This is a genomic window from Pseudosulfitobacter sp. SM2401 (assembly GCF_042932805.1).
Lineage (GTDB): Bacteria > Pseudomonadota > Alphaproteobacteria > Rhodobacterales > Rhodobacteraceae > Ascidiaceihabitans.
In genome coordinates, this window is record NZ_CP170633.1 from 2,057,672 (window position 1) to 2,113,199 (window position 55,528).

Genomic DNA, 55,528 nt, shown 5'->3' on the forward strand with positions numbered 1-55,528 from the left:
ATTTTCGAGGATACCCTCTTGTCAGCGAAACAGGTGTTCACGTCCATATTCGTCAGGATTATAAACAACACCGATGTTTGCTTCTTGATAATCAATCATTTTGAAAGAAAGGTTTTCGATCTCGGATAAATCCCCGAATTTGATGCGTAGCTTTGCAGCACCCAATCGAGCCACCGGAATGAGCCGCATGCAAAATCTTTTCAAACGGACTTCTTCACCAAGCTCCAAGTCGTCTTCCAAAAATGCTTTCTCTAGATGGGAAAAGTTCACACCCATTTCTGTCAATGAGGTTTTGAAAATTTTCGTTTCGACACCGATATTTTCGGCGACTCTGCTCAAAAATTTCGAGCTTGTTCGGTATTTCGCAAAAAATTTTAACACAGATTTTCCACACTAGATCCCAGAATTCTACCTCAGGCAAACTCACCCATCTCGAAATTCAGCGCCTTAGCCACGGTAAAGATATCCTTATCCCCGCGCCCACACATGTTCATGCAAATGATGTGATCGGCGGGCAATTCCGGCGCAATCTTCATCACGTGGGCCAGTGCGTGCGATGGTTCCAGCGCCGGAATGATGCCTTCAAGCGTGCAGCACAATTGGAACGCCTCAAGCGCCTCAACATCCGTGATCGACACATACTGCGCGCGGCCAATATCGTGTAACCACGAGTGTTCGGGGCCGATACCGGGGTAATCGAGACCAGCGGAAATCGAATACCCTTCGAGGATCTGACCGTCGTCATCTTGCAACAAATACGTGCGGTTGCCGTGCAGAACGCCGGGGCGCCCGCCGGTCAGGGATGCGCAATGCTCCATCTTGGCGTTCACGCCTTTGCCGCCAGCCTCGACCCCGATAATGTTGACCTCTTTGTCATCCAAAAACGGGAAAAACAGGCCCATCGCGTTTGATCCACCACCAATGGCAGCGATCAGCGTGTCAGGGAAACGGCCCTCGGCAAGCATCATCTGATCGCGAACTTCTTTGCCGATGATCGACTGGAAATCACGGACCATCGCCGGATACGGGTGTGGCCCCGCGACCGTGCCGATGCAATAAAACGTGTCGCGCACATTGGTTACCCAGTCGCGCAGCGCATCATTCATCGCGTCCTTCAGCGTGCCACGGCCCGAGGTGACGGGAATAACTTCGGCCCCCAGCAGGCGCATGCGGAATACGTTTGGCGCTTGGCGCTCAACATCATGCGCGCCCATGTAAACCACGCATTTCAAACCAAACTTTGCACAAACCGTCGCCGTCGCAACGCCGTGCTGGCCTGCGCCCGTTTCGGCAATAATGCGGGTTTTGCCCATGCGGCGTGCCAGAATGATCTGGCCCAGAACGTTGTTAATCTTGTGCGCGCCGGTGTGGTTCAGCTCGTCACGCTTCATGTAAATCTTGGCGCCGCCCAAGTGTTCGGTCAGGCGTTCGCAGTGATACAAAGGCGACGGGCGGCCCACATAGTTGGTCCACAGATCGTTCATCTCGGCCCAGAAACTGTCGTCGGTCTTGGCCTTTTCGTATTCGGCCTCGAGGCTCAGGATCAGCGGCATCAAGGTTTCAGAGACGAACCGTCCGCCAAAGTCGCCAAAGCGCCCCTGTTCGTCAGGTCCGGTCATGAATGAGTTGAATAGATCGTTCATTGCAGTGCTCCAAATCGCGTTACTGTGGATGTAGCGCAAGGGGCGTGACGGGTAAAGCGGGCTGATGTCGCGGGGGGCCTATAGATCGGGGCAAATCACTTTTGTCAGCGCGCCGTAGCATTGCATCGGATCGCCGCCGCCAAAGCTGACGGTGATGTTTGAATACAAAACCTTGTCTTCGATTTTGACCGAAACCAGCGATTTGGCAAAGCTGGCACAGGCGCTGCGCCCCAGTTTGCAGGCGTTGAAAATCAACTGGATCGTCGGGTCCTGACTGTCGCTGGTGTCCAGATTGTCGATCGAATTCAGCAACTGCGTTTCGATTTCGGCGTCGACGTCCGCGCGGCTGGGATTGGTCACGACCATGGCGACGGCCAAACCGGCAAGCAGCAGCAAAATAATCAAGAATTTCATGTGATTCCCTTTGCCGCATCCGTAAAGGCGCGGATCAATTTGGCGTCTTTGATCCCCGGCGCGCTTTCCACGCCAGAACTGACATCAACCTGCCGCGCCCCGGTCATTTTGACGGCTTGGCCGACGTTGTCAGGGGTCAGCCCCCCCGCCAGCATCCACGGTTTGGTCCAGTAGCGACCAGCGATCAGACGCCAGTCAAAGGCCAGACCATTGCCACCGGGCAAATCCGCGTTTTTAGGGGGCTTGGCATCGACCAAGATCTGATCGGCGACATTCATGTAGGCATCAAGGGCGGCCAGATCGCTGGCATCCGCCACGCCAACCGCCTTCATCACGGGCAAGCCATAGCGGGATTTGACCTCAGCGACGCGCTCGGGGGATTCGCTGCCGTGCAACTGCAACATGTCCAGCGGCACCTGCGCAGTTAACGCATCCAGAAACGCGTCATCCGCATTCACGACCAGCGCGACTTTGGCCAGGCCAATCGGGGCCAGCAACGCCAAAGCCGCGGCGGCGTCAAACGTCACATTGCGCGGGGATTTTGGGAAAAACACGAGGCCACAGTACGCAGCACCCGCGGCCACAACCGCGTCCACGTCCGCAGGCTGCGTCAGACCGCAGATTTTGACAGCGACATGTGCAGACATTGGTTGGCTCAGCTTGCCTTGTCCAGAATGGCCAACACGTCGTCGCCACCTGATGCGTCTGTGCCCTTCAGGCGGGCCACTTCGCGTTCCAGTTTACGCACGTTGCGCCCGGCTTTGTTCGCCTCAGCGCGTACGCCATGTTCGCGGAACCATTCCCAGACGAAACCAACCAAAAGACCGGCAACAAGACCGCCAAAGATGACGACAAACAGCGGCAGATTGATCGACGGGTTGACGGCAAACATGCCCGCCACTTCGTCCGGCAGCACCTTTAGGGTCACGATCGACCGATTTGCCAAAGCAACAGCAATCAGCGCAATCGCGAAGACCGCGATGCAAACATAGCGAATGTAGCGCATTCAGGCTTTCCCGTTCAGACGGTCACGCAGCAGCTTGCCGGTTTTGAAAAACGGCACGTGCTTTTCTTCGACGCTGACAGTTTCGCCAGTGCGCGGGTTGCGCCCCACACGGGCGTCACGCTGTTTGACAGAAAACGCACCGAAGCCACGCAGCTCGACCCGATCACCGCGCGCCATGGCCGCCGTCACCTCATCAAAGATGGTGTTCACAATACGCTCCACGTCGCGTTGATACAGATGTGGGTTCTCGTCAGCGATTTTCTGGATCAGTTCAGACCGGATCATAAGGTGTCCCCCCGGAGCATAAATTAAGTGTGTTCTTAAAAGAGTATAAGCAGCTTTCGCGTTTGCGTGAATAGAGCGATACGACAAAGGGCGGTTTTTTACGGGTTAAATCAGTGGTTTCCCGCCGATCCAAGTGTCATTTTTCGAATTCATCCGACATTGGGCTCGGATACCGTCACTGCACGCGCGTTGATTCGGCCCGCTTGGTTCGACAAAACAGCGTGAAAATCGGCCAAAATTCCGCCAACACATTCCGCCAACATATTGCGTCAACTTAGCGGCAAAAATTGTCCGCGCTGCACGCAGGCACCTTAGTTGGAACAAACTGGTGCCCAAGTTTTCGACGATCCGTAAATCTTAACTATTTGTGTGAAACCGCCGTTATGCCCATTCAAACTGTCTATACGCTTGGTGCCTCGCAGGTCACCGTGTCGAACGGCAGAAGCCTGTCGGGTCTCACCCAAGGGTCTGGTGTGCATCTTGCAAATCAGACGATCACGCTGAACTCGGCCAACTGGGAAGCCGTCGATATCGACGAAACCTCGGACGCCAATTTCACCGACAGTCAGGGTGCCACGCAGAAATTCGTCGGCGGGCAAACACTGGACGGCATAACCTATGCCACCACGCGCCCGGTCGAGGCCGAGTATTCCTTTGTCGTGTCTGACCCCTCGGGCAATCTTTATACTTTGGTCGCGTTTAACATCAACCAAACCGGCAGCTCGTCGCCCGCATACGGCACAGTCGAAGCGCTGGCATTTGTCGGTGGCGTCGCAGGGTTTCCGCCCATCGGTGTGCCGCTAAGCGTTGTTTCAACAGCAGAATCCCCGTCGATTCCCTATGCCGATCTGGCAACCCCCGCTTGCTTTACCGCAGGCTCGTTCATCGAGACCGATCTTGGCCCCGTCCGGATCGAAGACCTTGCCGAAGGCGATCTGGTGCACACCCAAGACCAAGGCTTGCAGCCGGTCTTGGGGATCAAACGTAGCTTTTTGGCAGCAGCGGCCGTGCGCACAGACCCTAAAATGCGCCCCGTTTTGGTCAAACGTGGTGCGCTTGGCCCCGACAGCCCCAACCGAGACATGTACCTGTCGCCCCAGCATCGGGTGTTGATCACTGGCTACAAAGCCGAGCTGTATTTTGGGTCGCCCGAAATTTTGGTGCCGATTTGCAAGCTGTTGAACGACAGCACAATCATCAGCTGCCATCAGCTGCGCGAAGTCACGTATTTTCACATCCTGCTCGATGCTCATGCAATCGTTTTTGTCGATGGCTGCGCCAGCGAAAGCTATTTTCTAAAAGGCGACGATGCGCAAACCTGCGCCACTGGCCGTGAAGTGCTCGAGATTTTTGCAGATCAGATCGACACAGGTTTTGCCGGTCACATCGCGGCGCGCCCCTGTTTCTCGGACAAACGCGTCGCGCTTTTGTGACCGCAGACACCGGCCCCCTACCACATCGCTAAACAAAAAAAGGCCCCGCAGTTTCCTGCGAGGCCCAAAATCGTTGACTGGGTAACCAGTGCTTATTCGTCGCCAGTTTTCAGAGCGGCACCAAGGATATCGCCCAAGGATGCGCCGGAGTCTGAGGAACCATACTGTTCGACTGCTTCTTTCTCTTCCGCGATTTCGCGGGCTTTGATCGAAACGCCCAAACGGCGGGTTTTGTTGTCGACGTTGGTGATGCGCACATCAACTTTGTCCCCAACCGAGAAACGCTCCGGGCGTTGCTCTGCACGGTCACGCGACAAATCGGAGCGACGGATGAAGGATTTCATGCCTTCATATTCGCACTCAATGCCGCCTTCTTCGATGGCTGTCACGGTTACAGTTACGATGGATCCGCGCTTAACGCCGCCCACTGCTTCTGCAAACTTGTCGCCGCCAAGACCCTTGATGGACAAGGAGATGCGTTCTTTTTCAACATCGACCTCAGAAACAACGGCCTGAACCATGTCGTTCTTGTGGTAGGATTGAATCGCGTCTTCGCCACGTTCGTCCCATGACAGGTCGGACAAGTGAACCATGCCGTCGATGTCGCCTGGCAGGCCAACAAACAAACCGAATTCGGTGATGTTTTTGACTTCGCCTTCGACTTCGGTGCCTTCTGGGTGGGTTTCTGCAAACACTTCCCATGGGTTGCGCATTGTCTGCTTCAGACCCAAAGACACGCGACGCTTGGTGCCGTCGATTTCCAGAACCATAACTTCGACTTCTTGAGACGTAGATACGATTTTGCCCGGGTGTACGTTTTTCTTGGTCCAAGACATTTCGGACACGTGCACAAGACCTTCAACGCCGGCTTCCAGCTCAACAAATGCGCCGTAATCGGTGATGTTGGTCACGCGACCAGTGTGCGATGATTCCAGTGGGTATTTCGCAGCAACCAGATCCCACGGATCCTCTTGCAACTGCTTCATGCCCAAGGAAATACGGTGGGTTTCTTTGTTGATCTTGATCACTTGGACCTTGATCGTTTCACCGATTGTCAGGATTTCTGATGGGTGGTTTACACGGCGCCATGCCATGTCCGTGACGTGCAACAAGCCGTCAACGCCGCCCAGATCAACAAACGCACCGTATTCGGTGATGTTCTTGACCACACCATCGACGTTCTGACCTTCGATCAGGTTGCCGATGACTTCTGCGCGCTGCTCGGCACGTGATTCTTCGAGGATTGCGCGGCGCGAAACAACGATGTTGCCACGACGACGGTCCATTTTCAGAATTTGGAACGGCTGCTTCAGACCCATCAATGGGCCGGCGTCACGTACTGGACGTACGTCAACTTGGGAACCCGGAAGGAACGCAACCGCGCCGCCCAGATCAACCGTAAAGCCACCTTTGACGCGGCCAAAGATCGCGCCTTCGACGCGTGCTTCACCGGCGTAGGCTGTTTCCAGACGATCCCATGCTTCTTCACGACGCGCCATCTCACGAGAGATAACCGCTTCGCCGCGAGAGTTTTCGACCTGGCGCAAGAACACTTCAACTACATCGCCAGCAGCGATTTTTGGTGCTTCGCCCGGGTCTGCGAATTCTTTGATGTCGACGCGGCCTTCCATCTTATAGCCTACGTCGATGATGGCTTGGCCCGCTTCGATCGCGATAACCTTACCTTTAACAACGGACCCCTCTTCGGGTGTGTCCATTTCGAAGCTTTCGTTCAAGAGTGCTTCAAACTCGTCCATCAGATTTGCCATGTGGCGCTTTTTTCCTAATCTAGACTTTGTTTCTGGCCGTGCGGTTGTCTCCGCCGGTCTTTGGTTTCGGTGTTAGCAAACGAGGCACCAGAAGATTCCGGATGACCCTGAAAACAGACGAAGGGCCACGGATATTCCCGAAGCCCTGTTCATCGTCTGCGATCTAGGATGCCGCATTTACGTGCGCGGTATAGAACAGCGCCCCGCCCATGACAAGCACAATTGGCCCTGCCGGATACAGTCACAGATGCCGCAATTTCAGATCAGACCTGCGGGCAAGACACCGGATGCGCGTCAGGCGGAACAGCCGCAATTGCCTGAAAATACAGCAGCAAACGCGCGTGATGCCCGAAAACAAGCAAACAGACTTGACAACTTTGGCCAGTCATAGTCATTTTGACTAACAAAATCTGGAACCGCATAGATTCGTCACATTTAACATAGGCTAATCTATGTATACTAAAGCTACGCAAAGTCATTCTGACTTTTAGGGGAAGCGTAATGGACGACTTTAATTTTCGAAACGACGAACAATTCTATCACCCCGACGAGGGAAACTCCGAGGAAATGAACGCCAGACCGGTTAAGGTGAACACCTTTTCCGGACATGCGATGCCGTGGCTGCGCAAACCCGACCCTGTAGCACCGACACCCGCGCTGGGTAGCATCACGGACCAGCTGTTCGAAGCCTACGACGCGCGCATCCGGAACCGGGATGGGGCCTTGTGGTCTAGACACGTGTTCGTCTTGTGCCGCGACAATGCACCGATCGAACGTCACATCCGCGCCATGTCTGAAAACCTGTGCTCCATCACCATTTGCGGTCTGGTCGAATCCGCGCTGCGCTACGTGCGTGGTTGCGACGGCTCCAGGACCCTGTTTGTCATGGACATCGACATGATCAAAGACATCGGGCAAACGGTGCCGCTTTTGTTGGCGCTCAGGTTGATCAATCCCGAACTGGCAACGCTGATCCTGTCGCGTAAATTCCATCACACCGACCTCACACGGGACCGGACGCTGATCACCGACGGCTCCTTGAAACTGCCCGCATCCGAACACCAGGTGGCAGCGGCCCTGAATGCCACAGCCGCAAATGCAGAAGAACGCGTCGAGAGCGAAATGTGAAGCCCTAATTAGCCAAAACGACTACTTGACGTAAGGTATATCGCTTAATAAGCAAGAAACCGCTGTCAAATTGATTGCGCCTTGTATAACCCAGAGGTCTAACAACTAGTATGGGTTTAGGATTGGGTGTGAATTTCAAGGTACTTGGTCAAATCGCACAGCTGCGTGCGTTGCTGGAAGAAATGGAAAGGGAATTCGGGCTACGAGAACTGTCTCGCAACGAGCGCGACATTATTCTGGCTTTTTGTCGGTGCGCAAAGGATGGCGCTGATGGTGAGGGTGTCTGTTCGACTGAAACAGTGCGCGCACAACCCATCATAAACGAGATTTCCCAACCGACCTTCCACAGAACGCTAAAGCAATTGGTGAAACGCGGACTGATTGAACGATGCCAAGGACTGCCAATGGGACTATACCGTCTCACTAATTTGGTACCAGACAACATGTAGATTTCTGGTCGCCACCAACTAACGAGATAGATTGCGTGACACAGAAATCCTCCAAAACAGACAATGTTGTCCAAGAGCTTGCGGCAAAAATCACCTTGCACAGCGGGGTGGTCATTTTGGCCTACACGCTCACTTGGTGGGTGATTATCCCAATCCAAAGCCATTTTCTGGCCTCCATGGCGACCATTGCCACCGTGATGTATCTGCCGTTCGGGGTCAAATTGATCTCGGCGTTCTTTGAGGGGTGGCGGTCTATCGTCTTTATGGGTCCCGGTGTGGTCATGGCGAATGTGATCTTTATCCAGCTGCCGTTTTCATCAGTGCTGACCTACATCGCGCTGTTTGTCAGCTATGCCACTGCACCGGCGATCTTTTTCGTTCTCGATTGGGCCGCCCGCGATGACCGGCGCGAACTGTGCGCGGCGCGTGCATGGCGCACCTTGATACTGGCCGGCGGGATATCATCGATTTTGATACCGGTGCTGATCCACGTGATTTACCACGATGTGATCCCACAGGATGAATTCATCCTGAGCCTGTTCCGGTTCATGGTTGGCGACATGACCGGTCTGCTGACCGTGCTCGCAATATTGGCACTGACGTTCCGGATTTTGCGCATCAAAGCATCCAGCCCCAGCCTGCCGTAAACGACCAGGATGGCGCTGGAACGCGGCTACAAATCCTGGCCTTTTTTCTGCAGCTTCTCGAACAAATCCTGATAAATCCCGTTGCTGTCGCCGCCACCAAACACCTCGGCGCCGCCAGAATAGGTCTGCCCGTAGGTCCGCGCGAGGTTCACAGTCTGGATCAACGCCGAGATCAGCTGATCCTTTTCCAGCGGCGACAGCGGGTGAATATACGTTCCCCACAACCGCCCCCGCGCCACTGCGTATCTGGCATCAAGTGCGGTATCAAAATTCGCCTGCATCAGGCGCGCCAGTTCCTCGGATGTTAGCCCATCGGCGGACCGGATCGGCACCATCGCCCGCATCCGGTTTGCACGCGGATCAGCAATGACGATGACGGGAATGTCTTCGATTGTCAGCTCAATCGCGTTGCCTGCCAGCTCGGCCTCAGGGTCGATCACCAGAATGATGTCGGCCAACCGCTGCAACGTCATCGGCGGTTCTGAAACAGGTGCGTCTTGTGCCAGCGCGACGCTCGCAGAAAACAAAAAGGCAAAGAGAGGCAGATGAATTCGCATGAACGTGACCTTTCACAAATTGATTAAGGTCAGGCTAAGCGCAAGCCACGTTACAAGCGATGCAAACTTTGGTGATGGGGGCGTGTTGCAGGTCAGCGGCGCGCGTCAATCACCGCAATCGCCTGCGCGACAGCTTGGTCAATCGCCAGATCGGACGTGTCCAGAATATGCGCATCATCCGCAGGTTTTAGCGGGGCCTCGGCGCGGTCCATATCGCGGGCATCACGGGCGCGCACGTCCTCGATCACTTGCGCCAGATCAGCGGTTTCGCCGCGCCCGATCAGTTCGTCGTAACGCCGCTTGGCGCGGACTTCGGCGCTGGCGGTCACGAACAATTTCACCTCGGCTTGCGGGCAAATCACGGTACCGATGTCACGCCCGTCCAGAACCGCACCGCCAGAACGACGCGCAAACGCGCGCTGGAAATCCAGCAATGCCGCACGGACCTCGGCGATCACGGCAACCTTGCTGGCGGCTTGGGCGACGGCCGCCGTGCGCAACCCGTCGATTTCCAAATCCTCGGCCGTCAAAGACCGCGCAACCTCAATCGCCTCGGCCCCTTGCAAAACCTGTGCGCCAACAACGCGGTACAACAGGCCGGTGTCCAAATGCGCACACTGAAAATGCGCGGCAACAGCTTTGGAGATCGTGCCCTTGCCCGCCGCCGCCGGCCCGTCGATTGCAATCGTAAACGGTTCGCTCATGTCGCCACCCTCGCCTTGCGCCACGCCAAAATCGTAACGCCGATGGATGCCAGCAAAAAGGCCCATTTCGCCACTGTCATCTGGCTGGCTTTGGTGACCAGATGCATGTCCAAGCCCTTTAGCCCGTCTGTCAAAATCTGGGCAACCAGCGCATTTTCGTACCAATCAAACCCCAGATAAAACAACGGCAACAGCGCTGCGACCCGCAAAATCGGCGCGGAATGCAGCCAGATCATACCTGCCAAACCCAGCGCCATCACCAACGGCACCACCGTGTCGAGCGTGCGAAACGGGCCGAGGTAAAACGCGCGGTCTTGTGGCGATATTTGCTGTAGATACAGGTAGACGTCCTGCACGGTGTAGCCACCGATGCGGCCATCCAGCAGCCCCTCGCCCACGCCAAGCCGTTGTTCGGACAGCACAATCAGGACAATAAACCCCAAAACACCAAGGGTCATTAGAACCGCAAGGACGTGTTTGGCCGTCACGCCGGATCGCGCGTCACCTGCGCGCCCAAATCAGCCATCAGCCCCTCAAAAATCGGGAAGGACGTGGCAATCGGGCCACCATCATCCAAGCGTACGGGCGCGTTTGTTGCCATGCCCAAAACCATGAACGACATCGCGATGCGGTGATCCAAATGGCTGACGCACAGCGCGCCGCCCGGAACATTGCCGTGGCCCAAACCGGTGACTGTCCACCAGTCTTCGCCGTCTTTGACCGTAATGCCGTTGTCGCGCAGGCCCGTGGCCATCGCGTCGATCCGATCGCTTTCCTTGACGCGCAATTCGCGCACGCCGGGCATGTGCGTGTCGCCTTTGGCAAAGGCCGCAACGACCGACAGCATCGGGTATTCGTCAATCATCGAGGCCGCGCGCTCCGGCGGCACCGTGATCCCGACCATGTCCGGTGAAAACCGCGCGCGCAGGTCGGCCACAGGCTCGCCGCCCTCGACCCGTTCATTTTCGTACGTCAAATCCGCGCCCATATCGCGCAGCGTGGTGTAAAGGCCAGCGCGCGTCGGGTTCAGCCCGATGCCAGGCACCAAAACGTCCGAGCCCGGCACGATCAGCGCGGCACAGACAGGAAACGCGGCACTCGATGGGTCACGCGGCACGTCGATGGTTTGAGCGGTCAATTCCGGCTGCCCGGTCAGGGTGATCACACGGCCCGCGTCTGCGATCTCCGTGGTGATTTCCGCGCCAAAGCCCGCCAACATCCGTTCGGTGTGATCGCGGGTGGCTTCGGCTTCGATCACGATGGTTTTGCCCGGCGCGTTGAGGCCCGCAAGCAGCACCGCTGATTTCACTTGGGCCGACGGCACCGGCACGACGTAGTTGACCGGCACGGGTTGGGACGCGCCCACCAAAGTCATCGGCAAACGGCCCCCTTCGCGGCCAACGGCCTCGCAGCCAAACAGCGACAAGGGGTCAGTGACGCGCGCCATGGGGCGGCCATTCAGGCTGGCGTCACCGGTGAAGGTCGCGGTGATCGGCGATGTCGCCATAGCCCCCATGATCAGGCGCACGCCGGTGCCCGAATTGCCGCAATCGATGACCTGGTCAGGTTCCGCAAAGCCGCCAACGCCGACCCCGTGCACCGACCAATTGCCGCCGCCGTGATCCGTCACTTCGGCCCCGAACGCGCGCATGGCTTTGGCGGTGTCCAGCACGTCTTGGCCCTCGAGCAATCCGCTGATCTTGGTTTCCCCGATGCTGAGCGCGCCCAAAATCAACGAGCGATGCGAGATCGATTTGTCGCCGGGCACTTCGGCCCGCCCCGTCAAAGGGCCACAGGCCGTGGAGGTCATGGGGATCGGTGCGCCGTGGCTGGACATGTGCGGTCTCGTCTTTGCTAAAATGTTAGCGCCAGACCTACCCTGCACAGGTTTCTTGGTCCAGCCTAATTAGGTCCGGATGAACGTCATGTAATGCGGCGTGCGGTCTTCGCGCAGGGCCTTTTGCTCGTAGCGCGTGCTGATCCAGTCATCCCACGGCGTGCGCCAATCGTCTGGGCGCTCGGCGGTCCAGGTGAAATCGAACTGCGGCACTTGTTCCATCGTTTGACGCACGTAGTCGGGAATGTCGGTGGCGACGCGAAACTCTGATCCCGGTTTCAGAACACGGGCCAGTGGCGCGAGGTGTTCTGGCGTCACAAAGCGGCGACGGTGGTGGCGCGATTTCGGCCAGGGATCAGGGTACAGCAAGAACGCCTTGTCGATCGACGCCTCTGGCAACACATCAAACATATCGCGCACGTCACCGGGGTAGACAGCGAGGTTTTCAACGCCAGCCTTGCGGATTTTACCCAGCAGCATGGCAACGCCGTTGATGTAGGGTTCGCAGCCGATGATGCCCACATCGGGGTTGCTGGCGCATTGATGAACCAGATGTTCACCACCGCCAAACCCGATTTCCAGCCACACCGGCTTGCCGCCAAACAGACCCGTCAAATCCAGATCCGTGCGATCGGGGTTTGCATCCCAATCGACCAATCCGGGCGACAACGCGTCCAGGTCTTCGGCCAGATAACCTTCTTGGCTGGGCTTTAGATGCTTGCCCTTCAGGCGGCCATAAAAATTACGGTGCGGGCGGTTTGGGTGCTGATCTCTGTCATGTGTCATGGGCGCGGTTTAGCCAGCACGTGACGTCATGGCAAGATCACGCGACTTTTTCTGGTCAACCAAGTGTGATTGGTTACGCTGCCCCCAAACACAAAAGGAAAACAACATGTCAGATATGGTTCACGTCATCGCCGTCATCACCACAAACGCCGGCCAACGCGCCGAGGTGCTCGCGCTGTTCAACGCCAATGTTCCCGCCGTTCTGGCCGAGGACGGCTGCATCGAATACGGCGCTGCGACAGACACCCCCGACGCCGGCCCCTTCCAAACAAATTACGGTGAGGACACCTTTGTGGTCATTGAAAAATGGGCCAGCATGGGCGCATTGATGGCGCACGCAGCCGCCCCGCACATGAAATCATACGGCGCTGCAACCAAAGACATGCTGGCAGATCGCAAAATCCACATCCTGTCCTCAACCTAAAGGAACGACCCAATGATCGGTTACACCACACTCGGCGTCAAAGACCTCGAAGCGTCCAAAGCATTCTACGCGGAATTGTTCGCAGATCAGGGCGGCAAAGTTGCCATCGACGCAGGGCGCATCGCCTTTATCGGCTGCAATCGCGGCGAACCAATGCTGGCCCTGTGCACCCCCTACGACGGCGAAGCGGCATCAGCAGGCAACGGCACCATGGTCGCGTTCAGCTCTGCCTCAAAAGAAGCCGTCGACGCGAGCTATGCCAAAGCGATCGCGCTTGGGGCCACCTGCGACGGCGCACCGGGTCAACGGATCGAAGATCGCTTTTATGGCGCATACGTGCGTGATGCAGACAACAACAAGTTGTGCTTTTTCGTTTTCGGTTAAACCGACCGGCAAACATGCAAAAGCCACCGTGTCCTTGGGGATACGGTGGCTTTTTTCATGTTGGTGTCGTGTGGTTTAGACGGCGTTTTTCAACGCGTCTGCCAGATCGGTGGCTTCCCAGCTGAAACCACCATCGGCCTCTGGGTCGCGACCAAAGTGGCCGTAGGCCGCGGTGCGCTGATAGATCGGCTTGTTCAGACCCAGCTTGGAACGGATGCCGCGCGGCGTCAGGTCCATGACGGTATCGATGGCTTTTTCGATGGCCGCGTCGTTCACCTGGCCGGTGCCAAACGTGTCGCAATAGATCGACAACGGGGCCGCAACGCCAATCGCGTACGACAGCTGGATTGTGCATTTCTCGGCCATGCCGGATGCCACAACGTTCTTTGCCAAATAGCGCGCGGCGTAGGCGGCAGAGCGGTCAACTTTGGTCGGATCTTTGCCTGAAAACGCGCCGCCACCGTGTGGGGCTGCACCGCCGTAGGTGTCGACGATGATCTTGCGACCGGTCAAACCTGCGTCGCCGTCCGGGCCGCCGATCATAAACTCGCCCGTCGGGTTCACGTGCCATTTGGTGTCCGCAGACACCCAGCCTTCGGGCAGCACGTCGCGAATGTAGGGTTCCACCAACTCGCGCACTTCGGCCGAGGTCATCTTTACAAGATGCTGCGTGCTCAGAACGATCGAGGACACACCAACCGGCTTGCCGTCTTTGTAGATCACCGACAGCTGGCTTTTTGCGTCAGGACCAAGCTGCGGGCATGTGCCGTCTTTGCGCACGTCGGCCAAACGGCGCAGGATCGCGTGGGAATACTGGATCGGGGCCGGCATCAACTGCGCGGTTTCCGTCGTGGCATAGCCAAACATGATGCCTTGGTCGCCCGCACCCTCGTCTTTGCCTTCGGCCGCGTCGACGCCTTGGGCGATATGCGCGGATTGTTCGTGCAAAAGGTTGGTGACCTCGACAGTTTTCCAGTGGAATTTGTCTTGCTCGTAGCCGATGCCTTTGATGCAATCACGGGCGATCTGGTCGATCTTGCCCATGTAATCCTTGAGTTTGTTTTGATCTGACAGGCCAACTTCGCCGCCGATCACAACACGGTTTGTGGTGGCAAAGGTTTCTGCGGCCACGCGTGCTTCGGGTTCTTCGGACAGAAATGCATCCAAAACGGCGTCTGAAATCTGGTCACAGACTTTATCCGGGTGGCCTTCGGAAACGGATTCCGAGGTGAAAGTATAGTTCTGACGGGACATCGTAGTGCTCCATTGAAAAAAATATCGCCACTTCAGGAAGCCGTTGTGGCGCGCTGCATTGGGCCTATCGTTCCAGAGACTCGCGGTCAATCTTTGATCTTGTGCGTGCGTTGCAATCTGGAAAACAGCAACATCAAGACCACAAGTATCAAAAACGCGCCCAGTGGTTTGTCGCCACTCTTGCTGTACAGCGTTGTGCGCCGCGGCTCGGGCAGCGGTGCGTCGACAAACCCCGCCTCGTTCAGGGGCACGGATGCGATGATCTGCCCGCGCGGACCGATCATTGCGGAAATGCCGGTGTTGGCAGCGCGCGCCAGTGGCAACCCTTGTTCAATGGCGCGCATCCGGGCTTGGGCCAGATGCTGTTGCGGGCCTGCAAAATCACCGAACCACGCGTCATTGGTGATCTGGATCAGAAAATTCGGGCGCGCAGGGGCAGCCCCCACATCATGGGCAAATACCGCTTCGTAACAGATCAGCGGCAGGGCGGTGCCCAGCGCACCGAAATCCAGCAGCTTGGCCCCCTGCCCCCGGCCAAACCCGTCACCAAACATGTCACCGACAAAGTTCAAACCAACCGCGTTGAACGCCGTGCGCAGCGGAATGTATTCGCCAAACGGCACCAAATGGTGCTTGTCATAGGTCTGGGTCACGGTGCCAGCGCCGTCCAGAACCACCATCGAATTGACCAGCATGCCATCGTCGCGGGCCCGTAAAATGCCCAAGGCCACGGTGGTATCACCCCCAGCCTCGCCCACGGCTTGCATCACGTTTTCCGCGTTGTGCAACAGCGTCGGCACCGATGTTTCCGGCCACAAGACCAGATCAACATCGCCCGCAGCGCGGGTGTAGCCCAGCGACCGGTCCACAAACGACCACGCGGTGTCTGCGGCCCATTTTTCCGTCTGCGGCGCGTTGGGTTGCACCAATCGCACGGTGTGTCCGGTCAGATCAGGGCGAATATTTCCCAGCGGAATGATCAAGACGACGATCATCGCGGCCCCTGCCCCGAACCGCAAAACCGGGTGTTTCAACAGCGCGACCAGCGCCGCCAAACCCAGCACAAACATCGCACCATGCGGACCAACCAGCGACAGCGCCTGACCGATCCACAGATCCACCAAGGCTTGGGGTGGGGTCGCCCAGGGAAAGCCCGTGAACACATAGGCGCGCAGCATTTCCACCAGCGTCCACGTGATCGCCAAGGCCCATGTGCACCGCAAAATCCGCGCCATCCAAAACGCCAGCGCCCAGAACAGCGCCATGCCAGCGGCCATAAAAACCAGCCCGAACGGGGCCATCCAAACGGTGCTGGGGTCCACCTGAAACGGCGAAATGATCCAGCTTAGCGTTATCGCAAAATAGGCAAAGCCCATCAACCAACCGCTGCGGGCGGCAAACCACGCACTGCGATCCGCACGCAGGCCAGCCGCATGTTGGGTCATGCCGACAAACATCATCGCAAAGAGGCAGGGCACGAACCCGAAAGGTTCCTGGGCCAACGCCCCGATCCCGCCGAACGCCAACATCAAGGCAGCGGTCTGCCACGGCGACATCTTTGACACCCGCAAGACATCGTCAAAGCGGGTTTGTGTCATGATCCCAAGCGTACGCGCAGCCGTTTGATGCGGCGCGGGTCGGCATCGATCACCTCGAATTCGGGGCCATCGGGATGCGGCACAACTTCGCCGCGCGCCGGCACACGGCCTGCCAGCATAAACACCAGCCCCCCCAGCGTGTCGATCTCTTCTTCGTCCACGTCCTCGTGGTCGGTCAGCGACATGCCGATCTCGGCCTCAAAATCATCGAGCGGGGTTTTGGACACAGCCAGATAACAGCCCGACGGTTCGATGCTCCAATAGGTGCCCTCGTCCACGTCGTGTTCGTCTTCGATTTCGCCGATGACCTGTTCGATCAGATCCTCGATCGTGGCCAAACCGTCAACGCCGCCATATTCATCAATGACCAAGGCCATGTGGCGCCGCTCGGCCTGCATTTTCGTCAGCAACACCCCGATGGTCATCGAAGGCGGCACAAACAACAGCGGGCGCAGCATCGCGGTCAGATCGAAATCCGGACCACCGCCGTTAAAGCCGTGCGTGAGCGCGAAATCCTTGAGGTGGATAAAGCCGATGGGCGTGTCCAGCGTGCCGTCATAGACCGGCAATCGGGTCAGACCGGATTCCTTGAACACCGCCACCAGTTGGTCCTTGGAGGTCGTCTGGGCCACCGCCCGAATATCAGCCTTGGGGATGGCGACGTCTTCGACCCGCATCCGGCTCAGGTTGATCATGCCGTGCCCGTTTTTGGACGACCCGTGTTTGGGGGCCGGCGATTTGGGTTCATCCAAGGCCGGCTCGCCCACATCCGTGGGACTAAGCGCACCAATGACGCGCGCCAAAAATCCGCCGGTCTTTTCGGGGGCAATCGTGTCTGGAACCACCTGAGGCATGTCCTCTTGGTTCACTTTTACCGTCTCACTATCTGGCTGCGCGCGTTGCGCTGCGTCAGACGATCCGTCTATGCTGTCGCCCATTGGGTCCTGTTCCGTTGTGGCACACATCGTGCCGATCACACCCTATATGGGTCATCTATGCCCATTTTGCCAAGTATCTGCACCTCAATGACTTCCATCAACGTGGCATCTTGGTCACGTATATGGTCATAGCCTAGCAAATGTAGAACCCCGTGGATGATTAAATGTGTGACATGATCGCCCATGGGTTTGCCCGCATCTGCCGCCTCGCGCGCGCAAGTGTCATAGCTGATGGCGATATCGCCCAGCTCTAGACTGCCGTCAAAGTCGGGGGTCGGTGCGCACGGCGTGTCGCCTGCGTCCTCAGCGGCCAGATCTTCTGCGGGCCAACTCAGCACATTTGTCGCTGTCGGTTTATCGCGAAAATCCGCGTTCAGTTCAGTGATGCGCACGTCATCACAGCCCAAAAGCGCCACCTCGGCCCCTGAAATTGCCAGATGCGCCAGACACGCCTGCGCAGCCGTTTGCGCCAAAGCGTCAAGGCCCGCGTCCTGCCAACGCGCATCTTCGGTCACGACATCAACGATCATCTGACGGGGTCATCTGCCTCGTAGGCCTCGATGATTTTAGCGACCAGCGGATGGCGCACGACGTCTTTTGAGGTGAAATAGTTGAAACTGATCTTGGGGATCGCATTCAGCAATCTTTCTGCATCCGCAAGGCCCGAGGGCACACCGCGCGGCAAATCGATCTGCGTGCGGTCACCGGTAATGACCATGCGTGACCCTTCGCCCAGACGGGTCAGGAACATCTTCATCTGCATGGTGGTCGCGTTCTGCGCCTCGTCCAAAACCACATAGGCATTGGCCAAGGTCCGCCCGCGCATAAAGGCTAAGGGCGCGATTTCAATCACTTTTTCCTCGCGCAGCTTTGCCAGCTGTTTGCCCGGCAGGAAATCATTCAGCGCGTCATACAAAGGCTGCATGTAAGGATCGACCTTGTCCTCCATCGCGCCGGGCAAGAACCCCAAACGCTCGCCCGCCTCGACCGCAGGACGGCTGAGGATGATCTTGTCCACGTGCCCGCCAAGGAACATGTTCACCCCCACAGCGACCGCCAGATAGGTTTTGCCGGTGCCCGCAGGACCAATGCCAAAGGCGAGTTCATTGTTGAACAACGACTGAACATAGGCCTTTTGCGCATCGGTGCGCGGTTCTACCAGCTTTTTGCGGGTCTTGATTTCGATGCGATTGCCGACGGGCATTTCCATCTGGTCACCGGCACGCACGCCTGTGCCCTTGCTCGAGTCAGGCAGCACCGAATCCATGCGCAATTCGCGGTCCACGTCAGCAGGTTCCACATCGCGGCCCATCTCGCGGCGCTCGTATAATGCGCCCAGCACTTCGATGGCACGGGTTTGTGCGCCCGCCTCGCCCAAGACCGACACGACATTGCCGCGGCGCACGATCTGCACGCCCAACGCGGTTTCAATCGCCGTCAGGTTGCGGTCATATTCGCCGCAAACATCAATTAACAAACGGTTTTCAGGGAATTCAACGCGCGCCTCGGGGGGCACGTCAGTGGCGGTGGTCTGGTCGATTGTGGGGTCGATGGTGTGGGGCAATCCGCACTCCTCATTCACAAAGTTGAAGTCATGTCTTTACTGTAGCAACGAAAAAGGCCGAAGCAACAACTGCTCCGGCCCATATATGCGCAGCGTGACCGCAATCCTAGAGTGGATCGTTAATGGTCGAGCCGCCTTTGTATGCACCAGTCGCCGTATTTGGCGGTGCAACACCTGAACACACAGGCTTGCCGTATTGGTCAAGACGTTGGGACAGATAGCCCTCGATCCCGTCATCGATGATCCAGTGGTCACAGCCATTTGGATCAACCCAAACACCGGCAACCAATTGGCTTAGATGCTTTTTCTTAAAACCGTAGTCGATGGTTTTGTTGGTTTTCACCTTGCCGAACCCGCCTTCGCCGCAGGCTGTCAAAGCCAACGCCGAGGCCAGAAGAGATGCTGTCAAAAGTTTCATGTGTCTCTTCCCCTATCGAATGCAGATGATTTCAACGCGGCGGTTTTTAGCCATGCCACCCGCTGTTTTGTTAGACGCCGCCGGCAGGCGTTCGCCGTAGCCACGGACGTCCGCGATGCGTGCGCCTGAAGATTGTGCAATGCGTGCAACAGATGCGGCACGGTTATACGACAATTTCATGTTGTACTCGTCAGAGGCACGCGCGTCGGTGTGACCTGTGATGATGTAGCTGGTCGCGTTTGCCGACTGAAAGAAGCTGGCCAAACGTTCGCGCCCTTGAGCGTGAATTTTCGAGCTGTTGGTCGAGAAAAACTGGTCAGAGTTCATCACACCGCACACGTTACCCCGGCGGCAGACCGGAATGCCCTGGCGGTTGGTGTGGGGCGACATAAAGCCCTCGTAGCCATCGTCCATAACCCAGTGCTCGCAGCCATCGGGATCGATCCAGATGGTTGGAATGTATGTTTCGTTTGTCTTGCTTCGAAGTCCGCCGAATAAGCCTTCTTGTGCGCTCGCGGCAGACGCCACCAGTGACAATGCGACCGCAGCAGCAGCGGTGCCAGCCATAACGCTGCGCAATGCATTAGAGATCTTGTGTCCCACAGCCCTGTTCCTTTTTCTTGTTCCCCCACGAAAGCCGCTTAGCCGTAAACCTGGCTGACCTCTTCCGCACTAATTCCACAAGACTAGGTAATAAAGTGAAGACTGTGAACCCGGATTCACCAGATATTGTGGTTAATTCTACGGCACTTACCAAAGAATTAGGCGTTTTTAATAAAATTAGGGGCGCTTGTTTGCCCCTAGGTCAAGATTCACACAACTTCGCCGCGCAAGGAATTGGTTTTGGCTTCAACGATTCTTACCTGTGCGATATCACCTTTGGCGATACCCGTGACATCGGCATGCACGGCATGCAGGTATTCGGACTTGCCGATCATCTGCCCCGGTTCGCGCCCGGCTTTTTCAAACAAAACGCTCACGGTGCGGCCGACCATGCTTTCCTGAATTTCGCGCTGGTCGGATGTGATCTGCGCCTGCAAGCGCTGCAATCTTTCGTCCGCCTCGGCCGCGTCCACTTGCGCGCGTTCGGCCGCAGGTGTGCCCGGTCGTGTCGAATATTTGAACGAATAGGCGTAGCCGTATTTGACCTCTTTGACCAAATCCAACGTCGCCTGAAAATCAGCCTCGGTTTCCTCGGGGAAACCTACGATAAAGTCACCGGACATCAGAATGTCAGGGCGGGCTTCGCGAATACGCTCGATCACTTTCAGATAGCTCTCGACCGTGTGGCTGCGGTTCATCCGTTTCAAAATCCGGTCACTGCCCGACTGCACTGGCAGGTGCAAATACGGCATCAGTTTGGAACAGGTGCCATGCGCCTCGATCAGCTCGTCCGTCATGTCGTTGGGGTGGGACGTGGTGAACCGAATGCGCTCCAACCCGTCAACCTTGTCGAGGTCCCAGATCAGTTTCGCCAGCGTGCTTTCGTCGCCATTGGCCCCAAGCCCGTGATAAGCATTCACATTCTGGCCCAAAAGGGTGATCTCGCGCACGCCGCGTTCCACAAGATTGCGCGCCTCATCCAGAATACGCGACACCGGGCGGCTGACCTCGGCACCGCGCGTGTAGGGCACGACACAAAAGGCGCAAAACTTGTCACAGCCTTCTTGAACCGTCAAAAACGCGGTTGGGCCACGCGCCGCTTTGGGCCGCGATTTCAGCTTTTCAAACTTGTCTTCTTCGGGGAAATCCGTGTCGAGCGCAGTACCGCCGCCGCGCACCTTTGCCTCCATTTCAGGAAGACGGTGGTACGATTGCGGGCCCACAACCAGATCAACAGCAGGCTGGCGGCGCATGATTTCAGCGCCCTCGGCTTGGGCCACACAACCCGCCACACCGATTTTCAAATTCGGATTGTCGACCTTTAGCGCTTTAAAACGCCCCAGCTCGGAATACACTTTCTCCGCCGCTTTTTCGCGAATATGGCAGGTGTTCATCAGGATCATGTCGGCATCCGCCGGCGTGTTCGTTTCGACATAGCCCTGCCCGCCCAGCGCTTCGGCCATGCGTTCGCTGTCATAGACATTCATCTGGCAGCCGTAGGTTTTGATGAAAAGCTTTTTAGGAGCCGTCATTGCAATGATCCAAGGTGGTTGGGACAGGAGAGTGATAAAAAAGGGCTGTAACAGCCTGAGGTGGTGCTTGCAATGCACGTCAAATTAACCGATTCTGCCCGACAAAACCGACCAAAGGGCGATGATGCAGTACGATAATGTCCAAACATTCCTCAAAGACGGGGCAAGCGCGCTGGCCAAAGGGCCGGTTTGCATTGTGCTGGTCGAGGATAGCGTCGAGGTGTCGACCACTTTGCGCCATCACCAGCAGGCCGGATTCGCCACTGTGGTGGTGTTTATGCCCAAACAGTTTGACCTGCCCCGCGATCTTCAGGAAAGCGTGCACCGGATCGATTACACCGTGGGTCTGGACGGCGCGATGGAAGACGCGGTGAACCACGTGATCGCCGCCGCCCCGGGCGTGTGGATGTATTATTGCTTTAACGCGGAATATCTGTTTCATCCGTTCTGCGAGACCCGCAGCGTTGGCGAAATGCTGTCGTTTCACACCGAAGAACGGCGTGACGCGATGCTGACCTATGTGGTCGATCTGTACTCGGACGATCTGGGGCGCAATCCCGACGCCGTGTCGCTGGATCACGCGCATCTTGATCGCTCGGGTTACTATGCCCTCGCACGGCCTGACGTGGCCAATCACAACCACCCCAAAGAACGCCAGCTGGATTTCTTTGGCGGATTGCGCTGGCGCTACGAAGAACACATTCCCGCGCTGCGCCGCAAAATCGACCGGATCGCGTTGTTCAAAGCCAAAGCCGGGCTGGAATTGCGCGCCGACCACACGTTCAATGACGAAGAATACAACACCTACGCCTGCCCTTGGCATCACAACATTACCGTCGCGATCTGTTCATTCCGCACTGCCAAAGCGCTGAAACAAAATCCCGGCAGCACCTTTGATATCGAGACTTTCAAATGGCACAACTCTGCCGCCTTTGAATGGCACTCGCGCCAATTACTGGATCTGGGCCTGATGGAACCGGGGCAGTGGTTTTAATCGCGTCCCAAGTTTTTCGTACAAAACCTACGCCTCTGTCACCCACTCAGGATGGCCGATCTCTTCCAGAGTGCGCATGATTTTGTCGTGACCCTCGGGCAGATAACGGTTCAAAATATCATTGGAATTTCGCTTTGCATTGCGCGCCTGGAATGCATGTGAGGCCAGTCCCAAAGCGTCGGAAATCCGACCGATACTCGTATCCATCAGGCCGACATACGGCACCTCTAGCCTGTCATCTTCGGTACTCTTGCGGTAGTAATCAAACCAGCCCTTGCGGCGATTGAAGAACTTCAAAAACCCCATCTTGTTAAAGCGCGCTTGCGGGCGCGGGCCATCACCGCCAAATGCATCGGGGTCACTCCGCTTGAGGTTTGCCAACACTTCAGAGGAATCTGCAGGCCAGCGCGTTGCTGCGGTGTAAAATGATCTTTTTTGACCGTCGGATCCGCGCAAATGGCATCGATCGCGTGACGCGGGCCCGTGTCCTCGTCACTGTGGGGCCAAATTTTAAGGCCGACAACCGGCGGACCCGGCGTGAAATTCAAAACCCGATAGGCGTACCGCACCGGATCGTTTGCGCGCTCGGTATAATCCATCGCCGCGCGCGCTTTGGTAAAACGGATTGCCGTAGCAATAGACATCAGGGTGCGAATGCAACGCGCTGGTCAATGCGGTGCTGCCCGAACGTTGCGCGGACAAAATAATAAAACGAGTGGTGATTGCCGGGTTAGACATCAGCGCGACCAAACCCTGACGCCAGACATCGCTTAAACCTCAGGCTTTTTTGCGCAGCCGGATCACCACATCAACGGATGCGATTTCAGCGCCTTCAGGGGCGTCGGGCAATTGCGCGATCACCAGCTGATCCGATGGCGCATCCGTCAGGCGCGCCTCGTCTTCCCAAAAGAAATGGGGGTGATCATGGGTGTTCGTGTCAAAATAGCTTTTGGAGCCGTCAACCGTCACTTCTTGCATCAAACCTGCATCACAAAACGCGCTGAGCGTGTTGTAAACCGTCGCCAATGACACCGCGTCACCAACGTCACGCGCCGCCTCGAACAGGCTTTCGGCCGTCACATGGCGATGCTGACCATCGCCCACAAGCAAGGCTGCCAATGTCACGCGTTGACGTGTTGGGCGTAGGCCAGCTGTGGCCAACCATTGCGTTCCGACTTGTTCCAGTGACATTTGGGTGCGTGCCTTTGCTGCCTGACGTCTTGCCATATATCTAGTTCGCCCTGCCTCCCATTTCAATTCAATTCCTGCGAACCGCTCGCATCCGCGCTGGCATCTGCACATAAATGCATATTTTCGCGCAGGTTAGTGGCGTGCATCGCCCTTGCAGGACCACAAATTGCGATGCTAGAGGTGGTGAAACACAAGACCAAGTTCAGGAGTGCCGCAACAATGGCCGATTACCCCACCAGTTTCGACAAGGAAGACCTGCTGAAATGCGCCCGCGGCGAATTATTTGGCCCCGGTAACGCGCAATTGCCGGAACCGCCGATGCTGATGATGGACCGGATTACCGAAGTTTCCAGCGATGGCGGCGCGCACGGCAAAGGTCATATCCTTGCCGAATTCGACATCACACCTGATCTTTGGTTCTTTGATTGCCACTTTCCCGGGAACCCGATTATGCCCGGCTGTTTGGGTCTGGATGGCCTGTGGCAGCTGACCGGTTTCAACCTTGGCTGGCGTGGCTGGACGGGGCGCGGCATGGCTGTGGGTGTGGGCGAGGTCCGGCTAAAAGGCATGGTACGCCCGGATCGCAAAATGCTGACCTACAAGATCGACTTTACCAAAGCGCTGCAAACCCGTCGTCTGACCATGGGCGTCGCAAACGGCATAGTTGAGGCCGACGGCGAGGTCATCTACGAAGTTAAAGACCTCAGAGTAGCCCTCTCGGACGCCTAAAGCAGTCCTTCAAACCGGGCGCTTAAACCTTGGAAAAGGGCAGCAACTGTCTGCTCTTTTCATCCCACAAATGCAGACGCGCATTGCGGAAACTTTCCCGAACCGTCATCCGGTTGCCAATCGCCAATTCTTCGTTTTCGCGCAGCACTTGTGGCAGGCGATAAAACGGGATGCGGCTGTATAGGTGATGCACGTGGTGAATGCCGATATTGGCGCTCAGCCATTGCAAGACTGCTGGCAAAACATAGTGCGAGCTGCCGTTCAGGGCCGCGTCATGCACTTGCCAATCTGCCGCCTCATCCCACTGCGTGTCCTCAAACTGGTGCTGAACGTAGAACAGCCAAACACCGGCTGTGGCTGCCAAAAGCGTTGTGGGCAAGAAGATCAACAAGATCGGCATCAGCCCACCAAAATAGATCATAATCCCAAGCACAGACAGAATGGCCGCATTGGTGCCCATCGCGCTGATCCAGTATTTCGTGCTGGCCATCAGACCCAGGGGCAGACGGTTTTGCAGGAAGAACAGATATCCCGGCCCCAGACCGAACAAAACAATCGGGTTGCGGTACACACGGTACAAAAACCGGTTGAACGACGACATCGCCTGATATTCGGCAACCGTCAGCGTGTGCACATCACCAATGCCACGTTGATCCAGATTGCCGGAATGGTTGTGATGCAGCGAATGGGTGCGCCGCCACACGTCATAGGGCGTCAACGTCAGAACACCCAACACGCGGCCCAGCCAGTCACTGACCGTGCGGTTGTTGAAAAACGCGCCATGCCCGCAATCGTGCTGGATACAGAACAGCCGCAGCAAGAAGGCCGCATTGCTCATCGAGATCGCCAGCGTCAGCCAATAGCTATACGACAGCGACCACCATGCCAGCGCCCAAAGCAACAAAAACGGACCGACCGTAATACCCAGTTCATAAGAACTGCGCCCCGCATGGGGTTCGCGATATTTCGCCAGAACTCTGATCCAGTCGCGCGGTTCCCGAATAACGGGGGCGTCTGTGGTCATCTTTGTGGTGCCTGAAGGGTCTTGCGCGGGCTCGATCGTGTCGGTCATATGACTGCTTTGTTAATTATGGTTCCAATCCTCGTATAGGATCAAAACAGTTACGCAAGTATCACTTTGTGCAAATCTCTAGAAAAAGTGATGCGCAAGGCGTGCTGTGTGACCCCGTATGACCCAAAAGTTAACGATCCTCGTCAAACCTTAACGTCGCACCCAAGTGAACAAGGCGTTAACGCGCGCATGAATGCGAAACTGCACAGATTTGGTGAAAATCTGTACGCAACGCCCTAAACCGCTGTCATCCAGGTGATCCGCGCCGACCTAAACTGCACATTTTCCAACCAAATCTGCGCAGTTTGACCCGCAGCCCCCACCGCACGCAGCGTTAACGCCACCGAACGCCGCACCTATTGTTATCAGCTTGCGCAATTTGCCCCCCCTGTCCTATTAAGGGTTCAAGCCACTAAAGGGAGAGCACCCATGCGTCGTGTTGTTGTGACTGGATTGGGCATCGTCTCGTCTATCGGGAATAATGTTTCAGAGGTTCTAGCCTCGCTCAAAGCGGGCACCAGCGGCATTGTCGCCAGCCCTGAAATGATCGAACACGGCTTTCGCAGCCGGGTTGCTGGTACGTTGAAAATCGACCCCTCGGAACACATCGACAAACGCACGCTGCGGTTCATGGGACCAGGGGCGGCCTACGCCCATATCGCCATGGGCCAAGCAATTGCCGACGCGGGTTTGACCGAAGATCAAATCGTCAACGAACGCACAGGTCTGGTTGCAGGCTCGGGCGGGCCATCGACATCCGCCATGCTGGCCGCGCATCAGGTTGTCGCCAAGACCGGTGCCACCAAACGCATCGGCCCGTTTGCAGTGCCGAAATGCATGTCGTCCACCATCTCGGCGAACCTGTCGACGGCGTATAAAATCAAAGGGATCAACTATTCGATCACCTCTGCTTGTTCCACATCCCTGCACTGCATCGGCAACGCGGCAGAACAAATTATGATGGGCAAACAAGACGTTATGTTTGCAGGCGGCGGCGAGGAACTGGATTGGACCCTGTCCTGCCTGTTTGACGCGATGGGCGCAATGAGCAGCAAATACAACGACACGCCAGAACTGGCGAGCCGCGCCTTTGACGCAGATCGCGACGGCTTTGTGATCTCTGGCGGCGGCGGTATTGTGGTGCTCGAAGACCTCGAACATGCACTGGCGCGCGGTGCAAAAATCTACGGTGAAATCACCGGATACGCGGCCACATCGGACGGTCACGACATGGTGGCACCGTCTGGCGAAGGCGGCGAACGGGCGATGCGTTTGGCCTTGTCCACCCTGCCAGAGGGTCGCAAAGTTGGCTACATCAACGCACACGGCACATCCACGCCGGTCGGTGATGTTGGCGAAATCGAAGCGGTTCGGCGCGTGTTTGGCAAAGGCGCAACCCCGCCTGTTAGTTCGACAAAATCCATGACCGGCCACGCCCAAGGGGCCGCCGGCGCGCTCGAGGCGATCTTTAGCACCTTGATGCTGGACAATGATTTCATCACCGGATCGATCAACGTTCAAAACCTTGATCCCGCATTAGACGCGGCCGAAATTGCAACAAAAACAGTAGAAAACGCAGGGCTCGATAGTGTCATGACGAACTCGTTCGGGTTTGGCGGCACCAATGGATCCATGATCATTTCGAAATACAACGGATAAGAGTTTATCATTATGTCTCAAATGCTTGCAGGTAAGCGCGGCCTGATCATGGGTGTCGCGAACGAACGATCCATCGCTTGGGGAATTGCCAAATCCATGGCCAAGGCAGGCGCGGAATTGGCGTTCACCTACCAAGGCGAGGCATTTGGCAAACGGCTCGAACCGCTGGCCGCATCTGTCGGATCAGACTTTATGGTCGACGTTGATGTGACGGACGACGCGTCCTTGGACACAGCATTTGAGGGGCTGGCTGCGCGCTGGCCAACGATCGATTTTGTGATCCATGCAATCGCATTTTCAGACAAGTCCGAACTGACGGGCCGGTTCCTGAACACGTCGCGCGCGAACTTCAAACACTCGATGGATATTTCGGCCTATTCGTTCATCGAAGTTGCACGCCGCGCGCACCCGATGATGGTCGACAACGGCGGCACATTGTTGACGCTAACCTACCAAGGATCGAACCGCGTTGTGCCGAATTACAACGTGATGGGCGTGGCCAAGGCGGCGCTGGAATCAGCGACCCGCTACCTCGCCAACGACCTTGGGCCAGAGGGCATTCGCGTCAACGCGATCTCGCCCGGGCCGATGAAAACGCTGGCCGGTGCGGCCATTGGCGGGGCGCGCAAAACCTACAAACACACTGATCAAAACGCGCCCTTGCGCTCTAATGCGACATTAGAAGCGGTTGGCGGCACGGCGGTGTATTTGGCGTCCGACGCGGGGGCCTGCACAACGGGCGAAATCATCCGTGTCGACGGTGGATTCCACGTGCTGGGCATGCCGCAACCGGACCACTTGTAACTGAGCACGTGGTGCGCGACACGCACACCTTACCTGCCCACGGTTTTGCCAAAATCTTGCCCTAAGCCTGACATTTCATGCAGCTAGCGTTCACCCATGAAAATTTATGATCCGAAATACGAACGCACATTGGAACGACGCGAAGCACGGGCCAGACGTTCCAAAACTTTGGGGCGGTTTGTGGTCACGGGATTCGGTGTTTGTGTGATGCTAACCTTGCGGATGAACCCTGCATTAGCCACTGATTTTACGACTTATTTTGCCGAAATCCCGGCCCGTCAAACCAGCTTATTGCCAGGGGCCCAACCGGTTGCGCAGATGCCATTGAACAAAGTCACAGTGCGCAAGGGAACAGGGTTTGGCACGCAGCCAAACGGCCACGACAGCCAAGCCGTGGCACAGGGTTTGGGTCAACACCTGGGGTCGATCAAAGTTGGTCAGTGAAAGATGCGCAGGTGACGCACCCTGCCAATTTTAACCTCAGTTGATCCCGACAATCTCGATATCAAAGGTCAGGTCTTTGCCTGCGAGCGGATGGTTCGCATCCAGCGTCACGGTCGCCTCATCAAGTGCCACAACAGTGACTGGCAACGGGTGACCTTCGGGCGTTTGCATCTGCAATTGCAGGCCCAATTCCAGCGGAATGTCAGCCGGAATGCCTTCGCGCGGGATCGCCTGTTGCATGTCAGGATTGATGTGACCGTAGGCTTGATCCACCGGCACGTTCACGACCTTTTTGTCGCCCACCGCCATGCCCGGCAATGCCGCGTCCAGACCTGCGATGATCTGGCCGGAGCCTGCCTGAAATTCCAACGGGTCGCGCCCCTCAGAGCTGTCAAAGATGCTGTCATCGGACAAAGTGCCTTTGTAGTGCATCCGCACCGTGTCGCCTGATTTGATTGTGCTCATGTTCTGTTCCGTTTCGAGATATCCAAAGTTGCGCGCAATTTGCATCAGGCGCGTGGCGGGGTAAACCCCACCTTACCCCCTTTTCGCCCGCGTCTACCCGTGCCAGTGTGCGCCCATCAAAGGAGTTCACCCATGCCCATCACCACCTGCATTTTTGACGCCTATGGCACGCTGTTTGATGTGGCGGCCGCCGCACGCCAAGCCGCCGCTGAGCCTGAATTTGCGCAGATCAAAGATACATGGCCGCAATTGGCAGAACATTGGCGTCTGAAACAGCTGCAATACACGTGGTTGCGTGCGATTACCGATGCGCATGCGGATTTTTGGCAGGTCACCCAAGACGGGCTGGATTGGGCGATGGAAAAAACGGGCGTCGGCCATGATGCGGCCCTACGTGAGCGTCTGTTGGCGCTCTATTGGGAACTGCAGGCCTATCCAGAAGTCCCCGCGATGCTGAAGGCGCTAAAGGACGCAGGATTGAACACCGCAATTTTGTCGAACGGTTCACCGGACATGCTGGATGGTGCGGTCCAGTCCGCTGGGATCGCCGATGTTCTGGATGACAGCCTGTCGGTGCAAAGCGTCGGTGTTTTCAAGCCTGACGCGCGGATTTACGACCTTGTTGGTGCGCGGTTTGGCTGCGCAAAAGACGAGGTTTTGTTCGTGTCTTCAAATGGTTGGGACGCAGCTGGCGCGGCAGGCTACGGGTTTACGACGGCCTGGGTCAACCGCAGCAATGAGCCGATGGACCGCCTGCCCTGGACACCGCAACACGTGCTGTCTGATCTGACGGATATTCCGAAACTGGCTGGCGTCTAATGCCAAGCTTCAAAACATCTGACGGGCTGAACCTGCACTACACAGACCAAGGTTCGGGTCTGCCAATCTTGTGCCTTGCCGGGTTAACCCGCACCGGTGCTGATTTCGATTACGTTGCACCGCATCTATCCGGCAACCGATTGATCCGGCTGGATTATCGCGGGCGCGGTGGTTCTGACTGGGATGATAATTGGCAGAATTATACGCTGCCAGTTGAATGCCGTGATGTGGTTGAATTGCTCGATCATTTGGGGCTGGAAAAGGTCGCCATCATCGGCACCTCGCGCGGCGGTTTGAACGCCATGGGCCTGTGTGCGTCGGTCCCCGACCGGATCATTGGCGTTGCGCTCAATGACATCGGGCCAGAGCTGGATCCGCGCGGCCTAAGCGGCATCATGACCTATCTGGGGCGCAATCCGGCGGGCCGCAATCACGAGGACATCGCCGCCGCCCTCGCCCATGTGTTGGTCGGGTTTGACAACGTCCCGATGTCGCGCTGGCTAGAAGAGGTGCGCAAGCATTACATAATGACCGATACGGGCCTGCAAATCACTTATGATCCGAACTTGCGCAAGGCGGTTGAGGCAGGTGGCGACGTGCCCGACCTGTGGCCGTTCTTTGATGCGATGGCCGGCAAACCGTTGGTCTGCATTCGCGGTTCTGGATCAGATTTACTAAGCGCCGAGACGTTGGCAAAAATGCAAACCCGTCGCCCTGACATGATCGCCGCAACAGTGCCAGATCGCGGACACATCCCGTTTTTGGATGAACCCGAGGCAGTCGCTGCCTTACAAAAATGGATCGGAGAACTGGCATGAATATTGACATGATCCGCGCCGCTGCCAAGCGGTTGGACGGGCACGCACGCCGCACGCCTTTGCTGAATTCGCCGTTCTTGGACGACATCGCAGGGCGTCGTGTCTGGGTGAAACCTGAATGTTTACAACACACTGGCAGCTTTAAATTTCGCGGTGGATGGTCGGCGTTGTCGGCACTGACTGACGCACAACGCGCCAAAGGTGTCATCGCCTTTTCCAGTGGCAACCACGCCCAAGGGGTTGCTTTGGCCGCGCGCGAACACGGCTCATCTGCCGTCATTGTCATGCCGTCCGACGCCCCTGCCCTCAAGATCGCAAACACGCGCGCGCTGGGGGCCGAGGTTGTCTTGTACGAACGCGGGTCCGAGGATCGCGACGTGATCGGCCAGCAACTGGCAACGGAACGCGGACTGACCCTGATCAAACCTTTTGACGAGCCGCAAGTGATCGCAGGTCAAGGCACAACCGGTTTGGAAATCGCCGAGCAAGCGCGCGAAGTTGGCATCACCACAGCAGACGTAATTGTGTGCTGCGGCGGTGGTGGTTTGACCGGCGGCATCGCGCTGGCGCTTGAGGCCGAGGCCCCAGACATGCGCGTACGCCCCGCCGAACCAGAAGGGTTCGACGATGTGGCACGGTCCCTGCATGCAGGCGCAATCCAGCGCAACAACGCCCTGTCCGGCAATATCTGCGACGCGATCATCACTCCGCAACCGGGCGATCTGACCTTTCCAATCATGCAGCGTTTGTGTGGTGCCGGATTAACCGTCAGCGAAGACGAAGCCTTGCACGCCATGGCGCTCGCGTTTTCACGTCTCAAGGCCGTCGCTGAACCCGGTGGCGCCGTCGCCTTGGCCGCGGCGCTGTTTCGCACAGATGACATTCAAGGCGATGATGTTATTGTCACAATTTCGGGGGGCAACGTCGATGCGGCCCTGTTTCAAACCGCCCTTGAAAGGTTTCCCATTTCATGACCCGTTTCACCATTGCCAGTTTTAACGTCAAAAACCTGATCGGCGCGGATCAGGAATACTATAAGTTCCAAAAATACACCCCCGAAGAATACGCGTGGAAAGCGGATTGGCTGTCAGAACAAGTCCAAACCATGGACGCCGATATTGTCGGTTTCCAAGAGGTCTTTGAGGAAAGCGCGTTGCGCGATGTCATTGCCGAGGCTGACGCCGAGGGCATCGCCAGCAACGCAGAACACATTCCCGGCACCCACAAACGTTACCGCAAAAAGGCGATTTTTCGTAAACTTGCGTACAAACCCTACACCGATGCGGCCATCGCCTTTGCACCGAATTTGAACGACGGCGAAGCAGGATCACGTCGCCCGGGTCTTGCGGTTTTGTCGCGTTTCGGGTTTGTCGGCGCGCCCGAAATCATTCAGGATTTGCACGACGATCCGGTTGAATGGACGGGGGATGCGCAACAAGGCAGTTATGTTTTGCGCCGCCTGTCGCGCCCGATCCTGAAGGTGCGCGTGCCTGTTGGCAAAACCATTGTCACGGTTTTCAACTGCCACCTGAAATCTAAACTCGGTGAATTCGACCTGCCAGAGGGCGCAGATTTTCCGCCCGAGGCGGACCTCACCAACTACGACGCCGTGGGCCGCGCGATGGGGGCAATGCGCGCAGCTATGCGCCGCATGGCCGAGGCCTGCGTGCTGCGCCGCCTGATCGTGGCCGAATTAAAGGCCGGCAACCCCGTGATGGTTTTGGGCGATTTCAACGACGGCGAACACGCGGTCAGCTCTGAAATCATCACCGGCGAGGTCCCGTTCAAGAACTATTCCTGGATGTTGCGTCACGATGCCAAAGCGTCCAACGACCGTTATTCCAAAGAAATGAACGTGCAGATCACCGAAGACATCGAATCCGTGCGCCTGCATTCCGCAGAGAAACAATTCGTGCGTAAATCGGCCCGCGACATGGTGTTTACCTCGGCCTTTGGCGGCACCTTCGAAAGCATCGATCAGATTTACATGTCGCGCCATTTCATGCCTGATCACGCAAATTCGATCGGCGAAATGGAGTATTTCAGCGTGCTGAACGACCACCTTACCGACGGCAGCCACCCCGAAGCGCCCTACAACAAACTGGCCTCGGATCACGGCCAAATCATAGCCCACATGCGCCTGAAGGATGCCAAACGATGATGAACATGGCCGACGTGGGCGATGTCCGCCTGCACTACCGCATTGACGGGCCCGAGGACGGCGCGCCGGTTGTTTTTGCCAACTCGCTTGGCACCGATATGCGGTTGTGGGATCCGGTTTTACCGTTACTGCCCAAAGGCTTGCGCATCTTGCGCTACGACAAACGCGGCCATGGCCTGTCGTCTTGTCCGCCTGCGCCCTACAAAATGGGTACGCTGGTCTCTGACGCTGAAACGCTGATGGACAGGTTCGGGTTCAAGGACGCGCTGTTTGTGGGCCTTTCGATTGGCGGCATGATCGCCCAAGGGCTGGCGGTCAAACGCATGGACTTGATCCGCGCCATGGTCCTGTCGAATACGGCTGCCAAAATCGGCAATCCGGCGTTGTGGAATGACCGCATCGCAGGCGTAAAATCCGGCGGCATCGAGAGCCTCGCAGACGCTGTGATGGAACGTTGGTTTTCCAAAGGCTACATGACCAATCCTGATCTGGAACTGTGGCGCAACCTGTTGGTCCAGCAAAGCAATGAGGGTTACATCGGCTGTTCGTCCGCCATTTCTGGCACGGATTTTTACACGCCAACCTCGGGTCTACGTATTCCGACGCTGGGCATTGCCGGATCAGATGATGGCGCGACGCCACCTGATCTGGTGCGCGAAACCACCGATCTGATCCCCGGCAGCCAGTTCCACCTGATGCGCAAGGCCGGCCATTTGCCTTGCGTCGAAAAACCCGAAGAATACGCACAAACCTTGACCGATTTCATGCACGCCACAGGGCATATCTAAGATGGCCGCGTCGGTCTTTGACAGCACGCTGTACGCGCGGCTTTTCCCGTCAGGTGACGTTGGTCGATTGTTCACCGACAGCGCCGAAGTGCGCGCGATGTTGTTGGTCGAAGGGGCCTTGGCCAAGGCGCAAGGCAGCCTTGGCGTCATCCCGCAGGACAGCGGCGACGCGATACACCGCGCCAGTCTCGAGGTGCAGTTGGACCCCGGCGCATTGGCCGCCGCGACCGGCACAAATGGCGTGTCGGTCCCCGGTTTGGTGGCGCTGTTTCGCAGCGAAATGCAGGCCCCCGAACACAGCGCTTACGTGCATTGGGGGGCCACCAGCCAAGACATCATCGACACCGGATTGATGCTGCGATTGCGCCAGGCGTTAACCTTGATCGAGGCCGATTTGAAAGCCGTTCTGGCCGCACTGGCGGATCACGCCAAAACGCATGCGGACACCCCGATGCCTGCGCGCACCTACGGCCAACACGCGACGCCAACCAGTTGGGGCGCGGTGTGTGCTGCGTGGGGGGCAAAGTTGCTGGATGCGTTGGGCGAACTTGACGCCCTGCGCGAGGCATCGATTTGGGTGTCGCTCAGTGGGGCTGCGGGCACATCATCGGCCTTGGGCGAGCACGCTGATGAAACACGCGCCGCATTGGCCAAGGCCTTAGGTTTAAACGATCCTCAACGCAGCTGGCACACGGATCGCACGCCGATTTTGCGCATCACAGATTGGCTGATGCGTGTCCAATCCAGCCTTGGTGCGATGGGGCAAAGCCTGATCGGACTGTCCATGAGTGGCATCGAAGAAATTCAACTGTCCGGGGCTGGCGCGTCCTCGACAATGCCGCAAAAACAGAACCCTGTTGGCCCGTCGGCACTGGTTGCCTTGTCGCATCAAGCCACCGGTTTGCGTGCCAGTTTACAGGCCGCAGCCCAACATCAGCACCAGCGGGACGGGACCGCGTGGTTTACCGAATGGATGGTTTTACCACAAATTGTGCTCTGTGCTGCATCAGCGCTAAATCACGCGAAATCCTTGTGTGAAAACATGTCACCTGCCGCGCCCAAAATGGCGCAGAACCTCGCAGGGTTAGGGTTGATCCACGCCGAAGCGCTTAGCTTTGCCTTGGCCGAAACCATGCCCCGCCCAGACGCGCAGGCCGCAACCAAATCGCTGTGCAAGCAGGCCCAAGACAGCGGCATGACCTTGGGTGAACTGGCATTGCAGGCCTATCCGGATTTACCTAAGTCAGTGTTCAATGTGGCCGAACAAATGGGCCAAGCCCCGAATATCGCCCGTGCTTTTGCGGCCCAAGTGAGCAAGATCTAAACCATGCGCCTGCCCGTTCTGTTTATCATGATCACTGTCATGCTTGATGCCATGGGGATCGGTCTGATCATGCCCGTGATGCCCGATTTGCTGAGCGAAGTCCAAGGCGGCACGCTGGGCAAAGCGGCGATCTGGGGCGGTATTCTGTCGACCTCATTCGCCTTGATGCAGTTCATCTTTGGGCCAATTCTGGGTGGTTTGTCCGACCGGTTTGGGCGCCGCCCTGTTTTGCTGATTTCACTGGTTGTCATGTCGCTTGATTATCTGGTGATGGCGATTGCGGGATCGATCTGGTGGCTGCTGATCGGGCGCATTGTTGGCGGCATCACGGCTGCAACACATTCCACCGCAAACGCCTATATCGCTGACATTTCCAAACCCGAAGACAAGGCCGCAAACTTTGGCCTATTGGGGGCTGCATTCGGCATCGGGTTCATCCTAGGCCCGTTGATTGGCGGATTGCTGGCCGAATACGGCACCCGCGCACCGTTTTATGCCGCAGCCGTGCTGGCCGCACTAAACGCCCTGTTTGGCTGGTTTATCCTGAGCGAAACCGTCACCGACAAAATCCGTCGCCCGTTTTCATTGACCCGCTCAAACCCGATTGGCGCGCTCAAAGTGCTGGGGAAATTGCCCAACATCGCCAATTTGCTGGTGGTCTATTTCCTGTACCAAGTCGCCTTTACCGTCTACCCCGCCGTCTGGTCGTATTTCGGCAAGGAACGGTTTGACTGGGACCCTGCCACCATCGGCCTGTCGCTGGGCCTGTTCGGGGTCACAATCGCGTTGGTCCAAGGCCTGTTGATCCGCCCCTTCATCCGAGTGTTGGGCGAACGCGGCACAGTGATCTACGGCTTTGGCTTTGATTTAATGGCGTTTTTGGCGTTGGCCTTTGTGACATCCGGCACTTTGGCGTTGATCCTGACACCCTTGGCGGCCCTTGCGGGGGTTGTGACGCCAGCCTTGCAAGGCATCATGTCAAAGGCTGTGGACGACAATCAACAGGGCGAATTGCAAGGTGCGCTGACGTCGGTTTCTGCCCTTGCGATGATCATGGCCCCGATGACGATGACCTACACATTTGCCGTGTTTACGTCTGAAACCGCGCCGATCTACATGCCGGGGGCACCGTTCTTGTTGTCGGTTGGGCTGATCGCGATTGCGCTGTTTGTATTTGCACGCTCTGGCCGCGCCAAAGTGACGTAACAAAAAGCCGAAACGAGCAGTTTTTTGTCGCATTTTGCCTTGCCCTTAAGAACGCGTGCGGCCAGCCTTGGGGCAACGCTGCTCTTTAGGACACAGGATTCCTCATGCAAACCATCAAAGCCGCCGTCTGCCATGCCTTTGGCGAAGATCTGAAAATCGAAGACATCCAAATTCGCGCGCCAGAGATGGGCGAAGTCGAAGTGACGCTGGACGCGGTTGCGATCTGCCACTCTGACATTTCGTTTGCGGGTGGTGCCTGGGGCGGCAGCCTGCCGGCGGTCTACGGGCACGAAGCCGCAGGGCTTGTGTCCGATGTCGGCGCAGGCGTGACCGGATTGGCCGTTGGCGACAGCGTGGTTGTCACGCTGATCCGCGCCTGCGGAACCTGCCCCAGCTGCGCAGGCGGCACACCTACCAACTGCGAAACGCCTTATGACGGCGATCACGGCCCGATCAAAACCGCTGACGGTGGCAAGCTGCACCAAGCGATGGCGACAGGTGGATTTGCGGAAAAAGTCGTTGTAGATCAACGCCAATTGGTGAAAATTTCCCCTGACATTCCCAAAGACGTCGCCAGCCTGATCGCTTGTGGTGTGATCACCGGCGTCGGCGCGGTTGTGAATTCAGCCGGGCTGCGCGCTGGTCAGGACGTCGTGGTGATTGGCGCAGGTGGCGTCGGTCTGAACGCGATCCAAGGCGCGCGCATCGCGGGTGCGCGGCGCATCATTGCCGTCGACATGTCTGAGGAAAAACTGGAGATCGCCAAGGAATTTGGTGCAACCCACGGCGTTTTGGGCACGTCGGAAAAGCCATGGCGCGCGTCCTACAAAGCCCTTGGCGGACGTGGCGCTGACGCCGTGATTGTCACCGTTGGTGCCATCCCTGCGTATGAACAGGCCCCTAAATATCTAGGGCGTGGCGGCAAGGTTATCATGGTCGGGATGCCGCATTCTGGTGCCATGGCCGAATTCGAACCGGTGATGCTAGCGGCGGTTGGTCAGGGCATGATCGGATCAAAAATGGGCGATGTCGTGATCCAGCGTGACATTCCGTGGATGGTCGATTTGTACACCCAAGGGCGGTTGAAGTTGGATGAGCTGATTTCTGGTCGTTGGTCGCTCGAGCAGATAAACGAGGCGATTGCAGATACCAAAACCGGTGCAGCGCGGCGCAATGTGATCGTGTTCAATCGCTAATTCGGATGGGGGCTTTGCCCCCAAACCCCCAGAGTATTTTTGATCAAAACAAAGGCTGAGACATGAAGCTGCAAGACCTTGATGTGATTGTAACGGCCCCACCAGCGCCGGGTTGGGGCGGGCGGTATTGGATTTTGGTCAAGGTCACGACGGACACCGGCATTGTGGGTTGGGGCGAATGCTATGCATCCTCAATCGGGCCGGAACCGATGCGCGCGGTGATCCATGACGTGTTTGACCGCCATATGGCTGGCGAAAATCCCGAGAACATCGAGCTGATGTTCCGGCGCGCTTATTCCGCCGGTTTTACTCAGCGCCCTGATCTGACTGTTATGGGTGCGTTTTCCGGGCTTGAGATCGCTTGTTGGGATATCTTGGGCAAGGATCGCGGCCGTCCCGTTCATGCGTTGATCGGCGGGCGTATGAATGATCGCATTCGCGCCTATACCTATCTGTATCCTCTGCCCCATCACGATGTCGCTACGTTCTGGTCCTCACCCGAAATGGCGGCGGAATCGGCGGCGGATTGTGTGGCGCGCGGGTACACGGCCGTGAAATTCGACCCTGCGGGCCCTTACACCCTGCGTGGTGGTCACATGCCGGCGATGCAGGACATTTCGCAGTCCGTCGCCTTTTGCAAAGCCATTCGCGAGGCCGTTGGCGACAAGGCTGATCTGCTGTTTGGCACCCATGGGCAGTTTACGACCGCCGGTGCCATCCGGCTTGGCCAAGCGATCGAACCCTATAGCCCGCTGTGGTACGAGGAACCCGTTCCGCCTGACAGCGTCGCGGAAATGGCCAAAGTCGCGAGTGCCGTGCGCATCCCGATTGCCACGGGCGAACGCCTGACCACCAAGGCGGAATTCGCGCCTGTGTTGCGATCCGGGGCTGCAACGATTTTGCAACCTGCCTTGGGCCGTGCAGGTGGTATTTGGGAAATGAAAAAGGTCGCCGCCATGGCCGAGGCTTACAATGCGCAAATGGCACCGCACCTGTATGCTGGCCCAGTGGAATGGGCGGCGAACATCCAGTTGGCCGCGTCGATCCCGAACATTTTGATGTGCGAATGCATCGAGACACCATTCCACGATCAGCTGATCAAAGGTTCGATCCGCGTCGAGGACGGGTTCATCGTGCCCGGCGACGCCGCTGGTTTGGGCATTGAAGTGGACGAGGCATTGGCCCGCGCGCATCCCTACACCGACACCGGATTGCATTTGGAAATGCAAGAAGCGCCCTGTGACTACGTCAACGCCAACAGTTTTGGCGGCGGTGCACCGGCTAAAGCTGTCGACTGAGAAAGCTAAGCCAGTTTTCGTGGGCGATCTTGGCAATCCGCGTGTCGCTGTAGCCGTGATCGGCCATGGCGTCACACAGTTTGGGCAAGTCAGCGGCGCTGTTGATCCCTGCGGGCATCGGTGCGCCGTCGAAATCTGATCCGAGGCCGACGTGGTCCTCGCCCGCTTGATCAATCATGTGATCCAGTTGCGTGAGGCAATCTGCGATAGTGGCCTTGCCGGTTTTCCACCCCTGATCGCTTAGGAAGATCGTCCCGAAATTCAGACCCACCATGCCGTTCGTTTCGCGCACCGCATTCAATTGCGCATCGGTCAAATTGCGGGTCGCATTGCACCGGGCAACAGCGTTGGAATGTGTGGCCACCAGCGGCAAACCCGCCTCTGCAACATCCCAGAATCCGGCCATCGTCAGGTGGCTGGTATCGACCATCACGCCCAGTTTTTTGCACCGCGCGACCAAGGTTTTGCCAAGCGGCGTGAGCCCCGCGCCAGTATCGCCGTCGCGCCCGTGCTGAAACGGAACCCCTTGGGCAAAGATCGTTGGCCGCGACCAAACCAACCCAAGCGAGCGCAACCCCATTGCGTAGAGCGCATCTAGCGCCAGCAAATCGGGATCGATGCAATCGGCCCCTTCGAGATGCAGAATGCAGGCCAGTTCCGGCCCGACAAAGCTGCGCGCGAGGGTCTGGGCATCGGTGCAAATGCGAATGTGTCCCGCGTTTTGAAGGCGCTGCGCCAACCCTGCTTGGGCAATGGCCGAGCACAGCGCGCCACCACCGTCGATCGCAGGGGGCAACGGCATATCCAAATCACCGGTTTCGAATTTCGTGAAATCAAATGCTTGTCGTTTGGTCGGGGAAAACAGCGCAAAGAAACCGCCCGCCAACCCACCGCTGCGCGCATCCGGCACGTTCACATGGCCAATGGGCTTGGCGAAATCAGCAACGGGGTCGGTGCTGCCGCACCACAGCCGGCTGAGCGCGTCGTTGTGTCCGTCAAAAACCAGCGTCATGTCAGGCTCCTTTTAGGGCGGCGTTTTCGGCCTCTAGTTCGGCGATGCGGGTTTCCAGCCGCGACATTTCGGGCGCGACCAGCTGCGCGATTTCACCTGCATCAAAGCGTGGCGTGATGAATTGCGGGCAGTTCCAATCGAATGTTTCGATCTGGATCGTGACCACGCGTTCCACACGACCCTGCCCTTGGGTCGCCAACTGTGCGACCAAATCAGGCGCGTCGGCAGCGTCTTGGAAGGTCGCATAGCCTTGCAGTTTCAGGCGGGCTTTGCGGGTGTAATCCATCGCGAACAACGACACGCGGTTGTCATTCAGCAGGTTGCCTTTGGAAATATACTGACGGTTGCCGCGGTAATCCGCAAAGCCCAGCGATTGGCTATCCAACACCTTGAGGAAGCCCGCAGGCCCGCCGCGATGCTGCACGTAGGGCCAGCCGGTTTCAGACACCGACGCCATGTAAATCGAGGTGCGAGACCCGAGGAAATCAGCCTCGTCCGGCCCCAATTCCGAACGATCCATGCTGGCGTAGCGGCGCGCGTAACTTTCGCCCGTCCCGTCACGATCCTGCTGCGCGCGCACGGCGGGCGTAAACATCACATCGGCGTAGGTTTTCATGGGCCTGTCCTTTGGCGTATCAGGTTCCGGCAGTCTGCCCTGTGCGTTCGCGGCATGCAACAAAACCAAGGCTGGTTTGCCCTTTCCCTCTGATCACACTTTAGGTATCTCGGACGTCACAAACGCCGCCTTTCAAAGGAACGAAACCATGGCCCTGGACAAACAATTCGATGCAAGCACCGCTGAACCCCGTCTGTATGACGCATGGGAAAAGGCCGGGTGCTTTGTCGCGGGCGCGAATGCCAAGCCGGGGGCCTCGTCCTATTGCGTGATGATCCCGCCGCCAAACGTCAACGGATCGCTGCATGTGGGGCACGCGTTCAACAACACGCTGCAAGACATCATGACGCGCTGGCACCGGATGCGCGGGTTCGACACGCTGTGGCAACCGGGTCAGGATCACGCTGGCATCGCCCTACAGCTGGCTGTTGAAAAGGAACTGGCGACCAAGAACATCAACCGCAAAGACATCGGGCGTGATGCGTTTTTAGGCCACGCATGGGATTACAAAGCGCGCACCGCCGACACCATCGTGAGCCAGCTGAAACGTCTGGGGGCCTCATGTGATTGGTCGCGCAACGCCTTTACGATGGCGGGCGCGCCGGGTGACACCCGTGTCGGGCACGAAAATTCACCGAATTTCCATGACGCCGTGATCAAAGTCTTTGTCGACATGTACAACAAAGGCCTGATTTATCGCGGCAAGCGGCTGGTCAATTGGGACCCTCGCTTTGAAACCGCGATCTCTGATCTTGAGGTCGAAAACATCGAAACGCCGGGCCACATGTGGCATTTTAAATATCCGCTGGCCGGTGGCGCGACCTACACCTACATCGAAAAAGACGAGGACGGGAACGTGACCTTGTCCGAGGAACGCGACTATATTTCCATCGCGACCACACGCCCTGAAACCATGCTGGGTGACGGTGCGGTTGCTGTTCACCCGTCGGATGAGCGTTACGCGCCAATCGTCGGAAAACTATGTGAAATTCCTGTTGGCCCAAAAGAACTGCGTCGCCTGATCCCGATCATCACAGATGAATATCCGGACAAGGATTTCGGCTCCGGTGCGGTGAAAATCACTGGTGCCCACGATTTCAACGACTACCAAGTCGCCAAGCGCGGCGGCATCCCGATGTACAACCTGATGGACACGCGTGCGAACCTCAGGTCTGATGGCAAACCCTACGCGCAAGAAGCTGAAATCGCCCAGAAAATCGCCAATGGCGAGATGGAATTTGACGAGGCGATGATCGCCGCAATGAACCTTGTGCCCGACGAATACCGCGGTCTTGATCGGTTCGAGGCGCGGGCGAAAGTTGTGGCTGACATCACTGCCGAAGGACTGGCCGTTATGGTGTCCGTTCCTGACATTGACGAGGACGGTCAGGAAAGCAGCAAGCTGGTGCCTTACGTCGAAAACAAGCCGATTATGCAGCCGTTTGGGGACCGATCTAAAGTGGTCATCGAACCCCTGCTGACGGATCAATGGTTTGTGGAAACCGACAAAATTGTTAGCCCCGCTTTGGACGCGGTGCGCAATGGCGATGTAAAGATTATGCCCGAAAGCGGCGAGAAGGTGTATTTCAATTGGCTCGAAAATATCGAGCCATGGTGCATCTCGCGGCAGCTGTGGTGGGGGCATCAGATTCCGGTTTGGTATGGGCCTAAGAAAGAAACGCTACAATCTTCACCGAAAAATGTTCATTCAACTGCACACAATATTAGGACCTATCATCCCTTTGTAGGCGCTACTCTCTCCGACATTCAGCGAGCAGCGTACGAATACTACGGGGAAGAAGTCGCTGTTGGTTTCTATTTTGATGGAATTAACCCAAATCGGGAAGCGTCTGATGCGCAACCTGCTTACCGATATGGTAACGGCACTTATCCTTTGTACGATACCGACCGAGAAAAGTTCTTCTCGGATGGACCCTACGTCCAATTAACTCGCGATCCCGACGTCCTGGACACATGGTTCTCCTCCGGCCTTTGGCCTATCGGTACCCTCGGTTGGCCCGAAGAAACCGACGCGCTGAAACGCTATTTCCCGACCTCTGACCTGATCACGGGCCAGGACATCCTGTTCTTTTGGGTCGCGCGCATGATGATGATGCAATTGGCCGTTGTTGATGAAATCCCTTTCAAAAACGTGTACCTGCACGGCCTTGTCCGCGACGCCAAGGGCAAGAAGATGTCAAAATCCGTCGGCAACGTTGTCGACCCGCTGGACGTCATCGACGAATACGGGGCTGACGCGCTGCGCTTTACCAACGCGGCGATGGCGTCGCTGGGGGGCGCGCTGAAACTCGACGGCAAACGTATCGAAGGCTACCGCAACTTTGTCACCAAACTGTGGAACGCAGGCACCTACGGCGATTTTAAAGGCACGTTTGACGTGCCCCATTCGGACGCCATTCCAGACACAAAACTGCCGCTGAACCAGTGGATCAAAGGCGAAATCGCCAAGACCCGCGAAGCTGTCGACGCCGCGCTGGAAACCTACCGTTTCAACGAGGCGGCCAGCACGCTTTACGCCTTTGTGTGGAACACCTTCTGCTCGCAATATCTGGAATTCACCAAGCCAATTCTGGACGGCGACGATGCCGAGGCCGCAGCCGAAACCAAAGCCACCTACGCCTGGGCGTTTGATCAATGCCTGATCCTGCTGCACCCGATCATGCCGTTTGTGACCGAAGAATTGTGGGGCGCGAAAGAGCGGCCCAAGATGCTGGTCCACACCGATTGGCCAACCTACACCAGTGCCGATCTGGTCACACCGCAAGCCGACGCAGACCTAAGCTGGACAGTCGCGATGATCGAAGCAATCCGGTCTGCCCGCGCCCAAATGAACGTGCCCGCTGGGTCGTTTATTCCGTTGGCGGTCAAAGGGTTGGACGATGCAGCCCGCGCCGCTTGGACCCAAAACGAGGCGTTGATCAAACGCTTTGCCCGCATCGAATCCCTGACCGAAGGGGGTGAATTGCCCAAAGGCACCGTCGCCATGGCTGTCAGTGGTGGCAGCTTTGGCCTGCCTCTTGCAGGTGTCATCGACGTGGCCGCAGAAAAGGCCCGCCTTGAGAAAACCATCGGCAAACTTGGCAAAGAATTGGGCGGATTGCGCGGCCGTTTGAACAACCCCAAGTTCGCCGACAGCGCCCCACCCGAAGTGATTGAGGAAACCAAAGCCAACCTAGCCCTGCGCGAAGCCGAAGAAGGCAAGCTGCAAGAGGCGTTGAGCCGATTGGCCGAGCTTGGCTAAACACATTGCGCGGCGTCTAAAACCAGACGCCGCGCAACAATCATACCGCTAGCTGGCAGGATACATTGTTGCGGAGTAGATCCCTTCGCCACTGGACAAAAGCGGCGCGTTTTCAATCACAACTTGCGGGAATCTTGCGGGAATTCCGGTGCCGCCATACGTGTCGAACTCCTTCCAGTATGGCGTAAAATACTCCGGCAGAACGTTGTTTGCGCCTATCGATGGTGTTTTGATCGTGTGTTGAATGAACAACTGCCATTGCACAAAGGTTTGTTTTGCAGGCGCAGTGACCTTTTGCGTCGTCGTGGAGGATGTCGTCAAAACTGTTTTGTTTTGCGAGCTGTGTCCGCTGTTGTAAGCCGCTGTCAGCTTGACATCGATGCCTTTGAGCAGCGGGATATTCGTGCTGGCTTCAGCGCTTAGAACCCGGCCAAAGGTTTCGGTCGCTTCCTGCGTGGATTGCACGCCCGTCACAAAAGTTTTGTCTTCGGAATAGCCACCTGCGGTGTTCAGCTCGACGATCACGGCCTTCCACTGATAGCTCATCACCACTTCGCGTCCGACCGTCATGGTCTTATCAACTGTTGAAATCATGTCTTTACGAAAGGTGCCATCGACATGGCCCGCACTGCCAACCGGCTCTTGAGCGCCAGTGTAAGAGGCGATCAGAACCAAGGGTGTTATCTTGGGATAGATATAGTCATAGATCAGAGAAGACGACACGATCGGCGTGCCTTGATCGTTTGGCCAAACGTTGCCAATGGCTGGCGCGCCATGTGCGAAGGAGCCTTTTGGGGGGCCTGAATCGTGTAGCCATTGAAATCAAATGGGGTTGGGTCGGACATGTTATTTCAATCGGTTCAGTAGGTTGAATAAATCTGATTGGTCAGGCGCTGCGCGTGGCAGCAAATAAAAATAATACAAAAAGGCAAAATTCAATCAGAGGCGTGGGTCCTACCCTCGCGGTATTGGGCCGCACGTCAACTGAATAAAAGGCGCGGCCCGATAAGAGATACAGATTACTTGAACACAGCGGGGCGTTTTTGCATGGCCGCTGCGACCACTTCCATCTGGTCCGGCTTGCCGATCAGTTCAGCTTGCTCAGCGCTTTCGGCCATCAAAACAGTGTCTGCATCTGCCGTTTCGGCCAATGCCATCAAACGTTTTGCTGTGCGAATGGCAGACGGGCTTTTGCCGGCAATCTGAGTGGCCAATTCCATTGCAGCGGCCATCGGATCATCGGCCAATTCCGTAACCAACCCCCACGCGAGCGCCTGATCTGCATCAACCGGAGACGCCGTGTACGTCAGGCGGCGCATCACATCAGGGCGCACCAGTTTGGGCAGCAACACCATGCCGCCCATGTCCGGCACGATGCCCCATTTCATCTCCATCACCGCCATTTTCATGTCAGGGCCGGCGATGCGAATATCCGCCCCCAGCGCCAATTGGCACCCTGCCCCGAACACCGGACCGTGTAGCGCTGCGATCACCGGCATCGGCACGCGTTGCCAGATCATCGCGACCTCTTGCCATTGATTTGTGGTGCCGTTGCCATGGGTGCGCGGCATCAGCTGACCTTTGGGATCAACGCCGACCATCTTGGCAAGCCCGGTAATATCGATGCCAGCGCAAAACGCGCGCCCCTCGCCCGACAGCACAACCGCGCGCGCATCCGAGGCCATGACTTCTTCTCCGGCGGCGATGATTGCGGTGATCATGTCCTGATCAACGGCGTTCATTTTGTCAGCGCGGGTCAGGCGCACATGCGCGATATGATTTTCATAGGTGACGGATACGCGGGACATTCTGGATCTCCTGATTGGGTTGCAGTTACCTGACCCCAAGGTCACATGAATTTCCAGTACAACGTTAGGGCATGTCTAGAACGGCACGACCTTTTCAACAGCGCGCATCATGCCGAGACCTTTGTCATAGACCAGCGTCAGGATGCGGCGTGTGCCGGTTTTGGCTGCGATCTGGGGCAAAGCACGCACTGTGCCTGCCGCTAATGTTGCCGCGATAAAGCCGCGGCGTGTGAGTTTCGCCATTCTGGGACCTCCCTCAGTTGCGAACCATTCTCATATAGGTGCCCAAGCGGAGAACTTCAAACCTTGCCCCCCGTCACAGCCCCCGTTACCAAATTCATATGACAGATTTTCGCCTCACACCGCTTGCCGCTTCGCTTCCCTCCACCGTCCCGTTTGTGGGGCCAGAAACGCAGGAACGCGCCCGCGGTGGGCCGTTTGAAGCCAGATTGGGTGCCAACGAAAACGTCTTTGGCCCCTCACCCAAAGCGATTGCAGCAATGGCGCACTCCGCGCAGTGGAAATACGGCGATCCGGAAAATCACGATCTGAGACATGCATTGGCAGCGCATCACGGCTGCACCCCCGAAAACATCGTTGTGGGCGAAGGCATCGATGGATTGCTTGGCTATCTTGTTCGATTGTTCGTCGATCAGGGGGATGCGGTGGTCACATCGGCAGGCGCCTATCCGACGTTCAATTATCACGTCGCAGGCTTTGGCGGGATGCTCCATGCGGTGCCGTATGTCGCGGATCACGAAGACCCTGCATCGCTGTTTGCCAAGGCCGCTGAGGTTGATGCCAAGTTGGTCTACCTTGCCAACCCTGACAACCCGATGGGCACATGGCACGACGGCGCGGTTTTGAAGGCCGCACTAGACGATCTACCCTCTGGCAGCTTGCTAATTCTGGACGAAGCCTACGTCGAATGTGCCCCCAACGGCACGTCGCCACAGATTGATCCAAGTGATCCTCGGGTCATTCGAATGCGCACCTTTTCAAAGGGTTACGGAATGGCTGGCGCACGGGTCGGCTACGGCATCGGCCACCCTGATTTGATCGCCGCATTCAACAAAGTGCGCAATCACTTTGGCATGAACAGATCCGCCCAAGCCGGGGCCTTGGCCGGGTTGCAAGACACGGAATATACCGCCGACGTATTGACAAAAATCGCAAATGCCCGCGAAACGATCTACAAAATTGCAGCTGACAACGGGTTAACAGCCGTCCCGTCGGCCACAAACTTTGTCAGCATTGATTGCGGCGCAGACGGTGCGTTTGCCAAGCGGGTTCTGGACGCGTTGATCGCGCGCGGGTTCTTTGTGCGCATGCCGTTTGTGGCACCACAAAACCGCTGCATTCGCATCAGTTGCGGCACGCCCGACAACCTGGCGGCCATCGCACAGGCGCTGCCCTTGGCCCTTAGGGATGCAAAAGAAGGCTGACAGAATCGTTTTGCCGATTAAGGTGGTTCAACAGCCAGGAGAACCCCTTGATCAATCGTCCCACTGGATCAGCCCCGAATTTTACATCAGCCTGCATCGTGATGTTTGGCGTGAATTTGAGTTGGGTCTTTCTGGTCGTGTGGGCGATGTGGGGGTTGATCGCGGTCGCCGCCCTTGGCTGGGTGGTCAACCAATGGATGTTGTGGCTGGACATGCGCCGCGCACGCGAGGCGGCGCGCTACGGCTAACCCTTTGAAATCACGTCGGCGGCTGCCTCAAGTGCGCCGGGCCCGTGGGGAATATCCAAGGCGCGCATGCCGGTTTCCATCCCCCCCAAAAGCCCCATGATCATGTGACCGTTCACGTGCCCCATGTGCCCCAGGCGGAAATAGCCATCTGACGTGCGTGCGCCGTCGTCGCCCATCCCCAGCCCGATCCCGAGTGTCAGGCCCAGATGCGTTTCCAACCAATCACGCAATGCCGTGCCGCCGCCGTTTTCCAGATACAGTGACGTCACAGCGCGGCTGCGATCACCGGCATCCGCGACATTTAGCGACAATGCGCCATCTTTTGACCACGCATCACAGGCCGCCCAAATCGCGCGGGCCAAGAGGTCGTGACGGGCCCAGACGGCCTCCATCCCTTCGGCCATCAACATATCGAGTGCGGCGCGCAATCCGTACAGATGATGCGTCGGGGCTGTGCCGCCAAAATACTGCCAGAAACCGTCGGGATTTGCGCGCGGCACCCAATCCCAATAGCGGCTGACGCGAGGCATTTTGGCACGTACAGCCGCAGCGCGATCATTAAAAAACACAAAGGACACGCCGGCTGGCACCATCAGCCCTTTTTGGCAGGCAGTGACCATCACATCGACGCCCCACGCGTCCATTTCGAACGCGTCACACCCCAGTGACGCAATGCAATCCGCCATCAACAAAGCCGGATGACCCGCTGCATCCAATACACCGCGCAATGCTGCAATGTCATTACGCACAGAGCTGGATGTGTCCACGTGAACTGCCAGTACCGCCTTGATTTCATGAAATTTATCGGCCTTCAATGCATCCGCGACACGAACCATATCCATCGGGCTTTGCTTGCCGAAATCCAGCACTTGCGGATCAACCCCAAGGCCTGCTGCCATGTCAGCCCAGCCCATGCCAAAGTGGCCCGTGGCAGGCACCAGCACCTTGTCGCCCGGGGCCAACGTGTTGGACAATGCGGCCTCCCAGGCGGCGTGCCCGTTGCCGATGTAGATCGCAACCTGATGATCCGTGCGCGCAACACGGCGCAGATCGCGGGTCAGGTCCGGCATCATATCGATCAGCTCGCCTGCGTAGATGTTTGGTGAGGGGCGATGCATCGCTTGCAACACCGCATCCGGCATCACAGAGGGGCCCGGAATTGCCAGATACCCACGTCCTGTCGCGGCAATAGAAGACTTTGTCATATGCGGTACCCTTGTGAAATCTTATCGGCAACTTATCCCCTTAAACCACCACGTCAATTGCACAAACGCTTGCCCCTCGTGCTATGCGGTATTACATCGTAGGATCAATGTTCCCAACGGCGTAGGCCCGACGCGTGACAACACAAAATTCCCCCGCAATTGTAGAACCCGAAAGCTACAAGTCCCTTCATTTGTTGACGTGGTTGTGGACAAACTACCTGCGCAAACACGTGCCGGTTCTTTTGGTCGCTATGGTTTTCATGGTGATCGAAGGGTCAATGCTTGGCGCGGTAAGCTACATGATGCAGCCGATGTTCGACAATGTGTTTGTCGAAGGTCGGGGTGACATGCTGCTGTGGGTCGGGTTGGTCCTGATGGGTATTTTCATTGTTCGGGCGTTTTCGTCTGTGGTGCAAAAGGTGCTGCTGACCAATATCGCACAACGTTCATCCGCGGCTTTGCGCATTGATCTGTTGGACCGGATGATGAAGCAGGACGGTGCCTTTCACCTGTCCCACCCCCCTGGTTTCCTGATCCAGCGTGTGCAATCGGATGTGAATGCTGTGGGCGATGTGTGGCGCGCGATTGTCACGGGTGCCGGGCGTGATGTGATCGGTTTGTTTGTTCTGCTCGGGGTCGCGATCAGCGTTGATCCGATCTGGGCTTTGCTGGCGTTTGTCGGCATTCCGCTGTTGGTGCTGCCTGCGGCGATGGCGCAGCGCTACGTGCGTCGCCAAGCCCGCACAGCGCGCGATTTGGGTGCCACCCTGTCGACGCGGCTGGACGAAGTGTTTCACGGCATTGTGCAGATCAAACTGAACGCGCTTGAGCAATATCAGTCCCGCCAATACCGCACTCTGACCCGCCAGTTTGTCCGCACCGAAGTGCGCGCAGCCTTTGGTGGTTCGGCGATTCCTGCGATGATCGACATCATTTCCGGCCTCGGGTTTTTGGCCGTTATCCTGTACGGCGGGTCCGAAATCATCTCCGGTGAAAAGACTATCGGCCAGTTCATGACTTTCTTTACGGCCATGGGGTTTGCCTTTGATCCGCTGCGCCGATTGGGGGCAATCAGCGGGTTGTGGCAAGTGGCTGCGGCCTCGCTTGAGCGGATCAAGGAATTGCTGGACGCGCCGATCACGCTGGATTCTGCCGCGTCCCCTGTCCCTGCGCCAAAAGGCGTCGCCGAAATCAAGCTAAGCAACGTGACGCTCGCCTACGGGGAAACCACCGTTTTGCATGACCTGAGTTTGGTTGCCGAGGCCGGTAAAACCACCGCTTTGATCGGGGCGTCTGGTGCCGGAAAATCAACTATTTTCAACCTGTTGACCCGCCTTGTTGATCCTCAGGCCGGTGTTGTCAAAATCGGCGGTGTCGGCACGCGTGACATGGCGCTTGAGGACTTGCGTGGACTGTTTTCCGTGGTCACCCAAGAAGCGCTGCTGTTTGATGAAACCCTGCGCGAAAACATCCTGCTTGGGCGCACCGATGTCAGCGACGAGCGCCTGAAAATCGTGCTGGAGGCTGCGCATGTCGCGGACTTTTTGCCCAACCTGACCGATGGTCTGGATACCAAAGTTGGGCCGCGCGGATCGGCCCTGTCAGGTGGTCAACGCCAGCGCGTTGTGATCGCGCGCGCCTTGTTGCGCGACACGCCCGTGTTGTTGCTGGACGAAGCAACATCTGCCCTTGATGCGCAATCAGAACACGTGGTTCAACAAGCGCTGGACAAGCTGTCTAATGGCCGGACGACCATCGTCATTGCGCACCGTTTGTCGACCATTCGCGGGGCTGACAAAATCATTGTGATGGACCGTGGCCGCGTCATGGACGAAGGCACGCACGAGGACCTGTTGGAACGCGGCGGCATCTACGCAGACCTCTATCGTCTGCAATTCAAGGACGGCAAAGCGGTTATAGACGTGTCGCAATCACACGAAATTAACCAACGGCTGGATGCAGCCCCCAGCACCCGCCCTAACCTTTTGTCCCGCCTGAAGCGCAAGGTTCTAGGCTAAGTTGAAGCTTTAGCGATCACACACCAAGGCACTTGCACAAAATCGCATCCTCGGGTTTTCTAGAGACATCAACTTTCTAGCGGGCCGTATAATGACGATCAGAACGTCGCTTTTGTCTCTTTTTGCCTGTGCACTGACCGGCAGCGGGGCCTTGGCCGGTTCACATGACGGGACCGGCTATTGGGTGCATGTCTACAGTGAATGCCCTGCCGAAATGCGCCTGGCGGTTCGATATTTGTCGCCCGGACACGACTGGCGCGCCGATCATTGGTGGGATCTAAAACCCAACAGCGGCACCCTTTTGGCCAGCGGCGGCAAAAAAATCGAACACCAAGCTGGCCTTAAAAAGCTGTACATGTACGCCGAAACCATTTCGGGGCGCGGCCATTTTCACACCGACCCGAAACCCGAAGATTACAACCTGATCAAAATCGTGGACTACCGTTTTGTGATGGCCCGTGCGGTGGAGGGCACGTTTAAAGAAAACACTTTCGAAGTCAGGCTGAACTGCAATGATTCTTAGAAAGGGTCCTGAAATGCGATCGATTCTAGCGATCATTATTTGCGTTTGCCTCAGCGCGCCTGCGATGGCGCTGGATTGGCCTGACAATCACACCCGCACTGTGATTTTGGAAAACCGGTGCCGTGAAGCGATGAAAATCATTGTGACCCATTCCCCGACCCGTGATGTTTGGGAAAAAGCCGGGTGGTTTACCATGCAACCGGGCGAGCGAAATTTTCCGTTTCACGAGGGCAAACGGTTGCAACACCGCGATAATGCAACGCTTTTGCTTTATGCCCGTTCAGTCGATGACAGCTTTGAGGTCAAAGGCGATCACGGCACAAACTTTGCAGGCGAGCATTACAAATCGTTCAAAGTTTCACGGATTTTTCGCGGAAAATACGTCGATGTCCGCCTGAATTGCGACTAGCGACGCCGATAGTTTTGCGCCAGTTTCTGCACATCCCGTCCCGTTAAATACTGGCAAAGCGTCCATAAATTGCCTGTGCCACGGCGCAGCCACCCTTGGGTCTGGTATTTCTCGGCACTGGTGATTGCGACCGCATCAATATGCGTCAACTGCCCCTTTAGCGCGCGCGCAAGAGCGACGTCTTCCATCAAGGCGATGTCATTGTAACCACCAATCTGGTCATACAGAACGCGCGACACCAGCATCCCCTGATCACCATACGGCAGGCCCAAACGGCTGCGCAGATTGGCCCATCCCGCGACCAATTTTGGCGCAATGCCGCGTGCGTCAAAGGCCAGAGTGAACCAGCCGGCCTTGGTGGATTGCAAGTGTTGCGCCACCGGCCCAACCCAACCTGCGCGCAGAACCGTATCCGCGTGGATCACCAGCAGCCAATCGCCTTTTGCAATCGCACAGCCTGCCCGCAACTGCCCGCCACGGGACGGCGCGGCGATCACAATTTCAGCGCCCCAGTCCTTGGCAATCTCGGTTGTTGCGTCAGTCGAACCGCCGTCGCAAATAATCAGCTCGCGGATCAGGCCGGCCTCCAGCCCTTCCATCAAACTTTGCAAGCACGCCCCCAACGCCGTTTGCGCATTCAATGTCGGCACAATCACAGATATTGGTGCACGCATCGCCACAGCCCCTTTTTCATCGCGGTCAGGCTGCTATATGTCACCTAAGCGATCAAGAGGAAGCCCCAATGACATCTCGTCGCATTCTACGCCTAAGCGGTTCTGACACGCGCACATTCCTGCAAGGGATGATCAGCAATGACATCGACAAAATCAATGCGGGGCTGGTCTATGCTGCTCTGCTGACCCCACAAGGCAAATATATCGCCGACTTTTTCGTCAGTGCGGATGGTGCCGATGTGCTGTTGGATACAGACAGCGCCCAGACCGATGCGCTGATTGCGCGCCTGAACATGTATAAATTGCGGGCTGATGTGCAGATTGACGAGGCCGATTTGCATGTGCATCGCGGCCTTGCCGATGTTCCCGTTGACGGATTTTTGGACCCACGCCATGATGCGTTGGGCTGGCGCGCTTACCGAGCGACACCAGCGACGGATGACGTTGACTGGACAGCAATCGAAGTCGCCCATGTCATCCCAACGTCAGGGATTGAGCTGACCTCGGACACGTTCATTCTAGAAGTCGGATTCGAGCGTCTGAACGGCGTCGATTTCCGCAAAGGATGCTATGTCGGCCAAGAAGTCACGGCGCGGATGAAGCACAAGACCGAGTTGCGCAAAGGCTTGGCCCAGGTTCAGGTAACTGGTGCCGCCGAAACCGGTACCCCGATCGAGGTCGATGGCAAACCAGCCGGCACGTTGCTCAGCAGATCAGGAGATCTGGCCTTGGCCTATTTGCGTTATGATCGGGCCCGCGGGCCAATGCAGGCAGGCAATGCGCAGGTGGTTTGGCACGACAAATAAACTAATCGTTGTGCCACCATGCCTCTAGCGTTTTTGCGTCGATGCGCCCTTTCGGACCAATCCCGACAACTTGCGTCTTTTGGACGTCGCGGGCAGATTTGATACTGACACTAGGGCCGACGCAATGCACTTCGAAATCACTGCCGCCGATCCCTTGAACGAACCCTTTGAACCGCATCAACCCCTTGGGTCGATTGTCTAATTTTGATTGCAATGCGGCGCGCGTTGACGGCTCACCAGTCCCGCTCCACGCGACGTATGCGGGGTGTATTCCGGCGGTGGGTTTCGGGGCTTGGCCAAGGGCAGTACCCAAGATCAACGGGGCCACGTCATCGATCAAAGCCAGATCCAAAACCGGGGCTTTTGGCAGCCCGAGGGCCGTCGGCAAAGCGCCGTTTTGAGATTTGGAAACAAGGATCAAATCGGCCACGTCAACCTGCCCGCGCACTTGCGCTCCGATCTGGACATCGCGCGACAAGCCATCGAAATTCAGCGCATCAACGACGCTGATCACGCCACCATAACTTAGGTCCGGTTCGGCCAGCGCCACCTGCGCGATGCGGGCCGGATCAGCGATGCCTGACGCCTCAATCACCAAATGATCGGGCCGCTTGGGGCGGTCTAAAACGTCGCCAACGGCCATGAACAAATCGGCCCCCATCGTGCAACACACACAGCCGTTAGACAGCTCTAGCGTGTCCTCAGACGACGAGGTCAACAACGCCGCATCAATGTTGATCGCGCCAAAATCATTGACCATCACTAGAACGCGCTGCCCATGACCTTCGGCCAGCAACCGATTGATAAGTGTGGTTTTTCCAGCCCCGAGGTACCCCCCGATGACCGTTAGCGGCAGCCTGTTCACAGCAGATGTACCACTCCGCCAGACACGGTGCCTAAGACAGGAACGTCTTTCAGCGTAATGGGATCGACCGCTGTTGGATCTTCCCCGAGAACTGCAAAATCTGCGGTCTTCCCTGCCTCGATGCTGCCAATTTCGCTGTCCAGTTTCAGCGTATACGCCGCGCCCATCGTGATCGCATACAACGCCTCGTCCACCGAAATACACTGCGCAGCCCCCAAGGTTTTGCCCGTCATCGTTTGACGATTGACCGCACACCACGCGGTAAATAACGGGCCCAATGGCGTCACCGGGGCATCAGAATGCAGCGCGATATTCACACCGGTATCAAGTGCTGTGCGCGCAGCGTTCATTCGTTCTGCCCGATCTTGACCGATGGTCAACGCCGCATGCTGATCACCGAAGTACCAGATATGATTAGAGAAAATATTGGCGCAACACCCCAGTTCAAACGCGCGCTCGTACAGATCACGCCCCATCATCTGACAGTGTTGCAGAACGTGGCGATGGCCCTGCCCGGGGTGCAGACGCAACGCAGCTTCGATCGCGTCAATCGAGGCTTCTGCCGCCTCGTCGCCATTCACGTGGATGTGCATCTGGATGCCGCGTTTCTGCATTTCGGCACAGAGCGCAAAGATCTGTTCGGGCGGCGTGTTCCAAATCCCGTTCGGATGACCGCCAACGTAGTGGGGCCATTTCACACGCGCAGTCCAGCCTTGGATCGACCCGTCTGTCATCAGCTTGACCGCACCTAGGCGCAATTTATCCGACGATGATTTTGCGAGGGTTTCAGCACGATCTGCTACTTCGGACGGGGTGCCCATTGCGCCTAAAACCGGAACAATACGCAGCGGGAAATCGGACTTGGAGGTGATTTTGAGCATGATCGCCAGATCGTCATCCTCGATCGAAGAAAACAGATCAGTGATCGTTGTGACCCCTGCCCGTTGCGCGACCTCGCCGTAGTCATCTATCGCTTCAGGAGTTTGCGACAACCCTCTGAAATCAATCCCTAAACGGCGCATGATCGGGAACATCGAAGCCATTTCCTGCAGCTCACCCGTTGGTTTGCCATCCGGCCCCTTTACGACCCCTTCGGCGTTTGTGCCCTCGTCATATCCGGCCATTTCGAGGGCTTTGGAATTCACGCACATCAGATGGAAGTTCGAGAACATGATCGCGACGGGGCGATCCGTGCTGATCTGATCCAAATGCTTGGCGCCCAGCCGTTCTGACGACAAAAAGATCGGATCGAAGCCCCAACCGACCAAGGGTTCGTCCTTGGCAAGGGTGCCCTCGAATTCGGTCAGCCCGTCAACCACCGCATCGATGTCGCGCATGCCGGTCCAAAGCTTGCCTTTTGGATCAATCCGGTCGTGATAGCCCGCATAGGCGTAGCGCCACATCGCGCCGGCCATCATGTGTGCATGCCCTTCGACAAAGCCGGGCGTTAGAATCGCATGGGACAGCGATTTGTCATGGATCACATCCCCCCATTGATCACCACAATCAGCGCCACCGACAGCCAGAATTTTGCCCTCACGGACCGCAACATGTGTTGCCGCACTGCGATTCGGATCCATCGTGACAATCTTTTTCGCTTCAAAAACAGTGATCTGGCTCATGGTGCGCTCCTTGTGTTTGTCCAAATAGGTATCGCAGGAACGATCCTCGGAAAAATAGATTTACTGTCGCTACTCACCTTGTTTAATGTTGTAAGCATATGAAATTCACTCTCAAACAATTGCGCTATTTTGATGCGGCTTTGCGGCTGGGGTCAATTGCGCGTGCGTCCGAAGAAATGAACATCTCGCAAAGCTCTGTCACCGCGGCCCTTGATTTGATCGAGCAATCGATCGGCCAGGAACTGTTTCGGCGCATCCCTGCAAAAGGCATTATCGCGACCCAAGCCGGTCAAGATGTGGGCAAGCGGGTCAGCGCATTTCTGGAACAGGCCCGGCTGTTTGAAAGCGATTTGTTGTCGTTGACCGGTGACCCCACGGGCACGTTGCGTTTGGGGTGTTACGAACCGACCGCCCCGTTTGTTTTGCCCCCTTTGATGAAGCAGATTGCCGCGACTTATCCCGATATTCGCATCGATTTGAAAGAAGGGAACATGCATCAGATCGCAGATTGGTTACGCTCAAACACCGTCGATGTGGCGTTAACCTATCAGGCTGAAACTCCGTCCGAGATGCCGTTTTTGCCGCTGTTTCATGCGCGTCCTTGGGCATTGATCCCGCACAATTCACCGCTTTCGCAGCAGACCTCGGTTTCTTTGCAGGATCTTAAGGATGAA

The 55,528-nt window shown here is 57.0% G+C and carries 60 protein-coding genes and 1 riboswitch (1 of these 61 only partly in view); of the genes, 27 read left to right on the forward strand and 33 right to left on the reverse strand.

Going from position 1 to position 55,528, the window contains the following annotated elements:
* Window positions 1-21: 21 nt before the first annotated feature.
* From ACFIO0_RS10155 to ihfB, 6 genes are all read right to left on the reverse strand, one after another.
* Window positions 22-339 carry a hypothetical protein gene (locus ACFIO0_RS10155; RefSeq protein ID WP_390915222.1) on the reverse strand — a complete coding sequence of 106 codons (318 nt, stop codon included), beginning with the start codon at window positions 337-339 and terminating at the stop codon, window positions 22-24.
* 74 nt (window positions 340-413) lie between these two features.
* Window positions 414-1,643 (reverse strand): tryptophan synthase subunit beta, encoded by a 1,230-nt coding sequence (gene trpB / locus ACFIO0_RS10160; protein WP_390915223.1) that lies wholly within the window; start codon window positions 1,641-1,643, stop codon window positions 414-416.
* 78 nt (window positions 1,644-1,721) lie between these two features.
* Window positions 1,722-2,057 carry a hypothetical protein gene (locus ACFIO0_RS10165; RefSeq protein WP_390915224.1) on the reverse strand — a complete coding sequence of 112 codons (336 nt, stop codon included), beginning with the start codon at window positions 2,055-2,057 and terminating at the stop codon, window positions 1,722-1,724.
* Entirely contained in the window at window positions 2,054-2,704 is a 651-nt protein-coding gene (locus tag ACFIO0_RS10170; RefSeq protein ID WP_390915225.1) for a phosphoribosylanthranilate isomerase, read from the reverse strand. The genes ACFIO0_RS10165 and ACFIO0_RS10170 overlap by 4 nt, the downstream gene beginning before the upstream one ends.
* 8 nt (window positions 2,705-2,712) lie before the next feature.
* Entirely contained in the window at window positions 2,713-3,063 is a 351-nt protein-coding gene (locus tag ACFIO0_RS10175) for a LapA family protein (RefSeq protein WP_390915226.1), read from the reverse strand.
* Window positions 3,064-3,348, reverse strand: coding sequence for an integration host factor subunit beta (ihfB, locus tag ACFIO0_RS10180; protein ID WP_390915227.1), 285 nt, complete (start codon window positions 3,346-3,348; stop codon window positions 3,064-3,066).
* Window positions 3,349-3,731: 383 nt separating this feature from the next.
* Here ihfB and ACFIO0_RS10185 point away from each other — a divergent pair, with 383 nt between their 5' ends.
* The gene (locus ACFIO0_RS10185; RefSeq protein ID WP_390915228.1) at window positions 3,732-4,781 is read left to right on the forward strand and encodes a Hint domain-containing protein; all 1,050 of its coding nucleotides are present in this window, start codon (window positions 3,732-3,734) and stop codon (window positions 4,779-4,781) included.
* A 92-nt stretch (window positions 4,782-4,873) separates the two neighbouring features.
* Here the strand turns inward: ACFIO0_RS10185 and rpsA are convergent, their stop codons facing one another.
* Window positions 4,874-6,550: a 30S ribosomal protein S1 gene (gene rpsA, locus ACFIO0_RS10190; protein WP_390915229.1), complete on the reverse strand. Its 1,677-nt coding sequence runs from the start codon at window positions 6,548-6,550 to the stop codon at window positions 4,874-4,876.
* Window positions 6,551-7,051: 501 nt separating this feature from the next.
* Between rpsA and ACFIO0_RS10195 the strand changes: the two genes are divergently transcribed.
* Together ACFIO0_RS10195 and ACFIO0_RS10200 are read left to right on the forward strand one after the other, a co-directional pair.
* Window positions 7,052-7,678 carry a hypothetical protein gene (locus ACFIO0_RS10195; protein ID WP_390915230.1) on the forward strand — a complete coding sequence of 209 codons (627 nt, stop codon included), beginning with the start codon at window positions 7,052-7,054 and terminating at the stop codon, window positions 7,676-7,678.
* Between the two features lie 484 nt (window positions 7,679-8,162).
* The gene (locus ACFIO0_RS10200; protein WP_390915231.1) at window positions 8,163-8,774 is read left to right on the forward strand and encodes a hypothetical protein; all 612 of its coding nucleotides are present in this window, start codon (window positions 8,163-8,165) and stop codon (window positions 8,772-8,774) included.
* Window positions 8,775-8,800: 26 nt separating this feature from the next.
* Here ACFIO0_RS10200 and ACFIO0_RS10205 read toward each other — a convergent pair whose 3' ends face one another.
* The 5 genes from ACFIO0_RS10205 to ACFIO0_RS10225 all read right to left on the reverse strand — a co-directional run bounded on the left by ACFIO0_RS10205 (window position 8,801) and on the right by ACFIO0_RS10225 (window position 12,658).
* Complete coding sequence (locus ACFIO0_RS10205; RefSeq protein WP_390915232.1) at window positions 8,801-9,331, reverse strand: hypothetical protein; 531 nt, start codon at window positions 9,329-9,331, stop codon at window positions 8,801-8,803.
* Between the two features lie 92 nt (window positions 9,332-9,423).
* Window positions 9,424-10,035 carry a (d)CMP kinase gene (locus tag ACFIO0_RS10210; RefSeq protein ID WP_390915233.1) on the reverse strand — a complete coding sequence of 204 codons (612 nt, stop codon included), beginning with the start codon at window positions 10,033-10,035 and terminating at the stop codon, window positions 9,424-9,426.
* Complete coding sequence (locus ACFIO0_RS10215) at window positions 10,032-10,523, reverse strand: hypothetical protein (RefSeq protein WP_390915234.1); 492 nt, start codon at window positions 10,521-10,523, stop codon at window positions 10,032-10,034. The genes ACFIO0_RS10210 and ACFIO0_RS10215 overlap by 4 nt, the downstream gene beginning before the upstream one ends.
* A complete protein-coding gene (aroA, locus tag ACFIO0_RS10220; RefSeq protein WP_390915235.1) occupies window positions 10,520-11,872 on the reverse strand; it encodes a 3-phosphoshikimate 1-carboxyvinyltransferase in 1,353 nt (450 codons plus the stop codon). The genes ACFIO0_RS10215 and aroA overlap by 4 nt, the downstream gene beginning before the upstream one ends.
* A gap of 69 nt (window positions 11,873-11,941) precedes the next feature.
* Entirely contained in the window at window positions 11,942-12,658 is a 717-nt protein-coding gene (locus ACFIO0_RS10225) for a tRNA (guanine(46)-N(7))-methyltransferase TrmB (protein WP_390915236.1), read from the reverse strand.
* Between the two features lie 106 nt (window positions 12,659-12,764).
* Here ACFIO0_RS10225 and ACFIO0_RS10230 point away from each other — a divergent pair, with 106 nt between their 5' ends.
* Window positions 12,765-13,082, forward strand: coding sequence for an antibiotic biosynthesis monooxygenase (locus ACFIO0_RS10230; protein ID WP_390915237.1), 318 nt, complete (start codon window positions 12,765-12,767; stop codon window positions 13,080-13,082).
* A gap of 12 nt (window positions 13,083-13,094) precedes the next feature.
* Window positions 13,095-13,466 carry a VOC family protein gene (locus ACFIO0_RS10235; protein ID WP_390915238.1) on the forward strand — a complete coding sequence of 124 codons (372 nt, stop codon included), beginning with the start codon at window positions 13,095-13,097 and terminating at the stop codon, window positions 13,464-13,466.
* 75 nt (window positions 13,467-13,541) lie between these two features.
* Here the strand turns inward: ACFIO0_RS10235 and metK are convergent, their stop codons facing one another.
* The 8 genes from metK to miaB all read right to left on the reverse strand — a co-directional run bounded on the left by metK (window position 13,542) and on the right by miaB (window position 21,373).
* Window positions 13,542-14,720, reverse strand: a complete 1,179-nt coding sequence (metK, locus tag ACFIO0_RS10240; RefSeq protein WP_390915239.1) for a methionine adenosyltransferase — start codon at window positions 14,718-14,720, stop codon at window positions 13,542-13,544.
* Window positions 14,721-14,725: 5 nt separating this feature from the next.
* Window positions 14,726-14,775: riboswitch (SAM-SAH riboswitch) on the reverse strand.
* A 31-nt stretch (window positions 14,776-14,806) separates the two neighbouring features.
* The gene (lnt, locus tag ACFIO0_RS10245; RefSeq protein ID WP_390915240.1) at window positions 14,807-16,318 is read right to left on the reverse strand and encodes an apolipoprotein N-acyltransferase; all 1,512 of its coding nucleotides are present in this window, start codon (window positions 16,316-16,318) and stop codon (window positions 14,807-14,809) included.
* The gene (locus ACFIO0_RS10250; protein ID WP_390915241.1) at window positions 16,315-17,256 is read right to left on the reverse strand and encodes a transporter associated domain-containing protein; all 942 of its coding nucleotides are present in this window, start codon (window positions 17,254-17,256) and stop codon (window positions 16,315-16,317) included. The genes lnt and ACFIO0_RS10250 overlap by 4 nt, the downstream gene beginning before the upstream one ends.
* A 35-nt stretch (window positions 17,257-17,291) precedes the next feature.
* Window positions 17,292-17,786 (reverse strand): rRNA maturation RNase YbeY, encoded by a 495-nt coding sequence (gene ybeY, locus ACFIO0_RS10255; protein ID WP_390915242.1) that lies wholly within the window; start codon window positions 17,784-17,786, stop codon window positions 17,292-17,294.
* Window positions 17,783-18,796: a PhoH family protein gene (locus ACFIO0_RS10260; RefSeq protein ID WP_390915317.1), complete on the reverse strand. Its 1,014-nt coding sequence runs from the start codon at window positions 18,794-18,796 to the stop codon at window positions 17,783-17,785. Before ACFIO0_RS10260 ends, ybeY begins: the two co-directional genes overlap by 4 nt.
* 130 nt (window positions 18,797-18,926) lie before the next feature.
* Window positions 18,927-19,238, reverse strand: coding sequence for a hypothetical protein (locus ACFIO0_RS10265; RefSeq protein WP_390915243.1), 312 nt, complete (start codon window positions 19,236-19,238; stop codon window positions 18,927-18,929).
* Between the two features lie 12 nt (window positions 19,239-19,250).
* Window positions 19,251-19,841 (reverse strand): OmpA family protein, encoded by a 591-nt coding sequence (locus ACFIO0_RS10270; protein ID WP_390915244.1) that lies wholly within the window; start codon window positions 19,839-19,841, stop codon window positions 19,251-19,253.
* A 209-nt stretch (window positions 19,842-20,050) separates the two neighbouring features.
* Window positions 20,051-21,373 carry a tRNA (N6-isopentenyl adenosine(37)-C2)-methylthiotransferase MiaB gene (miaB, locus tag ACFIO0_RS10275; RefSeq protein ID WP_390915245.1) on the reverse strand — a complete coding sequence of 441 codons (1,323 nt, stop codon included), beginning with the start codon at window positions 21,371-21,373 and terminating at the stop codon, window positions 20,051-20,053.
* Between the two features lie 124 nt (window positions 21,374-21,497).
* Here miaB and ACFIO0_RS10280 point away from each other — a divergent pair, with 124 nt between their 5' ends.
* A complete protein-coding gene (locus ACFIO0_RS10280) occupies window positions 21,498-22,367 on the forward strand; it encodes a hypothetical protein (protein ID WP_390915318.1) in 870 nt (289 codons plus the stop codon).
* Between the two features lie 27 nt (window positions 22,368-22,394).
* Here ACFIO0_RS10280 and ACFIO0_RS10285 read toward each other — a convergent pair whose 3' ends face one another.
* Both ACFIO0_RS10285 and irrA read right to left on the reverse strand, forming a co-directional pair.
* Window positions 22,395-22,751, reverse strand: coding sequence for a hypothetical protein (locus tag ACFIO0_RS10285; RefSeq protein ID WP_390915246.1), 357 nt, complete (start codon window positions 22,749-22,751; stop codon window positions 22,395-22,397).
* A 393-nt stretch (window positions 22,752-23,144) separates the two neighbouring features.
* Complete coding sequence (gene irrA / locus ACFIO0_RS10290; RefSeq protein WP_390915247.1) at window positions 23,145-23,558, reverse strand: iron response transcriptional regulator IrrA; 414 nt, start codon at window positions 23,556-23,558, stop codon at window positions 23,145-23,147.
* Between the two features lie 219 nt (window positions 23,559-23,777).
* Between irrA and fabA the strand changes: the two genes are divergently transcribed.
* Window positions 23,778-24,287, forward strand: a complete 510-nt coding sequence (gene fabA, locus ACFIO0_RS10295; RefSeq protein ID WP_390915248.1) for a bifunctional 3-hydroxydecanoyl-ACP dehydratase/trans-2-decenoyl-ACP isomerase — start codon at window positions 23,778-23,780, stop codon at window positions 24,285-24,287.
* A 22-nt stretch (window positions 24,288-24,309) separates the two neighbouring features.
* Here fabA and ACFIO0_RS10300 read toward each other — a convergent pair whose 3' ends face one another.
* Entirely contained in the window at window positions 24,310-25,311 is a 1,002-nt protein-coding gene (locus tag ACFIO0_RS10300) for a fatty acid desaturase (protein WP_390915319.1), read from the reverse strand.
* Between the two features lie 477 nt (window positions 25,312-25,788).
* Here ACFIO0_RS10300 and fabB point away from each other — a divergent pair, with 477 nt between their 5' ends.
* The 3 genes from fabB to ACFIO0_RS10315 all read left to right on the forward strand — a co-directional run bounded on the left by fabB (window position 25,789) and on the right by ACFIO0_RS10315 (window position 28,266).
* Window positions 25,789-27,018 (forward strand): beta-ketoacyl-ACP synthase I, encoded by a 1,230-nt coding sequence (gene fabB, locus ACFIO0_RS10305; protein ID WP_390915249.1) that lies wholly within the window; start codon window positions 25,789-25,791, stop codon window positions 27,016-27,018.
* A 12-nt stretch (window positions 27,019-27,030) separates the two neighbouring features.
* Window positions 27,031-27,822, forward strand: coding sequence for an SDR family oxidoreductase (locus ACFIO0_RS10310; protein WP_390915250.1), 792 nt, complete (start codon window positions 27,031-27,033; stop codon window positions 27,820-27,822).
* A 96-nt stretch (window positions 27,823-27,918) separates the two neighbouring features.
* On the forward strand, window positions 27,919-28,266 hold the full coding sequence (locus ACFIO0_RS10315) for a hypothetical protein (RefSeq protein WP_390915251.1): 348 nt from the start codon (window positions 27,919-27,921) through the stop codon (window positions 28,264-28,266).
* Between the two features lie 36 nt (window positions 28,267-28,302).
* Here ACFIO0_RS10315 and ACFIO0_RS10320 read toward each other — a convergent pair whose 3' ends face one another.
* Window positions 28,303-28,731: an FKBP-type peptidyl-prolyl cis-trans isomerase gene (locus ACFIO0_RS10320; protein WP_390915252.1), complete on the reverse strand. Its 429-nt coding sequence runs from the start codon at window positions 28,729-28,731 to the stop codon at window positions 28,303-28,305.
* 132 nt (window positions 28,732-28,863) lie between these two features.
* Between ACFIO0_RS10320 and ACFIO0_RS10325 the strand changes: the two genes are divergently transcribed.
* From ACFIO0_RS10325 to ACFIO0_RS10365, 9 genes are all read left to right on the forward strand, one after another.
* A complete protein-coding gene (locus tag ACFIO0_RS10325) occupies window positions 28,864-29,550 on the forward strand; it encodes a haloacid dehalogenase type II (RefSeq protein WP_390915253.1) in 687 nt (228 codons plus the stop codon).
* A complete protein-coding gene (locus ACFIO0_RS10330; RefSeq protein ID WP_390915254.1) occupies window positions 29,550-30,368 on the forward strand; it encodes an alpha/beta fold hydrolase in 819 nt (272 codons plus the stop codon). The genes ACFIO0_RS10325 and ACFIO0_RS10330 overlap by 1 nt, the downstream gene beginning before the upstream one ends.
* Window positions 30,365-31,342 carry a pyridoxal-phosphate dependent enzyme gene (locus ACFIO0_RS10335; RefSeq protein WP_390915255.1) on the forward strand — a complete coding sequence of 326 codons (978 nt, stop codon included), beginning with the start codon at window positions 30,365-30,367 and terminating at the stop codon, window positions 31,340-31,342. The genes ACFIO0_RS10330 and ACFIO0_RS10335 overlap by 4 nt, the downstream gene beginning before the upstream one ends.
* Entirely contained in the window at window positions 31,339-32,529 is a 1,191-nt protein-coding gene (locus ACFIO0_RS10340; RefSeq protein ID WP_390915256.1) for an endonuclease/exonuclease/phosphatase family protein, read from the forward strand. The genes ACFIO0_RS10335 and ACFIO0_RS10340 overlap by 4 nt, the downstream gene beginning before the upstream one ends.
* On the forward strand, window positions 32,529-33,317 hold the full coding sequence (gene pcaD, locus ACFIO0_RS10345) for a 3-oxoadipate enol-lactonase (RefSeq protein ID WP_390915320.1): 789 nt from the start codon (window positions 32,529-32,531) through the stop codon (window positions 33,315-33,317). The genes ACFIO0_RS10340 and pcaD overlap by 1 nt, the downstream gene beginning before the upstream one ends.
* A gap of 1 nt (window position 33,318) precedes the next feature.
* Complete coding sequence (locus ACFIO0_RS10350; RefSeq protein WP_390915257.1) at window positions 33,319-34,641, forward strand: lyase family protein; 1,323 nt, start codon at window positions 33,319-33,321, stop codon at window positions 34,639-34,641.
* 3 nt (window positions 34,642-34,644) lie between these two features.
* Window positions 34,645-35,847: an MFS transporter gene (locus ACFIO0_RS10355; protein WP_390915258.1), complete on the forward strand. Its 1,203-nt coding sequence runs from the start codon at window positions 34,645-34,647 to the stop codon at window positions 35,845-35,847.
* 104 nt (window positions 35,848-35,951) lie between these two features.
* A complete protein-coding gene (locus tag ACFIO0_RS10360; RefSeq protein ID WP_390915259.1) occupies window positions 35,952-37,043 on the forward strand; it encodes a zinc-binding dehydrogenase in 1,092 nt (363 codons plus the stop codon).
* A 62-nt stretch (window positions 37,044-37,105) separates the two neighbouring features.
* A complete protein-coding gene (locus tag ACFIO0_RS10365; protein WP_390915260.1) occupies window positions 37,106-38,341 on the forward strand; it encodes an enolase C-terminal domain-like protein in 1,236 nt (411 codons plus the stop codon).
* Here the strand turns inward: ACFIO0_RS10365 and ACFIO0_RS10370 are convergent.
* Both ACFIO0_RS10370 and ACFIO0_RS10375 read right to left on the reverse strand, forming a co-directional pair.
* A complete protein-coding gene (locus tag ACFIO0_RS10370; RefSeq protein WP_390915261.1) occupies window positions 38,325-39,353 on the reverse strand; it encodes a membrane dipeptidase in 1,029 nt (342 codons plus the stop codon). The genes ACFIO0_RS10365 and ACFIO0_RS10370 overlap by 17 nt on opposite strands.
* A 1-nt stretch (window position 39,354) precedes the next feature.
* Window positions 39,355-39,969 (reverse strand): pyridoxamine 5'-phosphate oxidase family protein, encoded by a 615-nt coding sequence (locus ACFIO0_RS10375; protein ID WP_390915262.1) that lies wholly within the window; start codon window positions 39,967-39,969, stop codon window positions 39,355-39,357.
* A 148-nt stretch (window positions 39,970-40,117) separates the two neighbouring features.
* Here ACFIO0_RS10375 and ACFIO0_RS10380 point away from each other — a divergent pair, with 148 nt between their 5' ends.
* Window positions 40,118-43,231, forward strand: coding sequence for a valine--tRNA ligase (locus ACFIO0_RS10380; protein ID WP_390910327.1), 3,114 nt, complete (start codon window positions 40,118-40,120; stop codon window positions 43,229-43,231).
* A gap of 48 nt (window positions 43,232-43,279) precedes the next feature.
* On the opposite strand, the gene ACFIO0_RS10385 is transcribed toward ACFIO0_RS10380, so the two are convergent.
* The 3 genes from ACFIO0_RS10385 to ACFIO0_RS10395 form a co-directional block, all read right to left on the reverse strand.
* Window positions 43,280-43,954 (reverse strand): hypothetical protein, encoded by a 675-nt coding sequence (locus ACFIO0_RS10385; RefSeq protein ID WP_390910328.1) that lies wholly within the window; start codon window positions 43,952-43,954, stop codon window positions 43,280-43,282.
* Between the two features lie 296 nt (window positions 43,955-44,250).
* On the reverse strand, window positions 44,251-45,039 hold the full coding sequence (locus ACFIO0_RS10390; protein WP_390910329.1) for a crotonase/enoyl-CoA hydratase family protein: 789 nt from the start codon (window positions 45,037-45,039) through the stop codon (window positions 44,251-44,253).
* A gap of 75 nt (window positions 45,040-45,114) precedes the next feature.
* Window positions 45,115-45,282 (reverse strand): Tat pathway signal protein, encoded by a 168-nt coding sequence (locus ACFIO0_RS10395; RefSeq protein ID WP_390910330.1) that lies wholly within the window; start codon window positions 45,280-45,282, stop codon window positions 45,115-45,117.
* 98 nt (window positions 45,283-45,380) lie between these two features.
* Here ACFIO0_RS10395 and ACFIO0_RS10400 point away from each other — a divergent pair, with 98 nt between their 5' ends.
* Window positions 45,381-46,484, forward strand: a complete 1,104-nt coding sequence (locus tag ACFIO0_RS10400) for a pyridoxal phosphate-dependent aminotransferase (protein WP_390910331.1) — start codon at window positions 45,381-45,383, stop codon at window positions 46,482-46,484.
* 47 nt (window positions 46,485-46,531) lie between these two features.
* On the forward strand, window positions 46,532-46,732 hold the full coding sequence (locus ACFIO0_RS10405; protein ID WP_390910332.1) for a hypothetical protein: 201 nt from the start codon (window positions 46,532-46,534) through the stop codon (window positions 46,730-46,732).
* On the opposite strand, the gene ACFIO0_RS10410 is transcribed toward ACFIO0_RS10405, so the two are convergent.
* Window positions 46,729-47,937, reverse strand: coding sequence for an aminotransferase class V-fold PLP-dependent enzyme (locus ACFIO0_RS10410; RefSeq protein WP_390910333.1), 1,209 nt, complete (start codon window positions 47,935-47,937; stop codon window positions 46,729-46,731). The two genes, ACFIO0_RS10405 and ACFIO0_RS10410, sit on opposite strands and share 4 nt — an antisense overlap.
* Before the next feature lie 134 nt (window positions 47,938-48,071).
* On the opposite strand from ACFIO0_RS10410, the gene ACFIO0_RS10415 reads away from it, so the two are divergent.
* The 3 genes from ACFIO0_RS10415 to ACFIO0_RS10425 all read left to right on the forward strand — a co-directional run bounded on the left by ACFIO0_RS10415 (window position 48,072) and on the right by ACFIO0_RS10425 (window position 50,887).
* Window positions 48,072-49,955 (forward strand): ATP-binding cassette domain-containing protein, encoded by a 1,884-nt coding sequence (locus ACFIO0_RS10415; RefSeq protein ID WP_390910334.1) that lies wholly within the window; start codon window positions 48,072-48,074, stop codon window positions 49,953-49,955.
* Between the two features lie 91 nt (window positions 49,956-50,046).
* On the forward strand, window positions 50,047-50,478 hold the full coding sequence (locus ACFIO0_RS10420) for a hypothetical protein (RefSeq protein ID WP_390910335.1): 432 nt from the start codon (window positions 50,047-50,049) through the stop codon (window positions 50,476-50,478).
* A gap of 13 nt (window positions 50,479-50,491) precedes the next feature.
* A complete protein-coding gene (locus ACFIO0_RS10425) occupies window positions 50,492-50,887 on the forward strand; it encodes a hypothetical protein (protein WP_390910336.1) in 396 nt (131 codons plus the stop codon).
* Here ACFIO0_RS10425 and ACFIO0_RS10430 read toward each other — a convergent pair.
* On the reverse strand, window positions 50,884-51,561 hold the full coding sequence (locus ACFIO0_RS10430) for a TIGR04283 family arsenosugar biosynthesis glycosyltransferase (RefSeq protein ID WP_390910337.1): 678 nt from the start codon (window positions 51,559-51,561) through the stop codon (window positions 50,884-50,886). The two genes, ACFIO0_RS10425 and ACFIO0_RS10430, sit on opposite strands and share 4 nt — an antisense overlap.
* Before the next feature lie 68 nt (window positions 51,562-51,629).
* Here ACFIO0_RS10430 and ACFIO0_RS10435 point away from each other — a divergent pair, with 68 nt between their 5' ends.
* Entirely contained in the window at window positions 51,630-52,367 is a 738-nt protein-coding gene (locus ACFIO0_RS10435; RefSeq protein ID WP_390910338.1) for a YgfZ/GcvT domain-containing protein, read from the forward strand.
* A 1-nt stretch (window position 52,368) separates the two neighbouring features.
* Here the strand turns inward: ACFIO0_RS10435 and ACFIO0_RS10440 are convergent, their stop codons facing one another.
* Window positions 52,369-53,232, reverse strand: a complete 864-nt coding sequence (locus ACFIO0_RS10440) for a GTP-binding protein (RefSeq protein ID WP_390910339.1) — start codon at window positions 53,230-53,232, stop codon at window positions 52,369-52,371.
* Window positions 53,229-54,854: an amidohydrolase family protein gene (locus ACFIO0_RS10445; RefSeq protein WP_390910340.1), complete on the reverse strand. Its 1,626-nt coding sequence runs from the start codon at window positions 54,852-54,854 to the stop codon at window positions 53,229-53,231. Before ACFIO0_RS10445 ends, ACFIO0_RS10440 begins: the two co-directional genes overlap by 4 nt.
* A gap of 98 nt (window positions 54,855-54,952) precedes the next feature.
* On the opposite strand from ACFIO0_RS10445, the gene ACFIO0_RS10450 reads away from it, so the two are divergent.
* Window positions 54,953-55,528, forward strand: partial view of a LysR substrate-binding domain-containing protein gene (locus ACFIO0_RS10450; RefSeq protein ID WP_390910341.1) — the 5' portion only. Its footprint extends 366 nt past the window's final position; only the first 576 of its 942 coding nucleotides appear in the window; the start codon lies at window positions 54,953-54,955; the stop codon falls past the right edge of the window.

Excerpts from the sequence above, each read along its gene's own strand:
- ACFIO0_RS10340 (WP_390915256.1), top strand. The coding sequence starts at position 31,339 with ATGACCCGTTTCACCATTGCCAGTTTTAACGTCAAAAACCTGATCGGC.
- ACFIO0_RS10250 (WP_390915241.1), bottom strand. The coding sequence starts at position 17,256 with ATGGGCGACAGCATAGACGGATCGTCTGACGCAGCGCAACGCGCGCAG.
- ACFIO0_RS10350 (WP_390915257.1), top strand. The coding sequence starts at position 33,319 with ATGGCCGCGTCGGTCTTTGACAGCACGCTGTACGCGCGGCTTTTCCCG.
- ACFIO0_RS10380 (WP_390910327.1), top strand. The coding sequence starts at position 40,118 with ATGGCCCTGGACAAACAATTCGATGCAAGCACCGCTGAACCCCGTCTG.
- fabB (WP_390915249.1), top strand. The coding sequence starts at position 25,789 with ATGCGTCGTGTTGTTGTGACTGGATTGGGCATCGTCTCGTCTATCGGG.
- pcaD (WP_390915320.1), top strand. The coding sequence starts at position 32,529 with ATGAACATGGCCGACGTGGGCGATGTCCGCCTGCACTACCGCATTGAC.
- ACFIO0_RS10435 (WP_390910338.1), top strand. The coding sequence starts at position 51,630 with ATGACATCTCGTCGCATTCTACGCCTAAGCGGTTCTGACACGCGCACA.
- ACFIO0_RS10195 (WP_390915230.1), top strand. The coding sequence starts at position 7,052 with ATGGACGACTTTAATTTTCGAAACGACGAACAATTCTATCACCCCGAC.
- ACFIO0_RS10430 (WP_390910337.1), bottom strand. The coding sequence starts at position 51,561 with ATGCGTGCACCAATATCTGTGATTGTGCCGACATTGAATGCGCAAACG.
- ACFIO0_RS10235 (WP_390915238.1), top strand. The coding sequence starts at position 13,095 with ATGATCGGTTACACCACACTCGGCGTCAAAGACCTCGAAGCGTCCAAA.
- ACFIO0_RS10175 (WP_390915226.1), bottom strand. The coding sequence starts at position 3,063 with ATGCGCTACATTCGCTATGTTTGCATCGCGGTCTTCGCGATTGCGCTG.
- ACFIO0_RS10230 (WP_390915237.1), top strand. The coding sequence starts at position 12,765 with ATGTCAGATATGGTTCACGTCATCGCCGTCATCACCACAAACGCCGGC.
- ACFIO0_RS10320 (WP_390915252.1), bottom strand. The coding sequence starts at position 28,731 with ATGAGCACAATCAAATCAGGCGACACGGTGCGGATGCACTACAAAGGC.
- aroA (WP_390915235.1), bottom strand. The coding sequence starts at position 11,872 with ATGTCCAGCCACGGCGCACCGATCCCCATGACCTCCACGGCCTGTGGC.
- ACFIO0_RS10355 (WP_390915258.1), top strand. The coding sequence starts at position 34,645 with ATGCGCCTGCCCGTTCTGTTTATCATGATCACTGTCATGCTTGATGCC.
- ACFIO0_RS10375 (WP_390915262.1), bottom strand. The coding sequence starts at position 39,969 with ATGAAAACCTACGCCGATGTGATGTTTACGCCCGCCGTGCGCGCGCAG.
- lnt (WP_390915240.1), bottom strand. The coding sequence starts at position 16,318 with ATGACACAAACCCGCTTTGACGATGTCTTGCGGGTGTCAAAGATGTCG.
- ACFIO0_RS10360 (WP_390915259.1), top strand. The coding sequence starts at position 35,952 with ATGCAAACCATCAAAGCCGCCGTCTGCCATGCCTTTGGCGAAGATCTG.
- metK (WP_390915239.1), bottom strand. The coding sequence starts at position 14,720 with ATGTCCCGTCAGAACTATACTTTCACCTCGGAATCCGTTTCCGAAGGC.
- ACFIO0_RS10335 (WP_390915255.1), top strand. The coding sequence starts at position 30,365 with ATGAATATTGACATGATCCGCGCCGCTGCCAAGCGGTTGGACGGGCAC.
- irrA (WP_390915247.1), bottom strand. The coding sequence starts at position 23,558 with ATGTCACTGGAACAAGTCGGAACGCAATGGTTGGCCACAGCTGGCCTA.
- ACFIO0_RS10310 (WP_390915250.1), top strand. The coding sequence starts at position 27,031 with ATGTCTCAAATGCTTGCAGGTAAGCGCGGCCTGATCATGGGTGTCGCG.
- ACFIO0_RS10365 (WP_390915260.1), top strand. The coding sequence starts at position 37,106 with ATGAAGCTGCAAGACCTTGATGTGATTGTAACGGCCCCACCAGCGCCG.
- ACFIO0_RS10265 (WP_390915243.1), bottom strand. The coding sequence starts at position 19,238 with ATGAAACTTTTGACAGCATCTCTTCTGGCCTCGGCGTTGGCTTTGACA.
- ACFIO0_RS10395 (WP_390910330.1), bottom strand. The coding sequence starts at position 45,282 with ATGGCGAAACTCACACGCCGCGGCTTTATCGCGGCAACATTAGCGGCA.
- ACFIO0_RS10225 (WP_390915236.1), bottom strand. The coding sequence starts at position 12,658 with ATGACACATGACAGAGATCAGCACCCAAACCGCCCGCACCGTAATTTT.
- ACFIO0_RS10410 (WP_390910333.1), bottom strand. The coding sequence starts at position 47,937 with ATGACAAAGTCTTCTATTGCCGCGACAGGACGTGGGTATCTGGCAATT.
- ACFIO0_RS10420 (WP_390910335.1), top strand. The coding sequence starts at position 50,047 with ATGACGATCAGAACGTCGCTTTTGTCTCTTTTTGCCTGTGCACTGACC.
- ACFIO0_RS10325 (WP_390915253.1), top strand. The coding sequence starts at position 28,864 with ATGCCCATCACCACCTGCATTTTTGACGCCTATGGCACGCTGTTTGAT.
- fabA (WP_390915248.1), top strand. The coding sequence starts at position 23,778 with ATGGCCGATTACCCCACCAGTTTCGACAAGGAAGACCTGCTGAAATGC.
- ACFIO0_RS10390 (WP_390910329.1), bottom strand. The coding sequence starts at position 45,039 with ATGTCCCGCGTATCCGTCACCTATGAAAATCATATCGCGCATGTGCGC.
- ACFIO0_RS10205 (WP_390915232.1), bottom strand. The coding sequence starts at position 9,331 with ATGCGAATTCATCTGCCTCTCTTTGCCTTTTTGTTTTCTGCGAGCGTC.
- ACFIO0_RS10165 (WP_390915224.1), bottom strand. The coding sequence starts at position 2,057 with ATGAAATTCTTGATTATTTTGCTGCTGCTTGCCGGTTTGGCCGTCGCC.
- ACFIO0_RS10170 (WP_390915225.1), bottom strand. The coding sequence starts at position 2,704 with ATGTCTGCACATGTCGCTGTCAAAATCTGCGGTCTGACGCAGCCTGCG.
- ACFIO0_RS10280 (WP_390915318.1), top strand. The coding sequence starts at position 21,498 with ATGCAGTACGATAATGTCCAAACATTCCTCAAAGACGGGGCAAGCGCG.
- rpsA (WP_390915229.1), bottom strand. The coding sequence starts at position 6,550 with ATGGCAAATCTGATGGACGAGTTTGAAGCACTCTTGAACGAAAGCTTC.
- ACFIO0_RS10300 (WP_390915319.1), bottom strand. The coding sequence starts at position 25,311 with ATGACCACAGACGCCCCCGTTATTCGGGAACCGCGCGACTGGATCAGA.
- ACFIO0_RS10445 (WP_390910340.1), bottom strand. The coding sequence starts at position 54,854 with ATGAGCCAGATCACTGTTTTTGAAGCGAAAAAGATTGTCACGATGGAT.
- trpB (WP_390915223.1), bottom strand. The coding sequence starts at position 1,643 with ATGAACGATCTATTCAACTCATTCATGACCGGACCTGACGAACAGGGG.
- ybeY (WP_390915242.1), bottom strand. The coding sequence starts at position 17,786 with ATGATCGTTGATGTCGTGACCGAAGATGCGCGTTGGCAGGACGCGGGC.
- ACFIO0_RS10330 (WP_390915254.1), top strand. The coding sequence starts at position 29,550 with ATGCCAAGCTTCAAAACATCTGACGGGCTGAACCTGCACTACACAGAC.
- ihfB (WP_390915227.1), bottom strand. The coding sequence starts at position 3,348 with ATGATCCGGTCTGAACTGATCCAGAAAATCGCTGACGAGAACCCACAT.
- ACFIO0_RS10315 (WP_390915251.1), top strand. The coding sequence starts at position 27,919 with ATGAAAATTTATGATCCGAAATACGAACGCACATTGGAACGACGCGAA.
- ACFIO0_RS10425 (WP_390910336.1), top strand. The coding sequence starts at position 50,492 with ATGCGATCGATTCTAGCGATCATTATTTGCGTTTGCCTCAGCGCGCCT.
- ACFIO0_RS10185 (WP_390915228.1), top strand. The coding sequence starts at position 3,732 with ATGCCCATTCAAACTGTCTATACGCTTGGTGCCTCGCAGGTCACCGTG.
- miaB (WP_390915245.1), bottom strand. The coding sequence starts at position 21,373 with ATGACGGCTCCTAAAAAGCTTTTCATCAAAACCTACGGCTGCCAGATG.
- ACFIO0_RS10400 (WP_390910331.1), top strand. The coding sequence starts at position 45,381 with ATGACAGATTTTCGCCTCACACCGCTTGCCGCTTCGCTTCCCTCCACC.
- ACFIO0_RS10210 (WP_390915233.1), bottom strand. The coding sequence starts at position 10,035 with ATGAGCGAACCGTTTACGATTGCAATCGACGGGCCGGCGGCGGCGGGC.
- ACFIO0_RS10370 (WP_390915261.1), bottom strand. The coding sequence starts at position 39,353 with ATGACGCTGGTTTTTGACGGACACAACGACGCGCTCAGCCGGCTGTGG.